Raw genomic sequence first — 57,671 nt, 5'->3', positions numbered from 1 at the left:
CGCAAAATGTGCACCAGCCGCTTTGAGATCATTGCGCAACTCTCGATGGTTTTCGATGATCCCATTGTGCACGATCGCCACACCATCAACCATGTGAGGATGCGCATTCGTCTCATCGGGACGGCCGTGCGTTGCCCAGCGGGTGTGACCAATTCCGACCCGCCCGGCAAGCGGCTCCGAGTCGAGCCGACTCTTGAGGTTCACGAGCTTTCCGACCGCACGACGTCGCGTCAGCGAACCGTCCTCGAGAGTGGCAATACCGGCTGAGTCATATCCGCGATATTCAAGCCGCTTCAGCGCATCCAAAAGAAGAGCAGAGGCTGGGCCCCGCCCGACGACACCAACAATTCCGCACATGGCCTCTCTCCGAGCAACTACCAACGGGCCCACCAAGCGCAACCACGATTGCGGGCAATCTCCTAACGCGACGGCATCGGCCTGGCCCCCTCACCTTTGGCCTGCCCTGCTGCGCATGCTTCGGCGAGACGCTCAAGCTAGCCGCCTCCCGGCCGCCCGCGCGCCTGGCGAATATCGTCGACAACATTGGCGAGTAGTATCGTGGGACGCGAATTCTAGCACGCGCAGCCGCCGATTGTATGATGATGACGGAGTAGACCTCATGCCCATAAGCTCCGCACTTGATCACTACACCGACGCACGCATGACCAATCGTTCGGTTTGCCGCGGCCCGTTCGAGAGCTCGGCGACGATGCGATTGAGCTGATGAAGCGCCGGGATTTGCGCTGACCGGCGCAGATTGAACGCGAGATGCTCTTTCCGAAACATCGAAAACAGTGAGATCCCTGCCGAGTTCGTTGCCAGCGCATAATCCACGACGAAGGCAGCAGCGATCTCGGTGAGGTCACCCCGGTATCCCATCTCGTAAAGGCCGTTCAGTATTTCCTTCTCCGATCCCAGCCTCGCGACAAGCGGATCGACGCTCGAAAATGATCCATACGTGACAAACGTCCTGCGCCGCGCAATCTCCGTCGACCTCTGAAGATTCGGCTCGAGCGGATTATTCGCGATCTGTATCAGCCGGTATGGTAGCGATTCATGGAGGTCGTCAATTCCACCCTCGTTATTGCCCGCAATCGAAATGGCGCGGGCCTTCCCGTCCTGGACGATGCGCTCGACCGCTCGAATGATGTCTTCGCGAACGACCTCTTCGCGCGTGGGACGGTGGAGAGCAAGCACGTCGACATAATCGGTGCGAAGCCGCCTCAAGCTGTCCTCGATGCTCGTGCTGATCAGCTCGGCCGATAGCGGCACTTTGAAGGGCTTGGACTTCATTGCGGAGAGGCGCGGTTGGATCCCGGGAAACACCGCAAGAGCGGCGCGCGCGATCGGCTTCAGGATCCGCTTAACGGCGGAGGTATCACGCGGGCGCATCCCGACCTTTGTGCAGACATGGACGCTGCGGCGCTTCCTGGATACGAACTGGCCCAAAATAGACTCGGCCATCCCATCGCCATACGAAGGCGCCACGTCGTACCAGGTTATTCCGGCGTCGTACGCGCGCTCGAGCCCCTCGGTTCCTCTGCGAGCCCCAACGCGCCCCCCGAGCGACGCGCAGCCGAAACCGATGCTCGATACATTCGCGCCGAGAGCATCAACACGGACCATCTTCATCGCAAGCACCCCTGACCACGCCGTTTGTGCTCAAGTCACCGACGTCGATCGTTCGACAGCGCGTACTCCAAGCCGACGGCCACGTCGGGCAAGCCAGCCGCTGAAACAACTCTGCAGGTTTGCCTGGCTTCATCTTCATGCAAATGGATGATGACGGGGTTCGCTCGGACATTACATACGCTACGCCCCTGGAATTTGAGACAGTGGCGAGGATGCACGGGAGTAATCCGTTCGAGCGGCCGCTGGCAGCTAGGCTCCGCCGCCATCGTCAGCTGCGCTCATTTGCGCAATCGAGATGCGGCGCGATTGAGAGTTAACTTACTGCGATCGATGGCGCCTTCTTCGCCGTTCGAACTCCATCTAACTTGGACAGCGAATGTCATCTCGCTCAGAGCAAGTTGCCGACGACGTCCTGGTGACCGGAGCTGCTGGCTTCATCGGTTTTCATGTTGCCCGTCGACTGCTCGATGAAGGGCGTCGTGTCGTCGGATTGGACAACATCAACAGCTACTACGATCCCGCCTTGAAGCGCGCGCGTCTCGACATTCTGCGCCGCGATCCGCGTTTTTCCTTCGTGCAGATTGACCTTGGACATCGGTCGACGATGGCCGAGTTGTTCGCAAAACATCGTTTTGCGAGAGTGGTCCATTTAGCCGCTCAGGCCGGCGTCCGGCATTCGATCGATCAGCCGCACGCCTATGTCGACGCCAATCTTGAGGGATTCCTTAACGTCCTCGAAGGCTGCAGGCATAACGCCTGTGGTCATTTGATCTACGCATCATCATCGTCCGTCTACGGCGCCAATGCCGAGTTGCCATTTTCGACCCGGCATAAAGCCGACCACCCTGTCAGCTTCTATGCCGCGACGAAGAAAGCCAACGAGCTGATGGCCCATTCTTACAGCCACCTGTACCGACTCCCGGTCACCGGCTTACGATTCTTTACTATCTACGGCCCGTGGGGCCGGCCCGACATGGCGATATTCCTGTTCGCCGACGCGATCGTCAAAGGCAAGCCGATCAAGCTCTTCAACCATGGCAGGATGCGGCGCGACTTCACCTATGTCGACGACGTCACGCGCGTCATCTCGCGGCTGATCGAGCGCGCTCCGGAGGACAACGCCGATGCGGCGGGCGCACCGGCCAAGCTCTACAATGTAGGCAATAACCGCCCGGAAGCGCTGATGCACGTCCTCGAATTGATCGAGAAAGAGCTCGGACGAACCACGGCGAAGGAAATGCTGCCAATGCAGCCTGGGGATGTTCCGGAAACGTTTGCCGACGTTGGCGATCTCATGCGCGATACCGGGTTTTCGCCCTCCACCCCTATCGAAACCGGCATATCCAATTTCGTCCGCTGGTATCGCGACTACTACCGGATATGATTTTTCGAGATCATCTCCCCAAGGGTCAGACCGTCCGCTCCCGATCGATCGGAGTATCGGCTGCAACTTCTGCGCGGCGGTGATGGACGACCAAGCGGGACTTGCGAAGAAAAGAGCGCGGCCCCGGCGGGGGCATTGGGGATTCGCAGGGCCGGGGCCGCAACGCTGCGCCGAAGTGGGCTCCGTCGACGCAACATCATCGTAGTCCTCGAGAAGCAATTGTTCATTCTGAATTCGTGATCATAGAGATCAACGTCGGGGTACCCATCAATGATGATTGAGCCCTCCTAGAATAGCCGCTTGCTATGCGCGCCCCTGCGATGCGAAATCTTGACCGTGATGCGGGGGGCTCGCTGCAGTCATCGGAATGTTCGCGTTGTCCGGAGACATCCATGCCGCGGTATTTCTTTCATATCCACGACGGTCATTCAGTGCTCGACGATGTCGGACTTGATCTCCCCGACATTTCCGCGGCGCGGACCACTGCGATCGAACTGAGCGGCGAGATCCTCAAGCACGACGTGATGGACCCACTCCTGCATTACATTTCCTGGCAGGTGGAAGTCAGCGACAGCCCCGAGCTTGGCGGCCGGTCGCTGTTCGTTCTTCAGTTCTCCATCGAGGGATAAGAGACCGAAAACGCAGCTTTGCCGGCGCTTGCGCAATCTGAAGGTGCAATAGTCGCTCGGCTCGGCTTCGGCGAAATGCCCGCATATCGCACTGCAAACAGTGCGAGATGATGTCTTAGCGCTCCCCGTGCACCGGATCCGATCCAGCATGCGCCGGTTTGTCCTGCGCCGAATTGGCGCGGTCATCCTGCGAGATGGCGAGGGCCGCAAGCGCAGTGCGATTGCCGATTTCAAGCTTCTGGAAAATGTTGTGGAGGTGAACCTTGATGGTGCCGTCTGCAATGTTGAGCCGGCGGCCGATTTCCTTGTTGGACAGACCACGAGAGACCAGGCGCATGATCTGCCGCTCGCGCTCGGTGAGCACCGCGAGCGCACTTTCCGGATTCGGACTCTGCTCGCGAGGCGCGGCCTGATCGGTGGGTGATAACGGAACAACGGTCTGGCCGTTGGCAATGTCTCGCAAGCCTTGCACCACGGCTTGGCCTGTCATCTCCTTGAGAAGGACACTGTACCCGGCGGGGGCGCCCGCCAACACAAGATCATAGTCCTCGCTGGGCGCGAAGAACACAAACCGCGTTGGTCGGCTGTCCGAATGGCTGAGCGAATTGTTCATCAGCGCGGTCAGTTCCGGCATTGCCGCATCCATGATCGCTATGTCGGGCGCAAGCGTCAAAATTGCCTGGATGCAACTCGCAGCATCGCTGCAGGATGCAACGACCTCAAAATCGGATTCTGAACCGAGAACACTTGCGAGACCCTGCAAAACCATTGGGTGTCGGTCTGCAATCACTACAGTCGCACGACGCATCGGGCGCTCCCTAACCTGCCGCCCCCAAAATTCCCGCGATTGAAGCTACAGGCCCCCGCCCTTGCCGCTCCAACATCAATTGATCACCAACAAATAAACTTCGAGCAATTCCCTAAAGTATCATTTGGCGTAGCGGACCTATGAGGCAAATGACCGCACGAGTCTGTGATCGCAATATACATCAAGTTCGCCGGATCAAAGGGCCGTATGAACCCGGTGGTCACGGCTCACAACCGCTGGAGAGCGGTCTTGCCACTTGGCAAGTTCGAAAGCATCGCGATGGAGCAAGGCTTTCGCGAACGGATTCACCCGCTCAGGGCGAACATTCAAAGGTTGAATCAGTATTCTCTTTCGCCCCCAAGTCAATCTCCGACGACCATTCACCAACAGCTTGGGGACCCATCGGCCTATAACGAAAGGTATATAGGCAAAATCGAAAGATCGAATCTAACCTTCAGCAATTATTAACTAAACGGCGCCCGACTTCTGTAAATCAGAAAAAACGGGCTATGGAATGCTTTGTTCCTTTTCCTGCGTGTTTTTCATTCAAGTTGTGTCATTGCGTTGGTTGCGGAGGGTAAGATGAGGAGGCGGCAATCCTGCAAAGTTGTTTTGATCGGACGAAACATTTTGCTGCGAGAGGGAATTTCTCAAATACTGCATGCGGCAGATTTTCAAATTGCGGTGTCGGCCTCGAGCACCGATGAAGTTACAAGCACACTCCAGGCACATCAGCAGCTCCTGTTTGTGATTATCCACAGCACCGGCGAATTCGATGCAGCCATGAAGCACATCGGATTTGTAAGAGAGAACTATCCGGATGCGCGCGTAGCGATCGTTTCGGACCACTACCGGCCGGATGAGTTGATCGCGGCCTACAAGGCCGGCGCCAGCGGCTATTTCGTCGACGTCAATTCATGCGACGCTTTCATCAAGTCCATCGAACTCGTGACGATGGGCGAGACGGTGTTTCCACCGGCTTTTCTGTCATTCGTGCTCGATAGCGGTTTCGATCGCGAGCCTCAGCTTCAGCCAGTGATCGAAGAGCGATCAAATCTCCTCGTTGCGGCCGAAGAACGGATAGCACCTCATCTGTCACCGCGAGAGCGGGCGATTCTCTCCTATCTGATCGAGGGCAATTCCAACAAGTGCATTGCGCGAAAGATCGATATTGCCGAGGCGACCGTGAAGGTTCACGTCAAGGCGATCCTGCGCAAGATACGGGTCCAGAACAGGACGCAGGCCGCAATTTGGGGAATGAACAACGGATCACTGGTGCGGGTCTCGAATGGTCACGCGCTGCCGTTGTCAATCGATCGGGAACCTACGCTCAGCCTCGTGTCAAGCGACCGCGGACGTCACGAAATCGGCGCCGCAGAGCCGGACTAGCCTGGCGGATCGGCCTGACGCCCATCAAGCCCTCAACAAATGCCGGGCGGCGCCTATACGCGCCGCCCAGCTAACCGCGCCGGACTGACCTATCGATCGAGAGGATCAGAACCTGCCCGTGGAGCGGCAACATTTCGTGGGGCGTCTCCTGCATTCAAATGATGCGCGCTGGGACCGAGCGGCTAGAACGCATCGTCGAACCAATAGTCCTGGTCCCCGCAGGAGCCTGGTGACCGGCAAGCATCGAACCTTGTATCGATCGCTTGCCCACCCGGATGATCCGAGCCCCCTGCTTGCCATGGAGCAAGATACGGATGTCTCCGTCCCTCTACACGCGAATTGGCCTGGCCGGCGCCGTGGCCGTCGTGCTTGCATTGGCGGGCATCGCCGCCGCACAGACGCTTGCAAAGACCAAGCTGACTACTGCCAGCAGCATGAACTTGCCCGACTATCTCGTTCCGGTCACCGATCCCGACACCGGCGCCACGATCGTCCGGATAACAACCCCGGGGCCCTTGGGCGCTGGCCTGGCCTGCCAACGAGCCTATTGCACCCACCGATATTCGAGCGCGCAGGCCTGGAACGCCGACCAGACTCTGCTTCTGATCGCCAACGGCTGTAACGGGCTCTGCTTTCTGGACGGACGGACTTACGTTCCGTTGTTCCGTCGGCAACGCGAAGACGAGTGCGAATGGCACCCGCGCGATCCCGAGCGCATGATATGCGTGATCGGACGCAAGATCTCGCTCTGGACGCCGCGAACCAATGCCGAAGAGATCATGATGATGGCCGAGGGCTATCGCGGCCTTCAGTTCGGACCGGGCAAGGGCAATCCCTCTCAGGACGGCCGGCGCATCGCCGTGCGAGGCACGCGCGCCGACGGCGTCGTCGTCGCATTCGCGTTTGACCTCGTGAGCCGACAGAAGTTTCCGGATATCGAAGTGGGAAAACTGCCCGGGCGAGACGGCGTTTGCGAGATATCTGCCCTGGGCAGCTACATCAGATGCAGCCGATGGGTCGACGGAAAGGATGAGGCATTCATCTATACCGTCGCAGGCGATCTGGTGCAGAGCTGGACCGAACATCATCGTCCGAGTCATGGCGACATGGCCGTGGACACAGACGGACGCGAGGTATACGTCGGAATCAGCAAAGCTGATCCCGACATATACCAGGTGATCAAGCGCCGGCTGGATGACGGCGTGGTTACCGCCCTTGCTCCGCGTGGAGAGGCCTCGCATGCGTCCACGCGCGCGATCCACTGGCCCGGCTGGGTGATTCTAAGCTATGGTGGCGATCCAGCCGAGATCGCCCAGCTACCAAAGTTTGCGCCCTTCGCTCGGGAAGTCATTGCTCTGCGAATTGACGGCAGTGGCGAATTCCGACGCATCGCGTACACACGCAACGTCCCGCACGACTACTGGAGCGAGACTCACGGCTCGCCGTCGCCTGACGGTTCCCAGGTGATCTGGTCGAGCAATTGGGGGGTAGCGGGCGGCCCCGTGTTCGACTTCGTAACACGTCTCGATGCCCCCGATCGGACCAGCGCCTTGTCCCGATAATGATCGGCGGCGGCTCCGTCAGGCGTGACCCACACGAGCTAATGAGCCCGCTGCCGATGTACGCGCTCGCGCCCGGATCGCCTTGTTGGCTGCCTTGATAACCGAGGGGCGCAGGATCTGGAGCGCGTCCCGGATCGTCGCGCCCCAGGACTGGTGGCGAAATCTTCCGCGCAATCTTGCAACCCGCAATGCACGCACGACCGTCTCAGGATCCGGAAGCCCTTGCTTGTCCTCGACCAGGCTCCAGGTCAGATTCTTGAGATCGAGGGTCTCCTCATCGATCTGAGAGAACGATTTGGAAGCGGTAATGTTCGCGTGGTCCGTCATATCGTAGAAGATCAGGCCGTCGTCGATCGCCACCATGTCGCCATGACAGGCGAGGTCGACGAAGAACAGCTGGTCCACTCCCCACCGGATCGACTTGTAGTTTCGCATCAGACAACCCGCCTGGATGACCTCGCTGTTGATCAGCAGGGTCGACGGAACAATTCCCAGCACCCGGGTCTTGCCGACCAAATAGAGATCAGTCAGGCACTGCTGGCTCGAATACCGCGTGACCTGCCCTCCCCGGCGGTATTTTATGCCTTCATCCTGAACGAGATGAGATGTGGAGGTCATGAACGCAGCGGTGGGGTACGTCCTCGCCAATTCCGCAAAAGTCTCGAGCGATCCCGGCACCAGCCAGTCGTCGTCATGCAACACTTTGATCCAGTGGCCGCGGCATGCGAGCATCGCGCTGTTCGTATTCTCAACCTGGCCCCGTCCTCGGTGGTTCTGGACAATTCGAATACGGGAATCGCTCTGAGCGTATTCAGACAGAATGCTCCAACTGACGCCTTTTGGACCTTCGTCGTCGCTGATCACCATCTCCCAGTCGGCGTAATTCTGCTGCAGCACGCTTTCAATCGTACGGCGTATCATATCCGGTCGACGGAAGGTTGGTATGGCCACCGAAATCATGGGGCGGGCGTCCGGATCTCGAATGCCCTCCGACCCGTCGTGCTGCAACAGGTTCATCGCTTTTCCCTCGAGCTCAGTTCATGTCATTCAAGCAGTCGACCCTGACGAACCCGCGATCGGCTCCGCAGAAAACCGACCTCATCGCGTTGCACCGCGTCCTTCTTGATGAGCAGTGAACGTCAAGACCGACCGAATTACACACGACGAACGCTAGGTAGCGGCATGGGACTGGTCATCCTTCATTCGCATGACGATGACCATCCCCAGACACGAGGTCTCGAAACGGCCAGCTCGGTCGGCAGGATCACGGCGGAGCCGGGAGATCCGGAATCGAACGATCGATACCATCATGCAAATGAAGGATGGCCGGGCGCTCCGGTCAGCCTACGCTCTCCCGAGCAGCTAACCGCTAGAGATGGGTGGCCCCTTGCACAAATTGCATCAACTGCTCGCTCGAATTCAAGAGGAGCCCGACAAGGCTCGGTTCCTGCTATCGCGCGGACTGTGGGTGAGCGGACTGTGCCGCTTTATCACCTTCGGCTTTCCTGCCGGATACAGAATGCGTTTCTATCCCAGCTCCATGTCCGCAGGACTCTGGCGCAACCGGAACCTTCGCGCCGAAGACGCCGACTTCGTCGGATCTTACCTGCAGCCCGGAGAAACCTTCGTCGATGTCGGCGCGAATGTCGGACAGTTGAGCCTCGCGGCCGCCATGCGGGTTGCCCGATCCGGACGAGTCATCGCTATCGAAGCACATCCGCGCATCTGCAAATACCTGCTGGGCAACATTCGCCTGAACGGATTGACCGTCGAGGTCCACAACACCGCGATCGGCAGCACGGAAGGCGAGCTCGTCTTCACGGACTTTCGGAGTGACGACATGAACTTCGCATGCGCTACTCCTCCGGCCGGCATCGCGGCGCTCCGAGTTCCAGTACGAACGCTCGATTCGATCGTCGGAAATCGGGCGATCGATCTCCTGAAGGTCGATGTCGAAGGGTTCGAAGTCGATCTTCTCAAGGGCGCCGCCCAGACCATTTCCAATTGCCGATGTCTGTACATAGAGGATTCTGAGCTCAACCTTCGGCGGGCCGGCACCTCGCGTGCGGAGCTGTATGACCGACTGACCGATCACGGGTTTGAGCTCTTCCATCTCAGGGCGGGACGACTCGAGCCGGCGTCTCCCGACATACCAGGACCGGACGACGATAACCTGATCGCCGTCAGACCATCCGCCTTGTCGGACTTGCTCGCGCGGACCGGCCTTCGGCTTGCACAGCTCACGTCCCCATCGCCTGTAGATCGGCGTCTCCCGTCGGCGCGGCTTGCGTGAGCATCCATCATCCGCCCACAAGCCACGCGCATCACAGCTGGGTTCCGGCCCCACGATCGGGCTCCATGCGTCGTCTATTCCGCAAGCACGAGCTGTTCATGCAAACTCTCCTTCGATTCCGCGACACTTCAGTCAGCGTCATGCGAACGAATGATGGCGCGCACCCCTCTCCATCCTACGATCGAATCGAAATAGATCGCACCGTCGTCGCGACGATCTTGCCGTTTTTGAAATGAATTCTGGACCGAGGAAGTTCTTCATGGCCGCGAAACCGGCGACCGGTCCGACGCGGACAGGGGCTCTTGTTCGTGCAGCGGCGGGCGTCTCCGCCCTCGCACTCACCGGCCAGCTCATGCTCGTAGCGGCCATTCCTATCCTCACCCGGCTCTATTCGCCGGAGGATTTTGGAATCTTCACGATCTATCTCTCAATCGTAAACATCGTCGGCGCGATAGCCGGACTTCGCTTCAGCACGTCTCTGTATGTGGTTGAGGACAGAGCTCACGCGCTGGTCGCGCTCAAGCTCACGCTCGTGGCGGTCTGCTTTACAACCTCTGTTGTGCTTACCGCGGGATACCTGCTGTCGGACGTGGTGCCAGCACGACTGCAACATCTTACCTACCTCGTACCCATCGGGATGGCTGCGGTTGGCGTTGCCGACGCAATGAACTGTTGGTGCTTGCGCTTCAATCATATGCGTGACTTCGGCATGGGCCGCCTGATCCTGCCGGCGTCGATGGCAGTGCTCCAGGTGAGCTTCGGCCTCGCGCACCTCGGGGACGGCGCAATGATCCAAGCCCACATCCTGAGCCAGGCTGTGTTGATCGCATTTCTCTGCGTCCGGCTCCTGAAATGGGAGGACATCCGCCGCATCGCGCAAGCCCCGTGGGGTTCGGTCGCGGCGACGGCGCGGCGAGAGTACAAATTTCCCCTGTTCGAGCTGCCCTCCGCCCTTGCGGGATTCGCGATCATCAATCTCCCCGCAATCTTCATAGGTTCGCTATTCGGTACCGCATTCGCAGGGCATTTTGGCGTCGCCGCCCGTCTCGTGACCGGTCCGGTCACCCTGATCGCCTTGCCGCTCAGCAATGTCTTCGTCGCCGAGGCCAGCAAAGACTTCGACCGTCATCATCTGCTCGGCACCGCATGCGGCCTGTTGGTCGTTGCGGCCGGCCTGATCGTTCTGCCGGTGCTCGGCCTTGGATTTATCTCCCCCTACGTCGTCGTTCCGCTGCTCGGAGAATCCTGGATACCTACGGGTCAGATCATGGGCGCCCTGGCGCTCATGTGCGCCGCACAAGCCTTGTCGACGCCCATTCAGGAAGTTCCGACTCTTTTTCGCCGTCAGGAACTGCGTCTGCTGGTTGATCTGGTGCGGGCCGTGTTTGTATTTGGCCCACTTCTCATCGGTGCTCACCTCGGCCTCGACCCGTTGCAGGTGATCTACATGATGGCCGCCGGAGGAGCTACCGGCTACGCCCTGGGAATTATCGTGGCGCTGTTTCTCTTGAATGGGCCTGGCGGCGCGCGGACGTCGGGCGCACCGATCAATGGGCCTGTGTGACCCAGAGGGTCGAGAGAGCATGCCCCGAACTTCGCGTCCGCTCGAGGAGGCGGCACATGGACGACAGACGCGCTGGAGCAAAAATAACCAATTTCCTGGGCGCGACCATGTGCTTCATGCAAATGAATGATGAGAGGATTTTCAACGTCTTCATACTCCAATTTTGGAGCTCGGTCAGTCGGTTGCATGCCAATGAAGCTACGGCCATTGATTGATACAGGCGAGGATTTGGCTTCTCCGCCCTCGTGCATTGTGGCGGCGGCGCCGCCCGTGCTTTTCCTACTGCCCGGCTCACTTGGTTATGGAGCCAGCCTCGCCGCCCTGACAGCCTCAATCCGCGAAATTGCACATGTCGTTCCGATCCGCTACCCGGATCTCGGCAAGATATTGCAGGGTCAGGACAGCGTTTGCGATATGGCTGCTGCTGCCGTGGAGCAGATCAATCGCATCCAGCCGCGCGGCCACATCAGACTTCTCGGTCATTCCCTCGGTGGGGCGGTCGCCTTCGAGGTCGCGACGCGAATGTTTGCCGCCGGCCGCTCGGTGAAGTTTTTCGGAATTCTCGATACCAGCCTCATGGGCGAGCGCAGTTCTGCATGGGAGACGTTGACCCGCACGATCCGTCGAATCCGCAACAACCGGGTCACCGCGCCCCGGATGGTCTGCCGGGCCCTCGCCAAGGCAACCGTTGCGATCGGCCATGAAGCTAACCTGGCCCGGATGCTTGATCGCCGCGCGAAGGGGCAGTTCGATCTCACGTCTTTCAGGCTCAAGCAGGAATTGCAGGAAGTCTTGCGCGCGAAGGCCTACTTCCGCTGGTTGGCGGAGCCGAAATCGATGCTGCCGTTCTCCGCCGTTCTGTTCCGATGCCAGCGAAAGAAGATGCCGCAAACTCTGGGATGGGATCGTGCGTTTGCCCAGATCGATGTCGTCCCAAGCGCAGGCACTCACACCGATCTGGTCATGCCGCCTTACCTCGCGATGAACTTGCACCTCGTCCAGAAGGCGCTGTCGCAAACCTACTCACCGGCCGAGTTTCCCCAGAGAGAGGCGGATTGTTCAAGTGACCTTGCAAGCAGCCCACAGCCAAACCGAACCCGCGTTCAGTAAAGACGCCCTGGTCCTGGATGCACCATCCGAAGTCGCGCGCATCGTCGCGTTCTTGCGCGACCGTGTCCTTGGCGTGCTTGGCCGACGCGGAGCCATCGTCGGGCTTTCCGGCGGCATCGACAGCTCGGTGGTCGCAGCGCTCTGTGCGCGCGCATTTGGAAATACGAAGGTCCTTGGTCTGCTGATGCCCGAGCGCGATTCGTCTTCCGATTCGCTGAGGCTCGGCCGGGCCGTCGCCACGCAACTGCGCCTCACGACGGTTGTCGAAGACATCGCACCGGCTCTCGAAGCATTGGGCGCATACCGCCGGCAGCGAGAGGCGATCCAAGCCGTCGTACCCGAGTATGGAATCGACTGGAAGTGCAAGCTGGTGCTTGGCTCGGGCTCGGAGAGCGCCGGCCTCAACATCACCCGTCTGACCGTACAAGACCCGGACGGCGAAACCTCCACCGTGCGTCTTCCGCCCGAGGTCTACCTGCAGATCGTTGCTGCAACCAACTACAAACAACGGGTCCGCAAGATGACCGAGTACTATCACGCGGACCGTCTGAAATATGCCGTGATAGGTACGCCAAACCGGCTCGAGCACGATCAGGGCTTCTTCGTGAAGCAGGGTGACGGGGATGCGGACGTCATGCCGATTGCGCATCTCTACAAGAGCCAGGTCTACCAACTGGCCGAATACCTTGGCATCGACGACGAGATCAGGCGACGGCCGCCGACGTCCGACACATTCTCGCTGCCGCAAAGCCAGGAGGAGTTCTATTTCGCTGCCCCTTATCGATTGACTGATGTTTGCATGTACGCGGTCAACCACGGCATTTCCGCCGACAACGTGGCCGAGGCCGTAGGTCTGGCCACAGCGCAGGTGCAGAAGGTCTTCAAGGACATCACTTCCAAGCGACGGGCGACGCGCTATCTTCACAGCCCGCCTCTACTCGTTGATGCGGTAATCGAGGACTAGACGGCATGTGCGGCATCGCCGGCATCGTGGCGCTGAGTGCGAACGCTCCGAGTCCTTCGCGGAGAGCGCTCTTGCGGATGGTCGGGGCGCTTGCACATCGCGGGCCGGACGAGCGAGGCCTCTACCGGGACCAACGCGCGGGCCTGGCGCACGCCCGGCTCTCGATCATCGACATAGCGGGCGGACAACAGCCTCTCTCCGATCCCGGCGGCCCCGCCTGGATCGTGTTCAACGGCGAGATCTTCAACTATGTCGAGCTGCGCGAGCAGCTGATCTCGCTCGGCCATCGCTTCCGCACCCGCAGCGACACGGAGGTCGTGATTCAGGCCTATCGCGCCTGGGGCGAGGCAGCATTCGAACGGATGAACGGGCAATGGGCCCTTGCCATCTGGGACGCCTCCGCCAACCGCCTCGTTTTGTCCCGTGACCGGACCGGAATCTGCCCGCTCTATATCTGCAACCACCAAGGCCAACTCTACTTCGCCAGTGAGATCAAGGCCATCTTCGCGGCAAATCCGGCAATCCCTCGAGCGTTCGATCCAGCAGGCATCGACCAGACCTTTACCTTCTGGAGTAGCGTGCCGCCGCAAAGCGTGTTTCAGGGGATCACGGAAATTGAACCGGGACACGTCCGCAGTTACGTGCGCGGCGCGGTCCGGGACCGCGCATTCTGGACTCCGTGCTATGCGACCCGGTCCGACGACCATCGCGTTTCGTCCGCCGGCTGCAATGACGATGTGATCGATTCTGTGCGTAGTGCACTGGAGGCGGCTACGGCGCTCCGAATGGTCCGGTCCGACGTCCCCGTGGGAAGCTATCTCTCCGGTGGCCTCGACAGTTCGCTTGTTGCGGCATTGGGGAGCCGGTTTGCGGGCAGGCGCTTCCAGACGTTTTCCGTGCGCTTTTCCGACGCTGAGTATGACGAGACCTCATATCAACGCCTAATGGCACGCACGATTGCGAGCGAGCACCACGAGCTCATGGTCTCGCGGCAGGATATCGCCGAGGTATTTCCCAAGGTCATCTATCACACTGAGCGGCCAATCCTGAGGACCGCCCCAGCACCGCTGTTCCTGCTCTCGAAGCTCGTACGCGAGCGCGGCATCAAGGTCGTGCTGACCGGCGAAGGCGCAGATGAAATGTTCGCCGGCTACGATGTGTTTCGCGAAGGCAAGATCCGCCGTTTCTGGGGCCGCCAGCCGGCTTCAACGCGGCGCGCCGCCCTCCTGAGCCGGCTCTATCCCTACATCTCGCGATCGCCGGTCCACATGCAGGCCATCGCGCTAAAGTTCTTCGGACACGGCATTTCTGCCCCGGATACGCCCGGCTTCGCTCACTCTCCGCGTTGGCGCAGCACGAGCGCGATCAAGCGCCTGTTCTCCGCAGACATGCGCGCGGCGACTTCGCGAGCCGACCCGGTGACCGAACTGCTCGATCGTCTGCCACCGGATTTTTCCCGCTGGACGCCGCTTGCACAAGATCAGTACCTCGAGACCAAGACGCTCCTGGCCGGGTACCTGCTCTCCTCCCAGGGAGACCGGATGCTGATGGCGCACTCGGTTGAGGGACGCTTTCCATTCCTTGACGACGACGTCGTCGAGCTCGCGAACTCCCTTCCCGACGCCTGCAAACTTCGTATCCTCGACGAGAAGCACGTCCTTAAGCGTGTCACGCAGTCGCAGGTTCCACCAGAGATCGTCACACGCAAGAAGCAGCCCTACCGGACCCCCAATGCGCTCTGCTTCGTCGACAGGGATGCCCCCCCTTATGTCGACGAAGCTCTTTCAACTGCAAGCGTCCGCGCCGCCAACATCTTCGACCCGGTGGCGGTCGAGCGGCTGCGCACCAAATGCCAAGCCCATGCACACGCCGGCGATGGCGACCTGTCCAATTTCGACAACATGGCGCTCGTCGGCGTCCTGTCCACTCAGCTCCTGTTCCAGCAGTTCGTCGCGGACCGGCAGGAAGCACCGCACCGTCTCGAGCTCAGCGTGGACGTCGACCACCAGGACGTACCGGGAGTTTACGCATGATCAACGATCCTGTGCCGCTCCTGCACGATTACCTGATCCACGCGGCCCATCAAGACGGCGCGAAGGTCGCGCTCGTCTGCGACGGTCATCGGGTCACCTACGACCAGCTCGAGGCGTGGTCGAATGCGGTCGCGCACCACCTGGTCGAGGCCGGCGTCGAGCGCGGCGATCGTGTGATGATCTTTGCCGACAACACCGTCGAGGCAGCCGTCAGTTTCTGGGCCGTCCTCAAGGCCAACGCGATCGTATGCCTCATCAATCCTCTCACGAAACCCGACAAGCTCGGCTATCTCCTCAACGACTGCCAGCCGACTGCGCTCATTACGCAAACGCGCCTCTATGCGACGTTCCGCGAACCTGCGCGACATTGCCCGTCCTTGCGCCGCGTGATCGTGTTCGGCCCCATCGACGACGCGGATTTGAACGCACTGCCGCATGCCGTGCGATGGAGCACTGTAACAGCCACCGAGCACGACGCAGCACCCGCACGCCGCTGCATCGATATCGATCTCGCCGCCATTGTCTACACCTCGGGCTCGACCGGCGAGCCCAAAGGGGTGATGCTGACGCACCGGAACATGATGACGGCGTGTACGTCGGTTTCGTCGTATCTGGACGTCCGTGACGATGAGGTCATCCTCAACGCTCTGCCGCTCGCCTTCGACTACGGCCTGTATCAGATGATCATGGCCGTACGCGCCGGGGCGCGCCTTGTTCTCGAGCGCTCGTTTGCTTTCCCCGCCGAGACGCTCCGGCGTATTGCAGAAGAGAGAGTGACGGGTTTTCCCGGCGTGCCGACGATGTTCTCGACTCTGCTGCAGCTAGAGTCGTTGAAGAGTTACGATCTATCCAGCATTCGCTACGTGACAAGCACCGGTGCCGCACTGCCGGTCCGGCACCTGGCGCAGCTGAGACACACGTTCCCCGGCGCCCGCATCTACTCCATGTACGGTCTTACCGAATGCAAACGCTGCACCTACCTGCCGCCGGAGGATCTCGATCGGAAGCCGTCGAGCGTAGGAATTGCCATCCCGAATACCGAAATGTGGATCGTCGACGAGCGTGATCAACGGGTCGGCGCCGGCGTCGCCGGCCAGCTGGTGATCCGCGGTGCGACCGTCATGAAGGGCTATTGGCGAAAGCCCGAAGCTACTGCGAAGAAACTCAAGCCCGGACCGCTTCCCGGCGAGCAGGTGCTTTACACCGGCGACTTCTGCCAGATGGACGCCGACGGATATCTGTACTTCGTCAGCCGGAGCGACGAGGTCATCAAATCTCGCGGCGAGAAGGTCGCGCCCAAGGAGGTGGAGAGCGCTTTGCTGGACATTCCCGGCATAAGGGAAGCGGCAGTCGTCGGCGTTCCCGACGATCTGCTCGGTCACGCGATCAAGGCCTTCGTGGTCATCGACCAGGTGCGGCCGATCGACGCCAAGCAGATCCAGCGGGAGTGTCACAAGCGCCTCGAGAGTTTCATGGTCCCCAAGTACGTCGTTATCGTGCCGGAACTGGCGCGCACGGATACGGGCAAGATCAACAAGAGAGAGCTCATCACAGGATAGCTTGTGGACGACCAATCGACGCACCCGCTTTCAAATGGAGCACCAACGCAATGACACTGGTCTTGGCACCCGACCGCTGCAAGGAGCAAATCCGCGCTTTTCTGACGTCGAATTTCTACATCAGCGACATCGCGGCGCTGAACGACGACGCTTCCCTGCTCGACCAGGGGATCATCGATTCGACCGGAGTGCTCGAGGTGGTCGGGTTCATCGAGACGACCTTCGGCATCGCCGTCGACGACAATGAGATCCTGCCCGAGAATCTCGATTCAATTCGGGGCATGGCACGTTACATCGCCAGCAAGGTTAACTTGGCCGCCGATACCTGACCGACCGGCGCGTTCGGCAAACAGAGGAAACGAGCTGTCCTGTGACTCGATCGCGGCTTGGCGCCCCGGGGGTCCACCCGGCCGCCGAGTGCGGCGTTTTTTCGCCCTTCGCGAACCCCTCCGCATGAGCCCTTGGTCAAGGCGAATCCCGTGTCTTCCGGAGAGGTACGCCTCGACTGCACGACTGCGTGGACTACCCGCCGGCATTCCTCTGCCGTCCGATTCCAACGCTCTCATGCAAACGAACGAAGACGCAGGCATGGTTTGCTCCTACCTTTTTCCGTGAGAAGCATATCTCGTTTTTTTTGAAGCGTATTTTTTTGAGTACATGGAGGTTCAGATGAAAGCGGTAGTTCAGTGCGGCGGCAGAGGAACTCGACTTCGTCCACATACGTCCATTTTGCCAAAACCCCTCATGCCAATCGGCGCCCGTCCCGTCCTCGAGCTCGTTCTCAAATGGTTGAGACGGAACGGGATCGGAGAGGTCTTCGTCACCACCGGTTATCTGGGCCATCTGATCCGCAGCGTCTGTGGTGACGGCAGCCAGTGGAACATGCAGATCACGTATACGCAGGAGCTCGAGCCGCTCGGCACAATCGGCCCGCTGTCATTGCTGCGAGAACAGCTCAACGAGCCGTTCCTGGTCCTCAACGGTGACGTCCTGACAGACCTGAACCTGAACCAGCTGATCCACAATCACCGAAAATCCGACGCCAACATCACCATCGGAACCTCCGTTCGGAGCACGAAGATGGACTTCGGTGTGATTGATGAAATCGATGGACGCGTGACCGGATTTCGCGAGAAGCCGGAGCTGACGAACCTCGTCAGCATGGGAATCTACTGCATGAATCCGGTCGTCCTCGAGCGCATTCCGTCGGGCGTCCCCTTCGGATTCGACGACCTGATGTTCCAGATGCTCGAGGAAGAAGCCCGCGTCAACGTCTTCAAGCACACTGGCCTGTGGCTCGACATTGGCCGGGTCGAGGACTTCCTGAAAGCCCAGGACATTGCGTGGGACGAGCAATCGACTGCATTCGCAACTGCGGCTGCGTGACGCAGCGTCACCCTTCGCATGGGGACTGAACGGGAAGAGGAACACATGCTGTTGGTATCAGAACCGGCCCTGGGAATTGACGAAAAGGAAGCTCTTGTTGCCGCGATCGATAGCGGCTGGATCACCATGGGGGATCGCGTACGGGAGTTCGAGCAGACGTTTGCACGCATGCATGGCGCCGAGGACTCAATTGCAGTCGGATCATGCACCGCCGCACTTCACCTCATCCTGCATGCGCTCGGAGTCGGCCCCGGCGATGAAGTCCTCGTTCCATCTCTCACGTTCGTTGCCACGGCCAATGCCGTGCTCTACGTCGGAGCACGGCCCGTGTTCGTCGATGTCCAATCCGGGGCAGTTCCCCTGATGTCCGCGGCCGATGCGCTCCGCAAGTGCACTTCGCGGACGAAAGCGGTGATCCTCATGCATTTTGGGGGCTACCTCGCTGATCGAGACGAGTGGCAGGCCTTCGCTCGCAGCAAGGGTCTGCTTCTGATCGAGGACGCCGCGCATGCGCCCGGCGTCAAGGGGGTCGGCACGTTTGGCGATGCAGCCGCATTTTCCTTCTACGGCAACAAAAACATGACGACTGCTGAAGGCGGCGCAATCATAACGCGTCACCGGATCTTGAACGACATGATCAAGCGCGCCAGGTCGCATGGCATGACCACCAACACGCGCCAGCGCCTCGTCAGCCGCAGCCCCGAATACGACGTGACACTTCTTGGATTCAACTACCGCATGGACGAGTTGCGCGCCGCGGTCGGCCTGGTGCAGCTGCGTAAGTTGGCAGGTTGGAACGACGCCAGGCGGCATCTGTCGCTGCACTATCGGCGGCGGCTCGCCGAGCGTTGCCCTTCGGTCCTGGTGCCATTCAACGCGTCGTGGGTATCGGCCCACCATCTCATGCCGGTCGTTCTCCCCGCGGCAAGCGCGCGGCAGCCCCTGATCGAGCAGCTCAGCAAGCGCGGCGTTCAGACGACCATTCACTATCCCCCGGTGCATCGGTTGACGTTCTACCAGGATCAGTATCCGGGCATCAGCCTCCCCAACACTGAGGATTTTTGCGGACGTGAGCTCACCTTGCCGCTCCATCCCGCGATGACTCCCGCCGACGTCGATCACGTGGCAGACAGCCTCGCGGATGGACTTCGGGCAACCTGTCCCGCGGAGGTCGAACAGGCATGAGCGAAACGGTCAATGCGGGATGCGCTGGGCCGGCAGCTCCGGCGGTGCGTTTGCGGCGCGTCATCGATGTCCTCGGTGCCGGGACGGCCATATTCGTCTCGCTGCCGATCCTGTTGGTCATTGCGCTTGCAGTCTGGATCGAAGGCGGGCGACCGATACTGTATTCGCAACTCCGTCTCGGGCTGAACGGGGCGCCGTTCCGCATGTACAAGTTCCGGAAGTTCAGAGCCGATTGCGACGATCGCGGAAGTCCGCTCACGATGGTGAACGACAACCGCATGACGACGATCGGCGGGCTGCTGGCTGCATTCAAGCTGGATGAGCTGCCGCAGCTCTGGAACATCCTGCGGGGTGACATGTCTTTCGTCGGCCCGCGACCCGAGACCCTCGTATTTGCCGACTGTTTCAGGAACGGATTCGAAAAGATCCTGGAACACCGGCCAGGCCTCGTCGGGCCGTGCCAGGTTCTCTTCCGGCATGAAAATGAGCTGTTCCCGCCGGACGGCAATGTGGCGGATTTCTATCGGGAGGTTCTGTTTCCCGCCAAGGCGAAGATCGACCTGGCCTATTATTCCAATCGAACCGTCACGTCCGATCTCCGGTGGATCGTTCAGGCCGGCTGGATCGCCGTGGGGGAGCCGCTTCTCAACCGCATGCGAAGACCCCGACCGGAGAGCCAGAGCGGCATAGCGCCAACTGGCGGGTCTGTCGGTGCGAACTTATTTCAAAAGTAGACGGGTGATCAAATGGCGACTGAAAAGCGAACTGTGCTTCTGGTAGGTGGTGCTGGTTACGTGGGCTCAGTGATCACGGGCCATCTTCTGAGAAAGGGTTGGCACGTCCGTTGCCTGGATCAGCTCATCTACAAGAACGAGAGCTGTGCCTGGCCTTATCTGAGCGTTCCGCAATACGAGTTCATGCAAGGCGATATTCGCGATCCCCGTTTCGCCAATCAAGCATTGAAGGGTGTGGATGACGTCGTTATCCTCGCCGGGCTCGTCGGCGATCCGATCACGAGCAAGTACCCCGATGAAAGTCACGCCATCAATCGCAATGGCGTCGCGTCCTTCATCGACGCGATGCAACACCATCCGGTCGATCGGCTGATCTTCGTGTCCACCTGCTCGAACTATGGGCTAGTGGAAGTAGACACGGCCGTCGACGAGAATTACCCGCTCGCACCACTCTCCCTTTACGCCAAGCACAAGGTGGAGATGGAGCAGAAGATCCTGGGTCTCAAGGGAAAGGCTGGATTCCATCCAACGGTTCTCCGCTTTGCGACGGCCTTTGGTCTTTCCTCGCGAATGCGCTTCGATCTCACGGTGAACGAATTTGTGCGTGAACTGCACCTGGGAAAAGAACTGCTGGTATTCGATCCCAACACCTGGCGTCCTTACTGCCATGTTCGTGATTTTGCCCGCGCGATCGAGGAAGTGCTCCGCGCGCCCACCAGCAAGGTCGCCTTCGAAGTCTTCAATGTGGGCTGCGAGGAAAACAACTTCACCAAGCTGATGGTCGTTGAGGAGATCATGCGGCACATTCCGCGATCGAAGGTGACCTATCAGGAGCGCGGCGCCGATCCCCGGAATTACCGCGTGAACTTCGACAAGATCCGTCGGGTATTGAATTTCACGCCCGAGATCAGCGTTCAGCAAGGGATCAGCGAAATCCTCGCTGCCTTGAGCCAGGGCCTGTTCGACCACGTCGAGGAGCAGAGGCACTTCTTCGGAAACTACGAGATCTTCCTTCCGACCGCCCTCATCCCGGATTTGAAGAGAGCCGGCTGAAGGATCCGATATCGGTGTCCCTAAATCGCGAGCGGCGAAGGCTCGGTTACATCGGGAGTTCGTCCATGAAGTGCAAGAAGCAAGGCAGACCCTCTTCCACCCTCCTGCTGGGCTCATGCGCGGCAGTTCTGTTTTTCGCGGCAAGCGGGCTATCCCTTGCCGCGCCATACAAGCTGGGACCGGGTGATACCATCGAGATTTCGATCGGTGGCCTCCCCGATCAACGCAACCGCACGCAGATCCAGATCGACGGCACCATCCCGCTTCCGGGCGGGGGGACGGTTGAAGTTGCCGGCCTGACCCCGGCGCAGATGCAGAACCGCATCGAGACGCTGCTGCAGGCACGGATACTGCGTCAACGCCTGACCGACGGTCGCGACCAGGCATTCGTGGTCAAGCCCGGCGACGTCATAGCAAGCGTCGTTGAATATCGGCCGGTCTATGTTTCCGGCGATGTGCTCACGCCCGGACAGCAGACGTATCGGGCTTCAATGACCGTGCGCCAGGCCGTGGCAGTGGCCGGCGGTTTCAGCCTGTTGCGGTCGCGTGGCCTGCAACCCGGCGCCACCGACCCTGCGGATCTTGTACGGGACTACCAGTCTCTCGCCACCGAATACACCAAGGAATATTTCCATATCGTCCGAACCGGCGCGGAACTCGATGGCCGCGACACGTTCGACGCCACACCTCCAAGCGACATTTCGCTGCCCGCGGGCGTGATCGGTTCGGTCGTTCAAGCCGAGAAGGACTCTCTGAAGACCTCGCAAAGCGACTACCGCACAGAACAACGCTTCCTGGACGACGCCGTAAAGCAGACGGACGCGCAGTTCGCTACGCTCAAGAAGCAACAGGAAGGTGAAGAGAAGGGCGTGCAGGCCGACGAAGAGGAGCTCGAACGGGTCATGAAGGCGTTCGGCTCCGGATTGCTTGCAAGTCCTCGTGTCAGCGAAAGCCGGCGCGCCCTGTTGCTGTCCTCGACCCGACGCCTGCAGACGAGCGTCGAACTCATGCGGCTCCAGCGCCAGCGTGAGGACTTCCTGCGGCAAGCGGGACGTGTCACCAGCCAGCGCACGATCAATCTGCTCAGGGAGCAGAAGGACTCGAACGTTCGATTGGCGGACTTGCGCGTGAGAATGCAGGCGCTCAGTCAAAAGCTGCAGCCCATCGGCGGCTCGGGTGCCATCCCCGTCAATTCGGGTGAGCTCAATCCCGACGTGATCGTCGTGCGGCGGCTCGGTCAGCAGTGGGACAGGATAACCGCATCCGTCGACTTCGACGTGGAGCCCGGCGATGTGATCGAAGTCACATTGCGCCCTGCGCCGGCCTTCTCGAACTGAGCACGAACAGAGGTACTCCCTTAAGAGTAAGCAGGGCGCTCCTTCAGGAGTAGCTTCCGCATACCCCCATGGCTGCTCCCGCGAGGCTTAAACCCGCCTTGCTACCCCTTCAACCCGCGTTGCTACCTCTTCGTTGATCACAACCGGGTCGATGCCCGGAAGATCGGCAACTTTCACCCCCTCCGACGGCCGCGGGGTTACCCCCCATTCAACGTTGCCAGGCGTGGCAGAAGTTGGGAATCTTTGTGGCACGTTCACTCCATCGGGTCAGCGCGGCCGGGGGAATAAAATGTTGAACTTAAGCCAAGCATTGCCAAGGTCTACCATTGCTCTACAGCGTCATTCTTCTGAATCGATATTCAATATTTCCAATCCCGTTTCATCTACTCACTCTGAAGCCCAGAACCCCAAGCAGGACGGCTTGCGCGGGGTGCTCGCGCGGATCGGCTGCGGACAGGTCTTGCTCAGACGCGGCAAGGTCATCGAACTCAGTCCGGCCGGCCGCGCAATATTGGAACGCGAGGCGCGCGTGGATGCGAGCCACGAAACGCTCTATGGCGCCGTCAAGCAACTGGTCCACCGCGCCGGCGCACAGTTTCCGGCAGGCTCGACTTCCTGGTTGGCGACATCCACCAAGGAAGGATTTACCGCGCTGATCAACCAGGTCGCGAATGCGTGGTCCGACGAGACCATCGCATTGATCCTGCTGGATCTCGACGCGCATCCGGAGCCTTCGCCGCGGACGCTGCAGCGATTGTTTGGATTCACCGCTGCCGAAACCCAGCTTGCTCTCGAGTTGGCGCGAGGCAACAACCTGATCGACATTGCTCGTTCGCGACGATTGAGTCGAACGACAGTACGCTCCCAGTTGGCTTCCCTGTTTGTCAAAACACAGACACGCCGGCAAGCAGACCTGATCGCGTTGTTGGGCCGCCTCGCCGTCCTGCCCTAGCGTGGACGCGGAATACGGTGTCGCGTTGTCTCGACTGGTCGGAGATCGACGTGCTTCGCGGCGCGTTCAGCAAACATGCACTCGCGCCGCGTCGTCTTTTCAGCCCTGTTCGAGCACCTCCGCCAACCGCTCACTTCCGCTGTCATGCGAATGAATGAAGACAGGCCGCGGCCACGTCCTAACCTGATCCTGTCAAACTTTCGCCGGGAAAACCGGGGGTCTCCGCAAAGACTAACATCTTGGCGGAATTACTCAAAGGGCTGGAAGGAACCAACATGGCGCTGCACTTGCTTTGCGTAGGAGGCGAGGATCACGCTTTGCGTATCCCGTTCCTAGCGGCTCTGCAGAACCGCGGCCTGCGCGTGAGCGCGGCCGGCACTGGTGCAGCATCTGCATTCGCGAAGACCGGAATCCCGTATCATCAATATCAGTTCGACAGATTTGGCGTCGGCTTTGCCGATCGCGCGGCCATGGGTCAACTGGCGCGGCTCGTGAAGAGCGCTCGGCCCGACGTGATCCAGACGTTTGATACCAAGCCCAACCTGTTTGCGCCGCTGGCGCTTCGCGGCTCCGTACCGGTTGTGCGCACGATCAACGGAATGGGATGGGTATTCTCATCGACAGAACTGAGAGCCTTGGCCTTCCGCCCCGTCTATCTGGCGATGCAACGCCTGGCTGCTTGCTGGACCGCGGCGACGGTTTTCCAGAACAAGGCCGACAGCAGCTTCTTTCAACGACACCGCCTGCTTGGAAAGAGCTCATCTGTCATCATCGGAAGCTCGGGGATCGATGTCGGCGCGTTCGAAGCGGCGCAAGCGCGAACGGCCTCGCCTGCCGAACTGCGCGCCGAACTCGGGCTCGGCGATGCCGAGATTGTCCTGACAGTAAGCCGATTAACCGTACAAAAGGGAATCACAACGCTCCTCGAAGCGGCGAAGCTCGTGCATGAGGTGCGCCCGAATGTCCGCTTTCTGCTCGTCGGTCCGCGCGAAAGCGAGGGCCCGTTCGCCGTAGGTCAGGCGCTGATCGAGGCGCACGCACCATATGTGATTGCGACCGGCGCCCGATCGGATATTCCCGCGCTTCTGGGTATCGCCGACCTCTTTGCCTTTCCGACCGAATATCGTGAAGGCATTCCCCGTGTTCTCTTGGAAGCCGGATTGGCTGGCGTGCCAATCGTCGCCTCCCGCATGCCGGGGTGCGATGACGTGGTCCGCGAGGACTGGAACGGCAAACTCGTAGCGCCGCGCGACCCGCGCGCGCTCGCGGCCTCAATTCTCGACCTTCTTCAGGATTCCGCGCGTGCAAAGACGATGGGTCAACGCTCGATCAACGTGGTGCGCAAGGAGTTCGACCTCAACGTCGTCGCCGATCGCTATGCCGAGCTTTACACGCAGCTGCTTCCCCGCAGCTATTCCAGTGGCTGGCGGCCGGCGGCGCACAGCAGCAGTGAAATACAATGATCGGCAGTGCCCTTCTCGCGCTTGGCCTCGTGCTTGGGACAGCCTCGCAGCTGCGTCTTCCCAGCTTCCCCCTGGGCATCGGGGAAGCCTGCCTCGTCCTCTGGCTCGGTCTCGCATCCCTGCGTCTCTTGGTGGGTTCAAGAATTTACAACCCCCAAGCTCTGCTCTGGCTCGTTGTATTCTGGGGCTGCTTTGTCTTGATTCAGAGTTTCGGGGGCTTCCTTGCATTGCTACGCCCGGAGATCGTCGACCCAGAGCTCGTCGTGCACGACATCTTCGCATATCTCCTCGTGGCGGCCCTCACGTGCCTGGTGGCTGCAACGTTGAGACCCGAGGATACCCTACGCCAATCGCTATGGTTCCTGATCGGATTCTGGATCGTCGCCGTGGCGGTGCAACTTGCATTGGGCTGGGGCTACCTCAGCATCTCGTCGGTCGATCCATGGTATTGGGACCGGTTCCGCGGGTGGTCGGAGAATCCAAACCAGCTTGCAATCTACTGTGCGGTTTTGACACCACTCTCGCTTCACATGGCTCTGACGGCCAAGCAGTTTGGCCGGATCGTTGCAGTGTTTAGCTGCATCATAACATTCGTCGTCGGCCGGCTGACGAAGAGCGATACCTTTCTTATCTCGATGTCGCTGTCGATACCGCTGCTCATTGCGCTGCGCTTGCGAAGCTGGCTGACATCCCCCGAACATCGATGGAGTTTGCGTTTCGCAGCTGCAGCGATCGTCGTTGTCGCCATAATTCCCCTTTCGCTCTCACTGCTCCCCTACGGGATGGCAACGGCGAATGATGTCGAGGGGCTGGCCGCCGGCATGATGAAGGATCGTGGCGGTGAGGCAACGAAGGCAACCGCCAATCTGCGGCTAAGTCTTTGGCAAGACGCCTTGCATGCCGGACTGGAGTCCGGGTCGCTTGGCCTTGGGCCCGGGCCGCATCTGGAGAAGCCAACCGGAATCACGGACAAAGGCGTAGCACTCCCGGTGGAAGCTCACAGCACCCTCCTGGACGTGTTCACCCAAGGTGGACTGCCTGGCGTGATCGCCATTGTCAGCCTGCTTGTCGGCACGTTTGCGCTCCTGCTTCGCGCACGGCTCGACGCCTTGGCTGTCCTGATCTTTGCACTCGCCGTCTTCAGCATCAGCCATTTCATTCTGCGGCACCCGACCGTGTGGTTTGCCGTCACGCTGGGCCTCATCCTGGGCTCGGATCGGCGCTCATTGGCGCAAGCGCGAGTTGGAAGTTAAGCAATGTGTGGAATTACAGGAATACTTCAGACGCCGCATGCTTCTCGATCCGCCGACCTGGCGGCGATCGGGCCGATGACGGCTCGCCTGCGCCACCGCGGTCCTGATGCGGACGGGTTCTGGAGCGATCGTGACGCCGGCGTTGCGTTCGGGCATCGCAGGCTGTCCATCATCGATCTCTCCGATGCGGGCCGGCAGCCAATGCTTTCGAGCGACGGCCGCTTCGTCATTACGTTCAACGGCGAGATCTACAACTACAAGCCATTGCGGCAAGAGCTCGAGGGCGCAGGCAAGCGCTTCACCGGCAATAGTGATACGGAGGTCTTGCTGGCCCTGATCGAGAAATGGGGCCTGGAGAAGGCTCTCCAGCGCTGCAATGGTATGTTCGCAATCGGCCTGTGGGATCGCCGGAACCGCACGCTGCACCTGGCCCGCGATCGAATGGGGAAAAAGCCGCTCTACGTCGCGCGGACGTCAAATGCGGTCGTGTTCGCGTCGGAGTTGAAGGCCATCGCGGCATTCCCCGACTTTCACCAGGAGATCGACCCGGGCGCGGTTGCGGAGTTTCTATCGCGCGGATGGTTGCCGGAAGACCAGTGCATATGGCGAGGCGTCTTCAAGATTCCACCCGGGGGCGCCCTATCGATCCGTGCCGAGGACCTCTTGGTCTGCCGGGATGCCGCAGCTCTACAAGAACGCGCGCGCTCCTGGTGGTCGTTGGCCGATGTCGCGCACACGGGCCGCGCAGCGCTCGCCACTGCAGATGACCAGCAACTCGTCTCCCAGGCTTGCGATCTGCTCAAGGCCGCGGTCGCCGACCGAATGGTTGCCGACGTTCCGGTCGGGCTGTTCCTGTCGGGCGGAATAGACAGTTCGACCGTCGTGGCCCTGATGCAGGCCCAATCGGCGCGCCCGGTACGGACCTTCACGATCGGATTCGGTGAGCGCGCCTTTGATGAAACGGCTAACGCTGCGGCCGTGGCGCGGCACCTCGGCACCAGCCATACCGAGCTACGTCTCACCTCCGCGGACGCCAGAGCGGTCATCCCCGAACTTCCAACCATCTGGGACGAGCCGTTTGCCGATGAATCGCAGATCCCGACACTGCTTCTATCTCGACTTGCACGGCAGGACGTCACCGTTGCGCTTTCGGGCGACGGAGGTGACGAGTGCTTCGGAGGGTATTCCAGGCACGTACTTTCCGCCCGTTTAGCGCCTCTGCTGAACTCCAACCGATCGATCCGGACCATGGCCGCGAGCGGTGTGGCGCTGCTCGGGCGCGGCATGCGCGAAAGCGTCGTCGAAACACTTCGTCTTCCAGGTTGGTTGCAGAGGATGACACACGGCGACCGGATCAACCGCCTGGCAGATCTTATCGGCAGCAACGACGTCGGCGAGATGTACCGTCGGTCGACGCGGCTCTCCGAACTGCAGTTGACGCGGACCCAGGCAGGCTCGGAGCCGGACACGATCCCGCCGCTCAACGATCTGCTGTCTGATTTTATCGTTCGGGATATGCTTGGATATCTCCCGAGCGATATTCTCGTGAAGCTTGATCGCGCGAGCATGGCCACGAGCCTGGAGGCTCGCTGCCCGCTTCTGGATCATCGCGTTGTCGAGTTCAGCTGGGCGCTGCCGAATTCGGCGAAGGTGCGTCATGGCCAGGGAAAATGGCTCCTGCGCCAGGTCCTTGGCCGTTACCTGCCGCGCCACCTCTTCGAGCGACCGAAACAGGGCTTTGACGTGCCGATCGGCTCCTGGCTGAAGGGACCGCTTCGTTCGTGGGCGTCGGACCTCCTTTCGGAGTCGCGCCTTCGCAACCAGCATCTTCTGGACGTTTCCCGCGTGCAGGAGTGCTGGCTTCAACATCTTAGCGGTCGCCGCGATTTCTCACGACCGCTGTGGGCTGTCTTGATGCTGCAGTCCTGGCTCGACTCAGCAGTTACCTCCGGGCCTTCGCGAACAGCAGGCGTGATGGAACCGGCGCAATAAGGAGCAGGCGATGGAAGCGTTCACAAATAAACGGATTCTGCCGGTGACTGTCCTGACCCAGGGCCGGTCAAAGGGCGACGAGTCACCTCCCGATGACGCCATCGCGGCATTCAAGCATGTCTTCGAGAGCATCAGGCGATACAAGCTCTTCATCGTCAAAATGATCGGCGCGGGCGCGCTGCTCGCGGTGCTCGGTAGTGTTTTTATGTCGCCCACCTATCTCGCAACGGCACAGCTTGTCGTGAGCGCTCGAAGCGGAGCGGCCGACAATGCCGGTGCATCCGGAAATTCCTCGCCGACTGGCGGTTCGGACGACCCGACGATCGATACGCACGTAACGGTCATGTCATCCGATGCGTATCTGCGGCGGCTCCTGCCGGCACTGAGGATGCTCGACAACCCGGCCAACGAGAACGGTTCGGTGCTCCGCACTGCCTTGTCAAAGATAAAGGGGTTCCTCTCCTTCCGGAAAGACCCGAGCGACGGCGCGGCGGTGGCAGCATTGAAAGGGCGCCTGAAGGTCAGCCAGGAGCGCCGGTCCAGAGTTATCAGCGTAATTGCCAGCGACCCCAATCCACAACGGGCCGCAGACGTCGCAAACCTGGTCACCCGATCCTACGCTGACGAGCTTGTCCGGCAGAAGCGCGCTGTGGAGCTCCAGGCTCTGGACGCCATCGCAGCACAATCGGCGAATGTTCAGCGCGAATTGGCGACGGCGAAGGCGGAATGGGACGCCAGTCACTCAGGTCAGACCTCGTCATCACCGGCAGCCGCACAGGCCGCCGCTGCGCTGGAGTGGAAAATCACCACGTTGGCGCAGCAATATGAAACACTGATACGAAAGCGGCAGGATCTCACCACGAAGGGCGTGGTCGCCGAGCCAGACGTGACCGTCATCGCGGACGCCTCGCCACCCGACTTTCCGAGCTCGTTGAACCCGTTCCTCCTTGTTCCACCGATCACGATTATCTTCGCTCTCCTGGCATGCCTCGTCGCGATCATCCTGAAGTACTTCGATCGAAGTCTGCACACAGAGGCGGAAGCTGCAGAGGCATTGGACATCCCGTGCGTCGGGTTGATCCCCTCGATCCCGCCGGAGCTGAGCATCTCGCCGCAGCGGTTCGTAGAGCAATCGGCTGTCTCGCATAACAGGGCCGTTCGCTCGACCGTCGTATCCCTCATGGCCGCCGATCCGGTCTCGCCACAGACGCCGCATGTCATCCTGGTGACATCCAGCTTGCACGGTGAAGGCAAGAGCGCGATCGCCTGGAGTTTCGGCTTTTGTGCGGCGCAACTTGGACAGCGCGTTCTGTTCCTGGATTTCTCTCAATTGCCCCGGCGCGTCGGCGGTGAGGCTGCAGATCTGTTCAAGCTGTTGGCCCACGACGGAGCGGCCGCCAAGGCCGTCCAGCACATCCCGGAGCTCGGACTCGACTACATATCGTCAAGATTGTCCGAGGGCAGTCGCCTGGGACCGTTGGCGGGTCCGAGAGTCGCCTCGCTGTTCGAGCACTTCAGGAACACCTACGATCTCGTCGTCATCAACGCACCATCGCTGGATGATGCGCCGGAAGTGCGCCTCCTCGCCTCCTGGGCGGATCACGTTCTACTTGCCGTCCGCGCCGGAAGCACGAGCCGCGACGTCGTGCGAAGCACTTTGACCCGGTTTGCCGGGACGTCGGATCTCGATTCTCGTGTCAAGCTCTGGTGTGTCCTGACGCACGGAGTACCGTCCGAGCTCGCGCCTTCGGATCTGGAGCCGTCATCAACATCGACTTTGATGCATTACTATCGCCGCTTCAAAACAACGGCGGTACGGTGGACAAGCATCGAACCTGCAATCAATGTTTCCGACCACGCTGCATCTGGCCTGAGACCACGGCAATGACACCCAGGCGGCCTGGGTTAATCACCCGGGTCTTTCGATATGGCAGCCAGCCGATCGACCAGACGGTGGCTGCGAAACCGGCATCCTTCGTTTGAAGTATGCGTGCCCAGGCCTGATTAAGTACGTTGGGACAGCAAAATGACGGGTACGGTGATGCGGCTTCAGATATCTGGCGATCCGTCGGGTGATCCATGCGACGCCCTTGACGCGCACCTGCCCTCGACCGTTCAGCAAGCTCCAGCGACGCCGAGCTGGCTGAGCCCCGTGGGAGTCCCTCTCGATCTGAACGGTCCGGTCGATCGATCATTCGATCCCCTGGAAGCCGGCTTTGCGTGCGTCCCCGCCATCGAACACCTGATTGCGGTTACGGCGAAGTTCGCCGACAGGGTCGCAATCAGCGACGGCAATCACAGCTTCACCTACGCGCAGCTGTTGTCCCGCGTCTTGACCTTGGCCCAGGCGATCAGCGCGTTGATCCCGGAGCAGGAAGCCGTCGGATGGCTCTTGCGCAGCTCGGCCTGGCAGCCGATCGCCATGCTGGCGTGCATGGCAGCCGGACGAGTCCTCGTCCCACTCAATCCCCGCGATCCAGTTCAGCGGCTCACGGCTATCGCCGCGGCCGCCCGGATTTCCGTGCTGATCGGGCAAGACGGCGACAGCTCCGCCGGGTGGATCCAACAGCACGGCCTGCGCTGGCTCGACGTCGCCGGCGCCAGCGAACCTTCCGCAGCAACTTCAACACTCCCCAAGGTTTCGGTCGATGCGCCTGCCGTAGTGCTCTATACCTCCGGCAGCACCGGAGCTCCGAAAGGGGTCGTCAACAGCCAACGCAACCTGCTCCAGCGCGTCCAGCAATATGTGGACGCCTGCCACATAGGTGCGGCAGACGTCTTCATGCCTCTGAGCGGCCCCACCACGATCGCTGGTTGCCGGGAGATGCTGTCGGCTTTGTTGACGGGGGCAAGACTGCACATCGTCGACGTCGAGGCGCTCGGATTGCGCGGCGTTCTTCGCCAGATCACCACGCAACAGGTCACGATTACATACGTTGTACCAGCCCTGGTGCGTGCACTAATCAACGCAAGCCGGTCAGGCGATCTCGACTCGCTTCGCATGATCCGCATCGGCGGGGAGAAGGTCCTGTGGACCGATATCGCGCTCGTTCGGCGAGCGATACCACCCGGTTGCTTCATCCAGGTCAGCTATCTGTCGACGGAAACCACCGGCACCCAGTGGTTTCTTCCCAAGCAATGGCGAGAGGACGGCGTCAGCGTTCCTGTTGGCTACCTGCTTCCCGGCATATCGTACGCCGTGGTCGACGAAAGCGGGAAGCCCGTCCCGCACGGTGAAGTCGGCGAACTGGTGATCAAGAGCAGGTACGTCATGCTCGGATACTGGGAAGACGGTCGGCTTTCTCCGGCATCGCCCTCCCCGGATGACCCAAAGTCTCGCATCTATCGGACCGGCGACCTCGTCACCGTGGATACGCACGGACTGATGCGGATCGTTGGACGGAAGGGACGCCAGCTCAAGATCAATGGCCAGCGTGTCGAGCCGGCCGAGCTCGAGAGTGCGTTGCGCAAGCTCACCTATGTGAAGGACGCTGTCGCCGTCGTGACGGATGCGAACGAGCTGGTCCTGTTTGCATCGCCGGCCGATCCACCAAAAGCGCACTTCCGGACCGACGTTCGCAACAGCATCCGGCAGGCTGTTCCTGCGGCTTTGCATCCGACCAGGCTGCACGAGATACCGGAGATGCCGCGCCTTCCAGGAGGTAAGATCGATCACGCCAAGCTGAAACTGCTCGATCTCGAGAGCAAAACGACCTCGCCCGCGCCCGTGCCGACGATGCAAGGAATGGCCGAGGCCAACAGGATCGTGCAGCAGGTGTGGAGCAGCATCCTCGGCGTGCCGGAAGCTGCCGGACGCTGGGATGAGGCCGGCGGTGATTCCCTGAAGCTCCTGCGCTGCGTCATGGATATCGAAGACCTCATCGGCCGCGAAGTCAGCATGGAAGCGTTCACGGTCGATATGAGCGCTGAAGACATGATCCGGGCTATCGCGACGGTGGAGCCACCGGTGCGGCAGCGTCTAAACGACCAGATTCTCCCAGGTCTTGTCATACTGCCCGGCTCCATGGGGTATGGCCCGAGCATGGCCGCATTTGGCGCTCAGCTCGGCAAGGTGGCGCGGGTGATTCCGATTCGCTATCCAGATCTGAGCTGGAGCCTCGCGGGACGCGATTCCGTGCAGGAGATGGCCGCGATGGCCGTCGAACAGATCAATGCAGTCCAACCACGCGGCGACGTCCGAATGATCGGCTATTCCCTGGGCGGCGGCGTCGCCTTCGAAGTCGCAAGCCGGTTGATCGAACAAGGTCGTGCCGTCAAATTCCTGGGCATCCTCGACACCAATGTCGGCCCTCGCAGAGCAAATCACCGAGAAGCCCTCTCTCGCACGCTACAGCGGATTCGATCCCATCGAGTGACGATCTACCGCATGTTCTGTCGCTCGGTGGCGAAGTTCGCCGCTCGCTTGGGCCAGGAGGCTCGATTCTGCAGGCTCATCGACACCATTACATGGCCTCGCCTGGCAAATACGCGCTTCATGCTCAAGCTCGAGCTCGAGGAGATTCTCCGGATGCGCGCGTTCGGACGCTGGGTCGAGGATGCCAAGCCTCGTCTAGCCATCAAGGGGACTGTCTTTGCCTGTCATCGGCCTGGCGTGACGCCGCGCCTCGGATGGGACTCCCTGTTTGAAGAACTGGACGTGATTCCGATCGCCGGCGGACATCTTGATCTGGTGGTCGAGCCCCATCTCTCGATCAATCGCCCCGTCATCGAGCGCGCGATCGGGGCGTCCTGCTCCTGATCCACAACACAATGCTTTTTGGGGGGCCGGTCCTGCCCACCACAGGCCAGCACGGAGAGATCACGCGGGTTCGGCTCAAACCTGGCTCAAACCCGCCGTCTCGCGCTTGGGAGTGTCGCGTACGATCATCAGGGCCGCAGGTAGCTCCAGCCCTGCTCCTGAAGCTCCATCAGGCGAACAACCCCGGATTTGGTGACCTTCGCCTGCGTGATGAGAGGCACTTCTTTGCCCTCATTCTTGGTCATGTTCTCTCGTGTATTTCCGCAGGCCGAGAACGTAAGCTCGGGCGTTGTTTCGCTCATCATTTTGATGCGCCCCTTCACAGGCGAGGTATCGTCTCGCAGCATGTGCAGTCCTGGCCCGTAAGCGACGACTTCGACCTCGACCTTTTGACTGAGGTCGCCGTAGTGCTGAACGACGTTGCTGACGTTGTTGAGAGCGAGATTCATGACGGCCGGATCGTTGACGTCGACATGGATGACAAGTCGATGCGGCGGCTGCTTCCGAGGTGTCGCAACACCCATCTTGGCATTTGCGTTCCTGGCGGTAGTGCCGGGATTCTTGGTGGAGAGGGTGGATTGCGCAGAACCGCGGGTTTCGATGCCGCTAATGAGAACCAGTCCGACAGCCGCCACGCCGGCAAAAACGGCAAATGATCTGCTCATGACTGTGCTTCCTGCGTGTGTGATGAAGCGTGCACGTCGCAAGCTATTTAAGCGCAACCGTGGGGGCAAGCAGCTTTGGCCAAAGCCCCGCCCGATCTACTTAATTCCCATTGTCGGCGCACTACTCCGTTTTGGCTACCGCAACTGCGACATCGACATCGCGTCGATGAAAGCGCCGTCATAAACGACATGCCATGATCGCTACCAAGCATCATGATCCCTACCAAGCTACCAAGCATCATGGTCCCTACCAAGCAGTTGGGCGTCGCAATGGGGGTACACGGATTCGACTTGTCGAAAGGAACAGCCGTCGCGCTGAGCAAAGCTGCGCGCCGGCCCAGGCACCGGCAATTTGCGTTCCGCGAACTCGGATTGTTCGACATCGCTGACGGCTCGCGCGCATGCGACAGAGCCGGCCGGCTCATGGTGGTTCTGATCACCTGCTTTCTGCCGGTTCTGACTGGAACTGCCGATGCCAAATCCCAGGACGACGGCGACCGGGGTGCCTCCTACATCACACCGGCGATGCTCGATCTGTGCAGATGTACGCGCGGACCAGAGCAGATCGACGGGATTAAACAAAGACTGAAGCTCGTCCAACGCGCGGACGAGGCGCGACCCGCCGCGACACAGCCCGCTGGAAGCAGGCCCGCCGCGACCGGACCGCGCGGAGCGAGGACCGCGACCGAGCAGCCCCGCGCGGCTGCCGATGCCCCTGCGCAGGACATGACGTCTACGCCGCCCCCGGTGTCAAATGCGGCTCAAGCAGCTTCCGAGACGGAGCGGCTCAACCAGAACCTGTTGCTGGATCAGGAGCGGCAACGAGCGAACAAGCTTGCGCGCGAATTGGCTGCGGCTCGAGTGGAGCTCGACGCGGCGCGGCAGACCCAGACGCACACTGTCCGCGCCATGGAGATTGGTATTCAGCAAACGCAGGCGCTCGAACAGGAGCGGGAAAAGACCGATCATCTGTCACGTGAGATCTCCTTCCTGAAGGCGGAGCTCGACGTCGCAAGGGTTGCGGCTTCAAAGGCTATGCAGGCGCCCGAACCCGAACCGAAGCAGGAGCGTCCGGTCGACCGACGGAATGGGGCCAAACGCTTTGCCCTCCAGCTTGCCTCGCTTCGCTCGGAGCTTGAGGCCTCGCGCAACGCAGCATCCGAAGCCGCGAAGTCTGCCGCGGCGGAGGCCGCACAAAGGCAGGCTCTCGAGCGCGAACTAAAGCAGGAGCAGGACAAGACAGAAGCCCTGATCAGCGAACTCGGCCCCCTTCGGAACGCGGCCTCCGAGACCGCGAAGGTCGGCGCTGCAGATGTCGATCAACAGTTGACGCTGACGCGCGAGCTCGAGAAGCAGCGGGGCAGAGCTGAGAGCGCGGACCGTCAGCTGCAGTCCCTTCAGGCTGAACTCCGTGCAGCGCAAACCGCGAGCTCTGAGTTGGCTGCGGCCCGAGCTGCAGACGCCGAGCAAAAACTGGCACTGAAACGAGAGGTCGAGAAGCAGCGGGACAGAGCTGAGAACGCGGACCGCCAGCTGCAGCCCCTTCAGGCTGAACTCCGCGCAGCGAAAACCGCGAGCTCTGAGTTGGCTGCGGCCCGAGCTGCAGACGCCGAGCAAAAACTGGCCCTGAAACGAGAGGTCGAGAAGCAGCGAGACAGAGCTGAGAACGCGGACCGCCAGCTGCAGCCCCTTCAGGCTGAACTCCGCACAGCGAAAACCGCGAGCTCTGAGTTGGCTGCGGCCCGAGCTGCAGACGCCGAGCAAAAACTGGCACTGAAACGAGAGGTCGAGAAGCAGCGCGACCGAGCTGAAAGCGCGGACCGCCAGCTGCAGCCCCTTCAGGCTGAACTCCGTACAGCGCAAACCGCGAGCTCCGAGTTGGCTGCCGCCCGAGCTACAGACGCCGAGCAAAAACTGGCACTGAAACGCGAGGTCGAACAGCAGCGCGGTCGCGCGGACGCTCTCGCGCGCGAGGCGGCGTCGCTGAAGGATCAACGCGACCTGGCGCGGGCTGAAACGTCGGAGGCTGCACGAACCGCCGAGGCCGCCGCAAAGACCGCAGCCAAGCGCGAAAAGGAGCAACCGGGCAGCGGCGCGGCAACGCTCCCAACGTTCGCATCCGTCCGGGATCATCTGGCCGCATGGAATGCCTCCGCGGTTGTGGCGGCGCCCTCGCGTCAGCCCACCGGCCGCGCACCGAGCCAGAGCAGCCTCCAGCCCGCTGCTTCGCCTCCGCCCGCACCGTCAGCCTCCGCCCCGGTGCCACCGAGCGCGCAGATCACAAAGGGGGCTGCCCTGCCCGGCGCCGACTCGAAGGCCATGGCTTCGGTGGAGCGACAGGTCGCCGCGAGCGGAGCACCGCGCCCGCTTGCGAACGAGGAGCGACTGCTTGCGCGCGCCAGCGCATTGTTGCGGCAGTCCGACATCAACGGTGCCCGCGGCTTGCTGGAATACGTGCTTGGACATGGCAGCGCGCAAGCAGCCTTTATGCTGGCCGAAACTTACGATCCTCACATGCTGCAATCTTGGGACGCTCGCGGCGTCGCCGGCGATTCCGCGAAGGCGCGCGAGCTGTATGAACGCGCCCAGGCCGGCGGCATTCGAGATGCAGAAGGACGGATCAAGGGGCTCAAATAGCGGCTGGAGCGAGCCCCGGAAGCCAGACCAGAGAGTGGAGAGGCCCCATGTCATTGAGTAAGCTCGCGTTCACGGTCGCATTGGCACTGGTCGGCCTGCAGCTTGCTGCCAATGCCCAATCTCGCTCGCCGCGCGACCCGCCGGCGCCGACCGCGCCACGGAATGCCGATACGGCCGCGAAGGAACGTATCAATGCATGGACGGTGGGGCTCGCCGGAGGACTTATCGAGGGCGCACCGCTTCGGCTCGCCGCAGAGATCGCACGCGTCGCCAACGAGGAGGACAAGCTTCACGTCATTCCCATCGTGACGACCGGTGCGACCGAGAACGTTAATTCGCTGCTCTATCTCAAGGGCGTTGATGCCGCGATCATCAACATGGATGCCCTTGACGAGTACAAGGCGCAGGTTCCGTCGATCGAAAAGCGCATCGTCTATGTTCTCAACCTCTTCCCGGCCGAGCTGCACGTCTTCGTGCGTCCCGAGATCAAGTCGCTCGACGACCTCAAGGGAAAGAAGGTCAATTTCAACACCCAGGGTACGGCAGCCGCATACTCTGGTCCGCTGATCTTCAGCCGGCTGGGGCTGAACGTCGAAAAGATGTTCATTCCCCACCAGGTCGCATTGCAGCAGATGAAGAGCGGCGAAATCGCAGCGGTCGTCTTCATCACATCAAAGCCGGTCGACGCCTTCTTGAAAGGACGTTGGGATGATGGCTTCAAGTTCCTGCCGATCGAATACGACCCCAGATTTGAAGACTATTATCTTCCGTCGTCCCTCGATTCAAAGGACTATCCAAACCTCGTGCCGGCGGGCAAGCGGGTCGCGACCATTGCCGTCCCGACGATTCTTGCGGCCTACAACTGGCAGCCGCAGACCGATCGCTATCGGCGCATGGTGCGCTTTGTTGACCACCTGTTCGGACGGCTCGACCGGCTGCAATCCGCTGGCTTCGATACAAAATGGAAGGACGTGAATCTCCGCGCCAGCGTCCCCACTCTGGCCCGGTTTGGTCCGGCGCAGGAATGGCTCGATCGTTCGCCCAGCGCGACAGTCGGACTATCGCGATGAAGCGAACCGGTACCCTTGCGGCCGTCTTTCTCGTGGGTACCGGTCATCTAAGCTGCGCGCAAGCCGGCGACACGCCAGATCGTTCGAGGGCATGTGCGCAGTTTCAGGGAATGGAGCACATGACATGCGTCGACGAGCAGATTGGGGAAGCACCTGATCAGTCCTTCCAAGCTCCGCCGCCAAGTCCGAACTGGATCTTGAGTGAAACGACATCACCGGTGGACCACAAGCCGCAGATCGCCGCCCGGACCACCGCACGAGCCGGCGCGAAGGATGGGCCCTCGTCGCTCGCCATTCATTGTCGCGCCAATCGGACCGAGGTGTTGCTTTCCGCGGCGAGTTCCTGGACCAAAACTCCAGGCACCGACATGAGGGTCGTATTCCAGATCAATGATCAACCGCCTGTCGATCAGCGCTGGAGGGTTGTTGATGGCGGACGAAGTCTCGCCTTTCCGGGCGACGCCGCCCGCTTCATGAGCTCCATGCCAGGGGTGGGCCGCCTTCTGACCAAAGTGTATGCTGGAACGGCTGCGCCCTACGAGGAAACATTTGAACTGGCAGGTCTGGACGCCGTTCGCCGGCGATTTGCAAAGGTCTGCACCTGGCCGCCCAGCTGAATAGCCGCAAGTCGGACTGCACGGCTGACAGGGAAGACGTCACGCGAGAGGTGTGAATGCGATGAGCGAGACGATCAATGTAACCGAGGCTTACGAGCGAGGACGTACCCAATTCATGGGAATCGAACTGCAGGTCGCTCCCGGCGCCCTAGTGCCCCGGCCGGAGACGGAGTTGCTTGGCAGGACCGCGGTTGAAGCACTGCGCCGAGCACACCTCCCCTCGCCGCGGATCGTCGACATGTGCTGCGGCGCCGGCAATCTTGCATGCGCGATCGCGCTCAGTATTCCCGACGCTCGCGTCTGGGCGAGCGATCTGACTGACGGATGTGTCGAGCTCGCGCGACGCAATGCCGCGAGCCAGGGCGCCGAGACCCGCATCACCGTGCTCCAGGGCGATCTGTTCGAAGCTCTCGCAGGCCTGCAACTCGAGCAAACCATCGATATGATCGTCTGCAACCCACCCTATATCTCGGAATCCCGGCTCAAAGGCGATCGCGCCTCTCTACTCATGAACGAGCCGCGCGAGGCATTCGCCGCCGGGCCCTACGGACTGAGCATCCATATGCGCGTTACAAAAGACGCACCTCGCTACTTGCGGCCGGGAGGACTTTTGTTGTTCGAGGTGGGCCGCGACCAGGATCGACAGGTGGCAACCCTGCTCGAACGCAACGACGCTTACGAGAATGTCAGCGTAGTCTTGGACGACGCGGGCGCCGGTCGCGTCGTCATGGCGTACGCGAAGGGATAGCCGGGTTCGAGCACTTCCTCCACAATGATCGTTGGCATTGCAGCGTAGCACCCTGAACCCAGCGGCCCTTGCACGGGCCGGTCAGCGACAGCCTACACGTTCTCAGCTCTCCCGCATCCCGCGCCGGATCGCGTCCGTGATCGGCTGGGTCAGATAAGCAAGAATTGTGCGTTCTCCGGTTGCGATCAGGACGTCGGCCATCATGCCCGGCTTGAGCTTCTCGCGGACTTTGTCGGGGAATTGCGTCACCTGGACCGAGACTTTCACCTCGTAATAGGGCTGATGGGTGACATCGTCGCGCGTGGCGTCGGCCGAGATCGAAAGAACCTCGCCGACAGCGATCGGAGTGGAGCGCGCCTTGAACGAGGGAAGCCGCACCTCGGTCGGAAGGCCGAGCTGGACGTGGTTGATATCAAGTGCCGACACCCTTGCGGCCACCACGAGAACGTCGTTGTCCGGCACGATCTCCATCAGCACGTCGCCCGCCTTGATCACGGCACCGATCGTGTGAAGCTTGAGGTTCACGATCCGCCCCGATCGCGGTGCGCGTACTTCCATCCGGGCCAGGACATCGACCGCGACGCGCAGCTTCTCACGCGCATCAGCAAGCTGGGCGCGCGTGTCGGTGAGCTTCCCGGTCGCTTCCTCCAGCACCTTCTGCCCGACCTGATCGATCTGGAGCCGCGACTCGTCGATGATGCGGCCATAGCGAGCGATATCCGCTTCAAATGCGCCGATCTTGCCCTCGAGTTCGGCTCTGGAGCGCTCCAGCGTGGCGACGCGTGCGAACGCAACGATGCCCTGATCAACGAGCGGCTTGAGCTTGGTGTATTCCTGACTGACACTGTCGAACTGCGCGCGCGCGCCCTTGTTTTGCGCGGTATTCCCCTGGATCTGCCGCTGCGCCTGCGCGATACGTTCCTCGAGGATCGAGATCTCGATCTTTCGCGCAGCGCGACGTTCATCGAAGCGCCGCTTCTGGTCGCCCATTGCGCGTATCGCGTTCGGATCGGACGTCTTCTGGAGCAGCTCGGTCGGAAACGTGATGCTGTCCTTGCCTTCGGCTTCCGCCTGCAGGCGCGCCTCCTCGGCAACCGCCGAGTACACCGCCGAGCGAGCGATCTCTTCCTTGGCCCGCTCCTGGGTCGGATCGAGCCGCAACAGGACCTGACCTTCCGCGACATGAGAATCGCCTGTGACCAACAGGTTCTGGACGATGCCACCCTCGAGATGCTGCACCACCTTACGGTCGCTCTCGACAACGACGGAGCCGGGGGCCACCACGGCACCGTCGATCGATGCGAGGGCGGTCCAGCCGCCAAATACGCCGAAGGTCAGGAAGACGACCAGGAAGCCTCGCCGCGCGGGTGTCTGCCAATCGCCCGACGGATCCTCATCGTTGCCCACCGGCCCTCGGGGCCACAAGGTCGGCAGTTTCGTCTTGGCAAGATGGACCAGCTTGGCAAGATCTACCAGCTTGGCAAGATCGACCAGCGACCTTGTCATGGTCTCCGTCTTCGCAAGGAGTTTGCTCGGAGGTAGCGGCTCCTGCGCCACTTTATCTGCTTTGTTGAACTGCTTCAGAAGCTCCGCCAGTTCGTTGTGAAGAGCGTCCGTTCCCCGCTCCAACATCTTGTCCATTATTGCCTCGTCGCGTGCGCCTGACGCACTTGATTTGAAAGCTGTGCCGGACGGTGAGCGCCATCGGTTCGATGGTTGCCGTCAGCATGGTGATGACGATCGGCGCGATGATGTTCAGCGGGCTCGCGCACGTCGCGCCGCATCGGCGCAACCGTTTTGCCGAGCAGCGCGGGCAACATCTCCTCGCGCGTGCCGATTTGCCCGAGCCGTCCCTCGTGCATGAACACGATCTTGTCGACCGCGGCGAGCAGGTTCGGGCGGTGATTGATGATGACGATTGTCACCTTGCTCTGCCTCAGTCGCTGGATCGCATCGGCCAGGGCGCGATCGCCGTCGCCGTCGAGATTTGCATTCGGCTCGTCGAGCACCACCAGCACCGGCTTGCCGAACAGTGCGCGCGCGAGCCCGATGCGCTGCCGCTGACCGCCCGAAAGACCTGCGCCATTATCCCCGATGACGGTGTCGTAGCCCTTGGGAAGACGCTGGATCATCATGTGCGCCGACGCCAGCTGCGCTGCCTCGACGACCGCCTCGTCGGAGGCGTCGTCGCGGAAACGTGCAATGTTGTCACGCACGGTACCGGCGAACAGTTCGACGTCCTGCGGAAGGTAGCCGAGGTTCTGTCCAAGGAAATTGGCATCGAAATGCCTGACGTCGTTGCCGTCGATGCGCACGCAGCCGTGCACCAGCGGCCAGGCGCCGACCAGGGCCCGCGCCAACGACGATTTTCCGGAGCCGGACTGGCCGACCACGGCGACGACTTCGCCAGGGGCCAGCCGGAACGTGACGTCGGCGATGGCCGGCAGTTGCGATCCAGGGACAAGCACTGTCGCGGCCTCGACGGAGATTTCGCCGACCAGGGGCGGCAGCCGTGTCGGCTGTCGCTCAGTCGCGCGGTTCGCAAGCGCGCGATCCAGCCGGGCATATGATGTGCGCGCGGCAACCAGCGCCTTCCATTGCGACACCGCAGCCTCGACGGGCGCGAGCGCGCGTCCCATGATCAGCGAAGCCGCGAACAGAACGCCCCCCGAAATCTCCTGCTGGATCGCGAGATACGCGCCTACTCCCATGATGGCCACCTGAATCGCCATGCGCAGGAATTTGGAGATGGCGAGCAAGGTCCCGCCCCGCTCTCCGGCCGTAGCGCTTTCCAGCAACGCCTGACCATGAGTTACCGCCCAGGCGGCGCGGATCGCGGGTCCCATTCCAAGCGCGCGGATCGCTTCTGCGTTGCGCAGCGAGGACGTCAACCGGTCCAGTGCGTGAAGGTTCTTCGATGCGGCCGCATTCAGCGGCGCCTTCGTAACCCGCTCGTTGAGGAAGGCGAGCGTCAGGATGATGATCGCGCCGATCAGGGCGACCAGACCGATCAGCGGATGGAGCAGGAAACACATCGCGAGGAAGATCGGCGTCCACGGCACATCCATCAGCGACGTGATGACGCCCCCCGACAGCACCTCACGCAAGGTGTCGACATCGCGCAGCAGCTGAACGTGATGCGAGCTGCTCGTGCTCAGCGCCTGTCCGAGCGCGGTCTCGAACGTCTCGCCCGAGACGAACCGGTCGAAGCGCAATCCAGTTTGCACGAGAACCCGGCTGCGAAAATGCTCGAGCGTCGCGTAGCTGATGAAGAGCACGAGCGCGATGAGCGAGAGCAGTAGCAGCGTCATCCCGTTTCGGCTCGTGAGCACCCGATCGTAGATCTGCATGGTGTAGATCGGCGACACGAACACCAGCAGATTGATGAAGATGGATAGTCCACCCGCCGCGAGCAGGCCGGGACGTATCCGACGGAAGACATCCGCGAGCGCAGACTGTTTTGCCGAAGCGTGCATGTGCATATCCGGGCCGCCCTTCGCCGGGCGGCGGTAAACGGTTGAAAAATTGCATGCGATCGAGCGTCAAGACGCCCGCATTTCAACATTCCGCCGTGCGCGAAATGGTACCCCGCCTCTCGACCGCCCCGGTGATCGCGAGGAACTCCCCAGAGTGGACATGCGCGCAGCGCACCGCGCGCATGTCCTTGTCGATGTAGACGACCTACGAGCTTACGAGTGCCACCCGTGATGATCGTTGTTGTGGTGAGACATCCAATCAGTCAGATGCGCTACGAACGAGCCGGTGTCCGGCGTATCCGTCTGCCCAGAATCGGCATCCGCAGTCGTGTTCGACGTCGCAGTGTGACCCCGCCACCAGGAATGATCTCCGGATGCGGACGACGTGCTGGCATTATTGAGCCACTGCGAGAAATCGAGCCCACCACCGTTGTGGTTGTGCCCGCCACCGCCGTTGCCCGCCTGCCAGGACGAACCGCCCCACCAGCCGCCGCCGCCGCCGCCGCCGTGGTGATGACCACCCCAGCCGCCAGTATCCGTCGAACCGCCAGTTGACGGATCAGTCGTTCCGTCCGAGCCCGACACGGGAGGGGTGCCTCCGGTGCTACCGCCAGCATCGGCAACCGGCGGCGTGGAGCCGTCCGTGCCGGTGCTACCGCCACCGTCCGCAACCGGCGGCGTGTTGCCGCCCGTGCCGGTGCTACCGCCAGCGTTGTCAACCGGCGGCGTGCTGCCGTCCGTGCCGGTGCTACCGCCAGCGTTGTCAACCGGCGGCGTGCTGCCGTCCGTGCCGGTGCTACCGCCAGCGTCCACCGGCGGCGGCGTGTCGGTCACCGGATCGGTAACGGGATCGGTAACAGGCGGAGCGGTCGCGCCCCCCGTGCCATGGCTCGTATTGTGCGCAAGGAACACCTGCTGCAGTGCCGGCAAATTCTCGAGCGCAGTGTCGCCATTCTGCGATCCCCACGCGTAAGCATAGTCAAAGGCCGGATTGGGAACGAGGTCCGCCCAATGATCGATCATTGCCTGCTCTTGCGCGGCAGTCGGCACAGCGACCTTGCTGCCGGTTTCGGTGGACCAGCCGCCGCCGCCGAACGCCTGATAAACCGGAACGATGGAGTCGAGCGGGATTCCGGCTTGCTCAGCGGCAGAGACGTACTTGTCGATCGTGCTGAGGTCGACGTTCGGACGGTCCGTCCACACCGGATACCAATCGAGACCGAAGTAGTCGATGTGGGTGTTCGCCTGGTTGTAGCTGTTCATGTAGTTCGGATCGTCCGATGATCCAGTGTTCATCAGGACGGTGAACGTCTTGGCCCCGGGATCGTGCTGATGAATCCAGTCGGATTCAGCCTTCAGATCCGCGGGGTCGGCTTGCGGTCCCCACTGACCGGTCAGATCAGGCTCATCCACAAGGTAGAAGCCGAACACTTTCGGATTGTTGAGGAACGGCGTCACCTGGTCGATAAAGTCCTGAGTCACGCCGTGGTACTGATCGAGCCAGACCAGACCCTGCACACCGTCGGGCAGTGCATTCACCTGGTCGACATACTGGACATCTGCGAGATTAAAGCCAGCTTCAGCTGGTGCGAAGTTACCTTGCGAGTCCAGACCCCCGCCCGCAGCGTAGTGTAATGTTGCCAATGATATTCCCCTGTCAGTGTTGAAAGCCCCCAGTGACCTGTAGGTCTGAGCGCCCGACAACCGATCGTGCGTCCCACCGAGGTGAACGTATGTTTACGTTTGAGGCAGGAATCTCCGTTCCATTGGGCGTAACCAAGGGATTATTGTGCTGAAAGTTTGCACAACAACGCGCCAACGCTGATCGCCGGATCTGCGGGAAAACTTGTTTTGAAAGACGATTCAACGATATGCGGCCAATCGAGGCCGAGAAGATCAATGTTGAATCTGGCACAACGCCGACGAAATTGTTCAATGCCGGTAGCAGGCAGCAAACCGGATTGATGTCCGTGGATTACCTCCGATGACGGATGTTCTCATCGAAGCGTTTCCGTTGTTCAGTAAAGGGCGTGGCGCAAATAGAGAGAAAATCCAAGCGGATCAGCGCTCCTGTGAGCCGGTATTTTAGCACCAAAGGCGAGCTCGTTTGCGGGGGCAATTGCGAATCGCGGAAGTATTAGGCGCTGGGTTGCCTTGCCGCTCTTTAGCACCGTGGCTGGAGAGCTCTTTTTGATAGCGCGCGCGCATCGAATTTGTCCCACCCGTTCGCTGTGCCGCGCGCTGGCGATTTTTCGAGTAGAATCAGCTCATTTGCTGCCGAGGACGTCATGTCAGGGTCGGCCCAAACGAACCTCAAGTTTCCGCCGGGTTCACGAATTCAGGTAAAGCCGGCAGCCGGTCCTCGCTTATCTGGAAAGACCGGGACCGTGGTTGGGGCCGGATACTATCCGAAGAGCCTCCGCGTCATTCTGGACGGATCGAAGGGACCAATTACTCTTCACGTGGACTACGTGGCCATGATCGACACGTGAAGCGGGCGCAGCGTTCACGGCCCCACTTGCGGCAGAAGGCGCTCTTCAACGACGCGTTTTGAGTTACTCCAGAAGTATAGCCGGCCCCTGATCCAGCATTGGGCCGCTCTTTTGACCCATTTCAGCCAATCTTTGTTAGTTGCTCGTTGCTCGGGGCAGGATCCATCAATCCCGGAGCCTGCGATGTTCAAGCAAGTTATTTCTGCGTGCTGCCTCGTTGTGATCACCTCGCTCAATTCCGATGCACGACCCTATCGCATGCAGCACGCCTCCGAGTGCAACGTCACCATGCCATGCGACTTCTCGAATTACGCGCAAATCTCGAACCAGCGAAGAGAGGTGCGAGACTCATTGCGGATACACCGAACCAAGCAACTCGCCGTCGTCGCCAATACAAATATTGCGGCGTCTGATAGTCCCGTCAGCACTCGGATCGTTGGCGGCCGCCCCCCGGGCTGCCCCTCCTCATTCTGCGGTTGTGCCGCAGCCCTGCGCCTGTTTGGTCGCATCGTTCCGGAATTGAATCTTGCGGCAAACTGGCTGAGATTTCCGCGTACGTCGCCGGCACCAGGAATGGTCGCGGCAAGACGCGGGCACGTTTTCGTCCTCGAGCAGCACATCGGGGGCGACGTTTGGATGGCGTACGACGGCAACTCAGGTGGACGCGCAACGAGAATACACGCGCGTTCTTTGAGGGGGTACACGGTTGTGAATCCGCGCGCGACGCTGACTTGAATTTAGCCGTTTATCGAATCGGCAACACGGTTGCCAAGCACCGGCATGCTTTCACCGGGACAGCGGAAATCTCTCGTCGCTGAGGCGCCGTTATTCTCTCCGGTCGAAACACGATCTAATGGCTCAACGCAATCATATTGGTTGGTCGGGGAGCTGGAGGCAAATGTGCTGGCGGCGCCGATCGGCGGCCGTCAGCCAGACACTGTCAAGCGACGACAGATCTCGCGTGTTCCCGCTCTCGCATCGCTCCCTCGATAGCCTTCTCAAGGGCGGCCTGATCGAACGGCTTCGACAGGCGGCGCAGATTGGAACGCGCGTCGATGGGAAGCTCCGCATACCCGGTGCTCAGGAGGATGACCGTACCGGGACGCTCCACGACCACGGCTTCAGCAAGCTGCAGGCCGGTCATGACCGGCATCGCATAGTCGGTGACGACGAGTTCGATGGCCTGCGTGCGGCGGAGGAGATCCAGTGCCTCTTCGCCCGAGCGTGCCTCGACCACCGCATGCCCGAGATCCTCCAGCATTGCCGCCGTATTCTCGAGCACGAGAGGATCGTCGTCGACCAGAAGCACAGAAAGCCGGCGGTCGGCCCGAAGCATCGGTGCCGGAGCCTCCGCGCGCGGCGCTGGCACCGCGGCCTCCTCCTCCTCGGCTACCGGCAGCCAGATCTCGGCCGTCGTGCCCACTCCAAGGCGGCTCTTCAAGACGAGCCTGCCGCCAGACTGCTCGGCGAGGCCGTGAACCATCGATAGTCCGAGCCCGGTGCCTTTGCCGATACCCTTCGTCGTAAAGAACGGCTCCTGAGCGTGCTTGAGCGTTTCCTCGTCCATGCCGCAGCCGGTGTCGCTCACCGAGAGCGCGACGTAGCGGGGAGCGCCAGCTTCGTGCTGCTCGTCCCTGGCGGAGATGGTTATCAGGCCGCCGGCCGGCATCGCATCACGCGCGTTTACGGCGAGATTGAGGATCGCCAGTTCGAGCTGGTTGGCGTCAATCTTTACGTTTGGCAGGTCCAGCGGAAAGAGTGTGTCGATACGGACGCCTGCCTCGAATTTCAGCAGTGACGCCATGCCCCGCACCAGTGCGGCGATATCGACGACAGCCGGCTTGAGATCCTGTTTGCGAGCGAAGGCGAGCAAGCGCTGGGTTAGCAGTGCGCCCCGCTGCGCGCCTTGCATCGCGTTGTCCACGAGACGCTGTATCTTCGGATCGTCTGTTTGCAGGCGTTTTTTCAGAAGCTCGAGGCTGCCGAGAACGGCGGCGAGCAGGTTGTTAAAATCGTGGGCGACGCCGCCCGTAAGTTGACCGATGGTCTCCATTTTCTGCGACAGCGTCAGCGCTTCGCGTGCCCGATCCAGCGCTTCCTGTGCCCGCCTCCTCTCGCTGATGTCGCGCACGATCTTGGCAAACCCGGTGATCAAGCCGCTTTCGTTCCGTACCGCGACCAGGGTTGCCTCTGCCCAGAAACGGCTGCCGTCCCGGCGCACGCGCCAGGCTTCCACTGCTGACTTGCCGTACCGCTCCGCCTCAAGGAGAGCACGTGCTGGCGCCCCGGACGCGCGGTCTTCGTCGGTATGAAGGATCGCGTAGCTGGTCCCTACGATGTCGTCGCCATATCCCATCAACCGGCGCGCCCCGAGATTCCAGTTTCCCACGGCCCCATTCGGCTCGATCATGAACATGGCGTGATCGGCGATGCCCTCCACCAGGAGCCGAAAGCGTTCTTCACTTCGCCTCAGCGCGCTGGCCTCGCGTTGGGCGCGCTCCGCCGAGGCCCGATCATAGACGGCAGCGGCAATCCCAATGCTCAGGATCAAGATGGTGGCGCCGGCGAGCAGAAATGCCAGCGGCGCCCGACCCACGAAATGTCCAGCGTGTCCCGCCATGGTGTTCGCAGGCTCGAACGAGGCACCTTCCATAGCCGCGTAATGCATGCCGGAGATCGCGAGACCCATGACAAGTCCTGCAAACAGCCGCTGCGTCGCATTTGTCTTGCGAAAGGCAAGCCACAGCGCCACGACCGAAGCGCACATCGCGATCACGACCGAGAGCACGACCCACCGAGGATCGTACGCGACGGATGCCGCCATTCTCATCGCGCCCATGCCCGTATAGTGCATGCCGGATATGGCGAGCCCCATCGCCAGGCCGGACACCAGGAGCGCCTGCGGGCGTCTTCCGACCACGGCAAAGGCCGCGGCCGCGACAACAATGGGGACGACAAGCGATAGAAAGGTGAGGAATGGATCGTAGGAGATCTCGACCCCCGGCAGCCTGAAAGCCAGCATGCCGACGAAATGCATGGACCAAATGCCGCCCCCCATGGCGGTGGCCGCGGCTGCAAGCCAAGCCGGACGAGCCCGCCCGAACGCGGCACGCATCCGGGTCGCGAGGTCGAGCGCTGTGTAGGAGGCGAGCGCGGCGATCAGGATCGACAGCGCCACAAGAACGGGATCGTGAGAGGCCGTATGGTGATTCATTTCCACCAGATGGTAATGGAAATCCGGGGCAAATTCACCCTAGGTTGAATAGCGGCCGCGGGACCAGGGCCCGGCTGGCCGCGATCCGTGGCACCCTGTCGGCAAATTCAAGCTGGATCCCGCCGCCGGGGGGCTGTTTCCGCCCCACCTCCCTTGGGGATTTGAACCGGACCAGGCCTGTGCTGGGTCAGGCTCCATGCACGGACCAAGCGGAGGATCGTGCCCCTCACGCACCGCCCTTCAAATTAGGCAAGCCGGCCGCCTATTGCACCGCGAAGCCAATTGCGCCGCAACATTCAAAATGAGACTGCCCGTCAAGCCGCACGATGCGCCTATACGTGCACTGCATCCGACTTCGGTTAGCCTTGGTTCAACAGCCGGGCGCCTTTCGGGAGCTACGGCGGCCGCGCCAATTCAGCGAAAAATTTGGCTACAGAGGGAGGAATGCAATGTTGAAATGCAGTGTGGGACTGATCGCGCTAAGCAGCCTTTTTCTTTCAGGCGCGGCAATCGCCCAGGAAAAGATCAAGGTCGGCGTCACGGCAACGCTGGAAGGCACCTACACGGTGCTCGGCGAGGACGGCATGCGCGGCCACCAGACGGCGCTCAATGTGCTTGGCAAGAAGGTCGGCGACAAAGAGCTTGAATTCATCGTCGCTTCGACCGACGCGACGCCGGATTCCGCGGTGCGCGCCGTGCGCAAGCTGATCGAGCAGGACAAGGTGCAGATCCTGTTGTCGCCGCTCTCCGGTGACGAGGGCATTGCGGTCAAGAACTTCGCCAAGACCCATCCGGAGCTGACTTTCATCAATGCCGCCTCCGGCGCGCAGGAAACCACCTATGTCGATCCCGCCCCGAACTTCTTCCGCTACAACATGGATGGCGCACAGTGGCAGGTGGGCCTCGGCAAATACGCCTATGAGGACAAGAAGTATCGCAAGATCGCGACCGTCGGCGAAGACTATTCCTTCATCTATACGCAGGTGTTCGGCCTCGTGCTCGAATTCTGCGGCGCCGGGGGTCAGGTCACCAACCGGCAATGGGTGCCGCTCGGCACCAAGGATTTTGCCTCCGTCATCGCGGCCCTGCCCGACGATGTCGATGCGATCTATCTCGGCCTCGGCGGCGCCGACGCCGTCAACTTCCTGAACCAATACCAGCAGGCCGGCGGCAAGGCGCATCTGATGGGCGGCTCCATCATGATCGACCAGACCATCCTCTCGTCCAAGGGCAACGCCAAGAATGCGCTGGTCGGCACCATCGCGGCGAGCGGCCAGGCCGACACCTGGGAGGATCCGGGCTGGCAGAAGTTCGTGAAGGCCTATCAGGACGCCTTCCCGCCCAACAAGCGCTTCCCAAGCCCGTCGCTTCTTGCGACCAACTATTACGGCTCGACCATGGCGCTGATCCTCGCGCTGCGCGAGGTCAATGGCGATCTTTCCAATAACCAGGCCAAGTACAAGGAGGCGCTGGCCAAGATCGAGATCGACGCACCGAACGGCAAGATCAAGCTTGACGCCAACCGCCAGGCGATCGGCACCAACTTCGTCACCGAGGTCGTCGATGACGGCAAGGGCGCGCTGTTCAGCAAGGTCGTTAAGGTAATCCCGAACGTGAACCAGACGCTTGGTTACGATCCGGCGGTGTTCGCCAAGATCGGGCTGCCGAGCCGTACGGTCCCGGAATGTAAGAAGTACTGACGCATTCACCGTCGCTCGTTTCGCATGCTCTCCGGCAACCGGGAGCGATTTGCAGGCGCGATATCTTGCGCTCTTGCAATCTCGCCCCGGTTGTTGAACGCTGACTGAAAAGACAAGAACATTCGGGAGGGAAGGCATGAGCCGGGCGCTTGCCGTCTTTCACGGCCGGTTCGGTCGGGCGACGGTCTATCAGTTGAACCGCCCCTTCAACGTGCACGCACATCGCGAAGGTCATCTGATCTTCCATGTTGGCGGCCAGTCCGCATGCATCGACGTCTGTAACGGGCACTACGACCTTACGGAAAGCTCCATCGTTGCGGTCAATCCTTGGGAGCCTCACAATTTCCTGCCGTCCGATCTCGACGGTGGCGCGATCTTCTTCGTGCTCTACGTCAATCCGGAGTGGTTCGCGCCCGACGCGCCCGGCGCCGACCGCCTGCGTTTCGGCCGCACCCAGTTCAAGCGCACGGTCGCACTCGACAAGCACATCAGACGAACCGCCGCGCTTGTGTGCGGCGCACCGTCGCTCTCCAGCCTCGATGCCGAGCTGCGGCGGCTGATCGACATCTGCTACGACGAAAGCTGGCAGCAGGCCGAGATCGCGCGCGACGCGCGCACGGCCGGCGCCGTCACCGACTTCCGCGTGCGCAAATGCATCAAGCTGATGTCGGAAAGTCCGGGCGCCGAAATGGAGCTCGACACGATCGCGCGCGAATCCGGCCTATCGCGACCGCATTTCTACCGGCTATTCCGCACCCAGACCGGCGTCACGCCGCATCTCTACCTCAACACCCTGATCATGGAACAGGCGCTGGAAGCCCTTGTCGCCGGCGAAGCACCGATCGCCGACATCGGCTTCGACCTCGGCTTCTCCTCGCAAAGCGGCTTCACACGCTTCTTCACCGCCAATGTCGGGATGGCGCCGACCGATTACCGCCGCGCCGCCAAGGTTTTGCGGGCCTGACCGCGCGCGAAAAGATACTGACGATCAAACGCTCCCCTTGTGCCCTCGCTAAGATGGCCGGAACGCGATCCCGAAAAGAGGAACGCAAGTCCGGGAGGACGCACGTCCATGGCGAGGTACGCAGCCTGCGCAAGGCTGTTCGACCAGCGTTCAAAACATGAGGCAGGGCGAGGTCGAAGCGGCCTGATCGCGCCCTCTTCCCGTTTGCGGGGGCGCGAGGCGGGGATGAGGCAGTTGACATGACGCGCTTCGTCGAACGTCATCCGGCCTGGGCCCTGATCGTGATCGTCGCGATCGCGCTCGCACTGTGGCTGACCTTGGCGGTGTGGCCGCCCGGACTTGAAGAGGCGATCGGCCGCAAGCGGGTCTTCCTGAACGCCGTGTTCAACGGCATCACGCTCGGCGGCCTCTACTTCCTTGTCGCCAGCGGTTTCACCCTGATCTTCGGCCTGATGCGCAACGTCAACCTCGCGCACGGCTCGCTGTATTTGTTCGGCGGCTATGTCGGCTACGCCATCAGCGCCTCGACCGGCTCCTGGCTCCTCAGCTTCATCGTCGCCTTCATCCTGACAGCGCTGGTCGGCGTCCTGCTTCAGCTCATCGTCTTCCGCCGCATGGAGGGCCAGGACTTGCGGCAGACCATGGTGACGATCGGGCTCTCGATCGTCTTCGCCGACCTGATGCTGTGGGCTTGCGGCGGCGACTTCTATCAGATCCAGACGCCGAACTGGCTGATCGGCCCGATCGAGCTGCCGCTGGTCACTGCGGTGAAATCCTCGGGCGAACCGGTCTATCTCCGCTATCCCCTGGTCCGGCTGGTGATCTTCGCCGCGTCCGTCGTGATCGGCCTGGCGATGTGGCTGGCGCTCAACCGCACACGCATCGGCATGATCATCCGCGCCGGTGTCGACGATCGCGACATCCTGGCCGCGACCGGAGTGCGGATCCAGCTCGTCTTCGTGCTGGTCTTTGCGCTCGGTGCCGGGCTTGCCGGCATCGCCGGCGTCGTCGGCGGCACCTTCCAGTCTCTCTCGCCTGGCGAAGACATCCGCTTCCTGCTTGCCTCGCTCGTCGTCGTCATCGTCGGCGGCATGGGCTCGATCCCCGGTGCCGCGCTCGGCGCGCTGATCATCGGCCTCGCCGAACAGCTCGGTTCGGTCTACATCCCGACCTACGCCATCGTCGTGACCTTCCTGATCATGGTGCTGGTACTGGCAGTCCGGCCGCAAGGCCTGTTGGCGAGGCGCTGAGATGTCGCTCGCCCACGACGCCCACGTCACCGTTCGTCCCGCCGCAGCGGCGCAGCGCCCCACCTTGCGCGGATGGCCGGAGATCAACAATCCTGCAGCCTGGATCGTCGCGGCCATTCTCCTGATCATGCCGCTGATCGCCAACGGCTTCTTCCTGATCGAGATCTTTGCGACCACGCTGATCCTCGGCATCATGGCGCTGAGCCTGATGTTCCTCGCCGGCTACGGCGGCATGGTCAGCCTGATGCAGCTCACCATCGCAGGCTTCTCCGCCTATATGGTCGCGGTGTTCGGCGTCAGCGGCAATGCCAATATCAGCCTGGGTTGGCCGTGGTGGCTCGCAGTCCCGATGGCGCTCGCACTCGCGACCCTGTTCGGCACGCTTGGCGGCGCGCTGGCGGTGCGCACCGAGGGCATCTACACCATCATGATCACGCTCGCGATCGGCGCGGCGTTCTATTACTTCACCAATCAGAACTGGGCGATCTTCAACGGCCATACCGGCATCAACACCGTCGCCACGCCGCATTTCTGGGGCGTCAACTGGCGCGCCGACATTCCCTTCTACTATATCGTGCTCGCGGTTGCCGCGCTGTGCTACTTCGCCGCCGAATACATATCCCGCGCACCATTCGGCCTGGCGCTGCAAGGTGTGCGCGACAATCCCCGCCGCATGGCGGCGCTCGGCTTTAACGTCAATGCGCACCGCGTCGCCGCCTACGCCTTCGCGTCCTTTGTCGCGGCGCTGGCCGGCGTTCTCCAGGTCTGGAACTACCGGCAGATCTCGCCTGGATCCGTGAGCGTCGGCGCCTGCATCGATATCCTCATCATCGCCGTGGTCGGCGGCATCACGCGTCCCATCGGTCCCTTCATCGGCGCGCTGATCTTCGTGCTGCTACGCACCTTCGCGCTCGATTTCCTGGTCAAGCTCGGGCTCGACGGCAACCGCTTCCGGCTGCTGATCGGCCTCGGTTTCCTCGCCATCGTCTTCTGGTCCTCGGACGGCGTGATCGGGCTCTGGCAAAGCTGGCGACAGCGCCAGCGATCCGGCGCGGCCCGTTCAAGCGAACGTCACGGCCGAGGATCTGGTCAAGGATCCGGTCATGGATAGCGTCGCGCAACGCCTCTCAGCCGTCGGCGCCGGCGCGGCGCTGGAGCTTCGCGGCGTGACGCGCCTGTTCGGCGCGCTGGCTGCGCTCACCGACGTCACCATTACGGTGCGCCCCGGCGAGCGGCGCGCGGTGCTCGGCTCGAACGGTGCCGGAAAAACCACCCTGTTCAACTGCATCACCGGCGATTTCCCGCCCTCCTCCGGCACCATCCGCTTCTTCGGCGAGGACGTCACCCACTTCCCGCCCTACGAGCGCATCCGCCGCGGCCTGCGCCGGACCTACCAGATCTCCGCGCTCTTTCCCGGTCTCACCGTCCAGGACAACGTCTACCTCGCCTGCCGCGGCGTCTCGCGCGGCCGCTTCTCGTTCCTGCGCCCCGGACAGAACGACGCGCTGATGAGCGCGGCCGACAATCTCGTGCAGGCTGTCCATCTCACAGGCGTGAAAGACCAGCGCGTCGCGGAGCTTGCGCATGGCCAGCAGCGTCAGCTCGAGATCGCACTGGCGCTCGCCGGCGCGCCGCGCTTCGTGTTGTTCGACGAGCCGGCCGCGGGCCTGTCTCCGACCGAGCGTGCCGAGCTGGTCGAGATCCTGACCTCGCTGCCGGCGCATATCGGCTACATCATCATCGAGCACGACATGGACGTGGCGCTACGCGTCGTCGAGAGCGTCACGATGATGCACAACGGGCGCATCTTCAAGGAAGGCCTGCCGCAGGAGATCGAGTCCGATCCCGAGGTGCAGGAGCTTTACCTCGGAGGCGGCCATGAATGAGGTCCGCCGCTCGGCCGCCGCCGCCCTCGAAGTCCGCGGCCTCGACGTCTACTACGGGCATTCGCATGCGCTGCAGGGCGTGGACCTGACGCTCGAAGCCGGCGTATTCTCGGTGGTCGGTCGCAACGGCATGGGCAAGACCACGCTGTGCAAGGCGATCATGGGGCTGGTGCCGGTCAGCGGCGGCTCGATCCGCGTCCGCGGCGACGACATCACCCGGCGGCCGCCCGCCCACATAGCCCGGCTCGGCGTCGGCTACGTGCCGCAGGGCCGGCGGCTATGGCGCTCGCTCAGCGTCGACGAGCATCTGCAGCTTGCCGCGGGCCTGCGGCGCGGGGCTTGGACGGTCGAGCGCATCTACGAGACCTTTCCGCGATTGGCCGAGCGCAAGGACCATGGCGGCGGCCAGCTCTCCGGCGGCGAGCAGCAGATGCTGGCGATCTCCCGCGCGCTGCTCACCAATCCGCAGCTCCTGATCATGGACGAGCCGACCGAGGGGCTTGCGCCCGTCATCGTCGCCCAGGTCGAGGAGATGCTGGTACGGCTTGGCGAGGACGGCGACATGTCCGTGCTCGTGATCGAGCAGAACATCGGTGTGGCCACGGCCGTCTCGCGCAACGTCGCGATCATGGTCAACGGCCGCATCAACCGCATCATCGATTCCGCGCGCCTTGCCGCGGACCGGGGGTTGCAGCAGCGCCTGCTCGGCGTCGGCCTCCACGCCGAGCTCGAGCCCGCCGTCGACATGCCGGCGGCAGGCACCGCGGCGAAGGCCGCACCGCAGCCGTCCCGTCCAGGCGGCCCGATCCGTGTCTACATCTCCAACCCGACACCGCCCACCCGCTGGTCGCAGCCGGTCCCGATCGCCCGCATCGAGGCCGCCGCCCGCACGCTCTCGACACAGGTAGCGCGTCTCGACGAGACCGCCCGGCGCCGGCGCGAGCCGGTCGCGGCGCAAACGCAGGGACCCCCGGTCGTGCTCGTCGTCGGCACGCTCGACACCAAGGGCACGGAGCTTCGCTTCATCCGCGACATCATCGCCGGGAGCGGCCTGCGCACGCGACTGGTCGATGTCTCCACCAGCGGCCGGCACGCAACCAGCGACGTCTCGGCCCAGGAGATCGCCTTGAACCATGGGCGCGGCGGATCGGCGGTGTTCGGACCCGACCGCGGCGCCGCCGTCACCGCGATGGCCGAGGCCTTTGCCAGCTGGCTGCGACGCCAGAGCAATATTGCCGGCGTGATTTCGGCGGGCGGCTCGGGCGCGGCGTCACTGGTCGCGCCGGGGATGCGGACCCTCCCCGTCGGGGTGCCCAAGCTGATCATCTCCTCCGTCGCCTCCGGCGACGTCGGGCCCTATGTCGGCGCGGCCGACATCACCATGATGCATTCGGTCACTGACGTGCAGGGCCTCAACTCGATCTCGCGTGCCGTGCTCGCCAATGGCGCCCATGCGCTGGCCGGCATGGTCAGGGCGCGGCTCGATCAGCACGCGCGGAAGGATCGTGGCGACGGCGGATTGCCGTCGGTCGGCATCACCATGTTCGGCGTCACCACGCCGGCGGTCCAGAAGATCGCGGCCGACCTGCGCGAGGATTTTGAGTGCCTCGTCTTCCACGCCACCGGCGTTGGCGGCCGCTCAATGGAGAAGCTCGTCGATTCCGGGCAGATCGCCGGCGTCATCGATCTCACCACCACGGAAATCTGCGATCTCCTGATGGGTGGCGTGTTCCCGGCAACCGACGATCGCTTTGGTGCGATCATCCGCAGCCGCCTGCCTTACGTCGGCTCGGTGGGCGCGCTCGACATGGTGAATTTCGGCGCCCCGGACACCATTCCGGAGCGCTACCGCGGCCGCAAATTCCACGTCCACAACCCCCAGGTCACCCTGATGCGGACCACGGCGGAGGAAAACGAACGCATGGGCCGCTGGATCGCCGATCGGCTCAACCAGATGGACGGCCCGGTGCGCTTCTTCCTGCCCGAGGGCGGCGTCTCCGCGCTCGACGCACGAGGACAGCCATTCTGGGATCCCGATGCCGATGCGGCGCTGTTCCGCGCGCTGGAGCGGAACGTGCGGCAGACCGCCAACCGTCAGCTCATCCGCGTCCCCAAGAACATCAACGATCCCGAGTTCGCCTCCACCATTGTCAGCGCGTTCCGGACCTTGTTCGGCCGCACCGGGGCGCGCCGGAGACTAGCGAGGTGACCGATGGCCCGGTTTGAACGCGCAGAACTGTTGAAACGCTTCCGCGACATGGCAAAGCGCGGCGAGCCCATCATCGGCGGCGGCGCCGGCACCGGCCTGTCGGCCAAGTGCGAGGAAGCCGGTGGCGTCGATCTCATCGTCATCTACAATTCCGGCCGCTATCGCATGGCCGGCCGCGGCTCGCTCGCAGGATTGATGGCTTATGGCGACGCCAACGCCATCGTGCTGGAGATGGCCGGCGAAGTGCTGCCCGTCGTGACCAAAACGCCAGTGCTCGCTGGCGTCAATGGCACGGATCCGTTCCGCGACATGGACGTTTTCCTGGACCAGTTGAAGGCCCTCGGTTTCGCCGGCGTGCAGAACTTTCCGACCGTCGGCCTGATCGACGGCGTGTTCCGCGCCAATCTCGAAGAGACCGGCATGTCCTACGCGCTCGAGATCGACATGATCGCCAAGGCGCGCGAGAAGGACCTGCTGACGACGCCCTACGTCTTCACCGAGAAGGAAGCCGCCGCGATGGCGATCGCGGGCGCGGATATCATCGTCTGTCACCTCGGCCTCACGACCGGGGGCACCATCGGCGCGCAGACCGCGCCCAAGCTCAAGGATTGCCCGGCGCGCATCGACACCTGGGCCTCCGCCGCGCTCAGCGTCAATCCGGACATTCTGGTGCTCGCCCACGGCGGACCGATCGCCGATCCGGACGACGCCGATTTCATCATGAAGAACACCCGCTACTGCCACGGCTTTTACGGCGCCTCCTCGATGGAGCGGCTGCCGGTCGAGCGGGCGCTGACGGATCAGGTACGCAAATTCAAGGCGATCGGCGCGCGATAACGCCGGAAGGTCGAGGGAGGGAAGCATGTCAGGGACTCTGGTCGGTGAATTGATCCTCTGGCTGATCGTCGCCATCGTGGTGATCGTGGTCGGCGTCTACATCGTGAACTGGCTCTACCATCGCTCGTCCAAGGAGACCTCATTCGTCCGGACCGGCCTGCTCGGCGAGCGCGTCGTGATCAACGGCGGCGCGTTCGTGCTGCCCTTCATCCACGACTACACGCCGGTCAACATGAACGTGCAGCCGATGGGCATCGTGCGCTCCCGGCAGGACGCCGTGATCACCCGGGACCGCATGCGCGTCGACATCGAGGCCGACTTCTATGTCCGCGTTCAGGCGACCCGCGAAGCCGTGTCCATCGCCGCCGCCACGCTCGGCCGCCGCACCATGGAGCCCGAGAAGCTCCACGCCCTGCTCGCCGGCAAATTCATCTCCGCGATCCGTTCGATTGCCTCGGAGATGACCCTGGAACAGATGCACGAGCAACGCGGCGAGTATGTGGCCCGCGTCAAGGCGAACGCGGCCGAGGCCCTCGCTCAGAACGGACTCGAGCTGGAGTCCGTCGCGATCACCGATCTCGACCAGACCGATCTCGAATTCTTCAATCCCTCGAACCGCTTCGACGCCGAAGGTCTGACACGCCTGATGGAGGACATCGAGGCCAAGCGCAAGCTGCGCAACGACATCGAGCAGGATTCGATGATCAAGATCCGCTCCCGCAATCTGGAGGCCGAGCGACAGGCCCTCGAGATTGAGCGCGAAAGCGAGACGGCTCGCCTTGAGCAGGAACGCGACATCGAGATGCGCCGCGCCCTGCAACGCACCGAGGTCGCGCGTGAGCGGGCCCTGCGCGAGACCGAGGCC

General features: G+C 61.9%; 44 protein-coding genes (2 of these 44 only partly in view). 35 read left to right on the top strand and 9 right to left on the bottom strand.

The genetic code is table 11. The features are described 5' to 3' along the window. Both glmS and ABIA90_RS02610 read right to left on the bottom strand, forming a co-directional pair. Positions 1 to 357: the 5' portion of a glutamine--fructose-6-phosphate transaminase (isomerizing) gene (gene glmS / locus ABIA90_RS02615; RefSeq protein ID WP_354122419.1), read on the bottom strand. It extends 1,467 nt beyond the left edge of the window; 357 of the gene's 1,824 nt are visible here — the first part of the coding sequence; it begins with the start codon at positions 355 to 357; its stop codon lies beyond the left edge, outside the window. 288 nt (positions 358 to 645) lie between these two features. Then, positions 646 to 1,632 (bottom strand): aldo/keto reductase, encoded by a 987-nt coding sequence (locus ABIA90_RS02610; protein ID WP_354117174.1) that lies wholly within the window; start codon positions 1,630 to 1,632, stop codon positions 646 to 648. Positions 1,633 to 2,008: 376 nt separating this feature from the next. Between ABIA90_RS02610 and ABIA90_RS02605 the strand changes: the two genes are divergently transcribed. Together ABIA90_RS02605 and ABIA90_RS02600 are read left to right on the top strand one after the other, a co-directional pair. Next, complete coding sequence (locus ABIA90_RS02605) at positions 2,009 to 3,016, top strand: NAD-dependent epimerase (RefSeq protein ID WP_354117173.1); 1,008 nt, start codon at positions 2,009 to 2,011, stop codon at positions 3,014 to 3,016. Positions 3,017 to 3,408: 392 nt separating this feature from the next. After that, positions 3,409 to 3,645 carry a DUF6894 family protein gene (locus ABIA90_RS02600; protein WP_028147263.1) on the top strand — a complete coding sequence of 79 codons (237 nt, stop codon included), beginning with the start codon at positions 3,409 to 3,411 and terminating at the stop codon, positions 3,643 to 3,645. Between the two features lie 115 nt (positions 3,646 to 3,760). Here the strand turns inward: ABIA90_RS02600 and ABIA90_RS02595 are convergent, their stop codons facing one another. Next, complete coding sequence (locus ABIA90_RS02595; RefSeq protein WP_354117172.1) at positions 3,761 to 4,453, bottom strand: LuxR C-terminal-related transcriptional regulator; 693 nt, start codon at positions 4,451 to 4,453, stop codon at positions 3,761 to 3,763. Positions 4,454 to 5,035: 582 nt separating this feature from the next. Here ABIA90_RS02595 and ABIA90_RS02590 point away from each other — a divergent pair. Next, entirely contained in the window at positions 5,036 to 5,842 is an 807-nt protein-coding gene (locus tag ABIA90_RS02590) for a LuxR C-terminal-related transcriptional regulator (protein WP_063984316.1), read from the top strand. Between the two features lie 314 nt (positions 5,843 to 6,156). Beyond that, on the top strand, positions 6,157 to 7,404 hold the full coding sequence (locus ABIA90_RS02585) for a hypothetical protein (RefSeq protein WP_354117171.1): 1,248 nt from the start codon (positions 6,157 to 6,159) through the stop codon (positions 7,402 to 7,404). Positions 7,405 to 7,422: 18 nt separating this feature from the next. Here ABIA90_RS02585 and ABIA90_RS02580 read toward each other — a convergent pair whose 3' ends face one another. After that, positions 7,423 to 8,421, bottom strand: a complete 999-nt coding sequence (locus tag ABIA90_RS02580) for a glycosyltransferase family 2 protein (RefSeq protein WP_354117170.1) — start codon at positions 8,419 to 8,421, stop codon at positions 7,423 to 7,425. A 370-nt stretch (positions 8,422 to 8,791) separates the two neighbouring features. Between ABIA90_RS02580 and ABIA90_RS02575 the strand changes: the two genes are divergently transcribed. The 19 genes from ABIA90_RS02575 (at position 8,792) to ABIA90_RS02485 (ending at position 33,041) form a co-directional block, all read left to right on the top strand. Next, entirely contained in the window at positions 8,792 to 9,697 is a 906-nt protein-coding gene (locus ABIA90_RS02575) for an FkbM family methyltransferase (protein ID WP_224580795.1), read from the top strand. 259 nt (positions 9,698 to 9,956) lie between these two features. Continuing rightward, positions 9,957 to 11,261 carry a lipopolysaccharide biosynthesis protein gene (locus ABIA90_RS02570; protein ID WP_166097390.1) on the top strand — a complete coding sequence of 435 codons (1,305 nt, stop codon included), beginning with the start codon at positions 9,957 to 9,959 and terminating at the stop codon, positions 11,259 to 11,261. 56 nt (positions 11,262 to 11,317) lie between these two features. After that, a complete protein-coding gene (locus ABIA90_RS02565; protein ID WP_223153622.1) occupies positions 11,318 to 11,476 on the top strand; it encodes a hypothetical protein in 159 nt (52 codons plus the stop codon). Then, positions 11,469 to 12,371, top strand: coding sequence for a thioesterase domain-containing protein (locus tag ABIA90_RS02560; RefSeq protein ID WP_354117169.1), 903 nt, complete (start codon positions 11,469 to 11,471; stop codon positions 12,369 to 12,371). The genes ABIA90_RS02565 and ABIA90_RS02560 overlap by 8 nt, the downstream gene beginning before the upstream one ends. Then, positions 12,325 to 13,335 carry an NAD(+) synthase gene (gene nadE / locus ABIA90_RS02555; RefSeq protein WP_354117168.1) on the top strand — a complete coding sequence of 337 codons (1,011 nt, stop codon included), beginning with the start codon at positions 12,325 to 12,327 and terminating at the stop codon, positions 13,333 to 13,335. The genes ABIA90_RS02560 and nadE overlap by 47 nt, the downstream gene beginning before the upstream one ends. Before the next feature lie 5 nt (positions 13,336 to 13,340). After that, positions 13,341 to 15,368, top strand: a complete 2,028-nt coding sequence (gene asnB, locus ABIA90_RS02550; protein ID WP_354117167.1) for an asparagine synthase (glutamine-hydrolyzing) — start codon at positions 13,341 to 13,343, stop codon at positions 15,366 to 15,368. After that, on the top strand, positions 15,365 to 16,927 hold the full coding sequence (locus ABIA90_RS02545; RefSeq protein ID WP_354117166.1) for a class I adenylate-forming enzyme family protein: 1,563 nt from the start codon (positions 15,365 to 15,367) through the stop codon (positions 16,925 to 16,927). The genes asnB (ABIA90_RS02550) and ABIA90_RS02545 overlap by 4 nt, the downstream gene beginning before the upstream one ends. Positions 16,928 to 16,977: 50 nt before the next feature. Beyond that, positions 16,978 to 17,256: an acyl carrier protein gene (locus ABIA90_RS02540; RefSeq protein ID WP_014496395.1), complete on the top strand. Its 279-nt coding sequence runs from the start codon at positions 16,978 to 16,980 to the stop codon at positions 17,254 to 17,256. A 340-nt stretch (positions 17,257 to 17,596) separates the two neighbouring features. After that, positions 17,597 to 18,313, top strand: a complete 717-nt coding sequence (locus ABIA90_RS02535) for a nucleotidyltransferase family protein (protein ID WP_063986521.1) — start codon at positions 17,597 to 17,599, stop codon at positions 18,311 to 18,313. Positions 18,314 to 18,358: 45 nt separating this feature from the next. After that, positions 18,359 to 19,498 carry a DegT/DnrJ/EryC1/StrS family aminotransferase gene (locus ABIA90_RS02530; protein ID WP_354117165.1) on the top strand — a complete coding sequence of 380 codons (1,140 nt, stop codon included), beginning with the start codon at positions 18,359 to 18,361 and terminating at the stop codon, positions 19,496 to 19,498. Next, entirely contained in the window at positions 19,495 to 20,232 is a 738-nt protein-coding gene (locus tag ABIA90_RS02525; protein ID WP_063984322.1) for a sugar transferase, read from the top strand. The genes ABIA90_RS02530 and ABIA90_RS02525 overlap by 4 nt, the downstream gene beginning before the upstream one ends. A gap of 12 nt (positions 20,233 to 20,244) precedes the next feature. Continuing rightward, a complete protein-coding gene (locus ABIA90_RS02520; RefSeq protein ID WP_063984323.1) occupies positions 20,245 to 21,285 on the top strand; it encodes an NAD-dependent epimerase/dehydratase family protein in 1,041 nt (346 codons plus the stop codon). 65 nt (positions 21,286 to 21,350) lie between these two features. Next, positions 21,351 to 22,622 carry a polysaccharide biosynthesis/export family protein gene (locus tag ABIA90_RS02515; RefSeq protein ID WP_354117164.1) on the top strand — a complete coding sequence of 424 codons (1,272 nt, stop codon included), beginning with the start codon at positions 21,351 to 21,353 and terminating at the stop codon, positions 22,620 to 22,622. A 289-nt stretch (positions 22,623 to 22,911) separates the two neighbouring features. Continuing rightward, on the top strand, positions 22,912 to 23,574 hold the full coding sequence (locus ABIA90_RS02510; RefSeq protein WP_354117163.1) for a helix-turn-helix transcriptional regulator: 663 nt from the start codon (positions 22,912 to 22,914) through the stop codon (positions 23,572 to 23,574). A 239-nt stretch (positions 23,575 to 23,813) separates the two neighbouring features. Next, entirely contained in the window at positions 23,814 to 25,037 is a 1,224-nt protein-coding gene (locus ABIA90_RS02505; protein WP_354117162.1) for a glycosyltransferase, read from the top strand. After that, complete coding sequence (locus ABIA90_RS02500) at positions 25,034 to 26,290, top strand: O-antigen ligase family protein (protein WP_354117161.1); 1,257 nt, start codon at positions 25,034 to 25,036, stop codon at positions 26,288 to 26,290. Before ABIA90_RS02505 ends, ABIA90_RS02500 begins: the two co-directional genes overlap by 4 nt. Before the next feature lie 3 nt (positions 26,291 to 26,293). Next, positions 26,294 to 28,282 carry an asparagine synthase (glutamine-hydrolyzing) gene (asnB, locus tag ABIA90_RS02495; protein ID WP_063984327.1) on the top strand — a complete coding sequence of 663 codons (1,989 nt, stop codon included), beginning with the start codon at positions 26,294 to 26,296 and terminating at the stop codon, positions 28,280 to 28,282. Between the two features lie 10 nt (positions 28,283 to 28,292). Beyond that, the gene (locus ABIA90_RS02490; protein WP_354117160.1) at positions 28,293 to 30,170 is read left to right on the top strand and encodes a GumC domain-containing protein; all 1,878 of its coding nucleotides are present in this window, start codon (positions 28,293 to 28,295) and stop codon (positions 30,168 to 30,170) included. 138 nt (positions 30,171 to 30,308) lie between these two features. Next, the gene (locus ABIA90_RS02485; RefSeq protein WP_354117159.1) at positions 30,309 to 33,041 is read left to right on the top strand and encodes an AMP-binding protein; all 2,733 of its coding nucleotides are present in this window, start codon (positions 30,309 to 30,311) and stop codon (positions 33,039 to 33,041) included. Positions 33,042 to 33,169: 128 nt separating this feature from the next. On the opposite strand, the gene ABIA90_RS02480 is transcribed toward ABIA90_RS02485, so the two are convergent. Then, a complete protein-coding gene (locus ABIA90_RS02480; RefSeq protein WP_085400996.1) occupies positions 33,170 to 33,706 on the bottom strand; it encodes a DsrE family protein in 537 nt (178 codons plus the stop codon). A 291-nt stretch (positions 33,707 to 33,997) separates the two neighbouring features. On the opposite strand from ABIA90_RS02480, the gene ABIA90_RS02475 reads away from it, so the two are divergent. The 4 genes from ABIA90_RS02475 (at position 33,998) to ABIA90_RS02460 (ending at position 38,778) form a co-directional block, all read left to right on the top strand. Continuing rightward, positions 33,998 to 36,343 carry a hypothetical protein gene (locus tag ABIA90_RS02475; protein ID WP_354117158.1) on the top strand — a complete coding sequence of 782 codons (2,346 nt, stop codon included), beginning with the start codon at positions 33,998 to 34,000 and terminating at the stop codon, positions 36,341 to 36,343. 47 nt (positions 36,344 to 36,390) lie between these two features. Continuing rightward, a complete protein-coding gene (locus tag ABIA90_RS02470) occupies positions 36,391 to 37,413 on the top strand; it encodes a TAXI family TRAP transporter solute-binding subunit (protein WP_071915362.1) in 1,023 nt (340 codons plus the stop codon). 119 nt (positions 37,414 to 37,532) lie between these two features. After that, on the top strand, positions 37,533 to 38,030 hold the full coding sequence (locus ABIA90_RS02465; RefSeq protein ID WP_166351811.1) for a hypothetical protein: 498 nt from the start codon (positions 37,533 to 37,535) through the stop codon (positions 38,028 to 38,030). 61 nt (positions 38,031 to 38,091) lie between these two features. Beyond that, positions 38,092 to 38,778, top strand: a complete 687-nt coding sequence (locus tag ABIA90_RS02460) for a N5-glutamine methyltransferase family protein (protein ID WP_354117157.1) — start codon at positions 38,092 to 38,094, stop codon at positions 38,776 to 38,778. 102 nt (positions 38,779 to 38,880) lie between these two features. Here ABIA90_RS02460 and ABIA90_RS02455 read toward each other — a convergent pair whose 3' ends face one another. The 4 genes from ABIA90_RS02455 to ABIA90_RS02440 all read right to left on the bottom strand — a co-directional run bounded on the left by ABIA90_RS02455 (position 38,881) and on the right by ABIA90_RS02440 (position 47,960). Continuing rightward, positions 38,881 to 40,419: an HlyD family type I secretion periplasmic adaptor subunit gene (locus ABIA90_RS02455; RefSeq protein ID WP_354117156.1), complete on the bottom strand. Its 1,539-nt coding sequence runs from the start codon at positions 40,417 to 40,419 to the stop codon at positions 38,881 to 38,883. Beyond that, positions 40,419 to 42,260, bottom strand: coding sequence for a type I secretion system permease/ATPase (locus ABIA90_RS02450; RefSeq protein ID WP_354117155.1), 1,842 nt, complete (start codon positions 42,258 to 42,260; stop codon positions 40,419 to 40,421). Before ABIA90_RS02450 ends, ABIA90_RS02455 begins: the two co-directional genes overlap by 1 nt. 207 nt (positions 42,261 to 42,467) lie before the next feature. Continuing rightward, entirely contained in the window at positions 42,468 to 43,898 is a 1,431-nt protein-coding gene (locus ABIA90_RS02445) for a calcium-binding protein (RefSeq protein ID WP_354117154.1), read from the bottom strand. Between the two features lie 1,788 nt (positions 43,899 to 45,686). Then, positions 45,687 to 47,960: an MHYT domain-containing protein gene (locus tag ABIA90_RS02440; RefSeq protein WP_354117618.1), complete on the bottom strand. Its 2,274-nt coding sequence runs from the start codon at positions 47,958 to 47,960 to the stop codon at positions 45,687 to 45,689. A 449-nt stretch (positions 47,961 to 48,409) separates the two neighbouring features. Here ABIA90_RS02440 and ABIA90_RS02435 point away from each other — a divergent pair, with 449 nt between their 5' ends. The 8 genes from ABIA90_RS02435 to ABIA90_RS02400 form a co-directional block, all read left to right on the top strand. Then, entirely contained in the window at positions 48,410 to 49,660 is a 1,251-nt protein-coding gene (locus tag ABIA90_RS02435) for an ABC transporter substrate-binding protein (protein WP_166351801.1), read from the top strand. 136 nt (positions 49,661 to 49,796) lie between these two features. After that, positions 49,797 to 50,624, top strand: coding sequence for a helix-turn-helix domain-containing protein (locus ABIA90_RS02430; protein WP_071915370.1), 828 nt, complete (start codon positions 49,797 to 49,799; stop codon positions 50,622 to 50,624). A 239-nt stretch (positions 50,625 to 50,863) separates the two neighbouring features. Then, positions 50,864 to 51,874, top strand: coding sequence for a branched-chain amino acid ABC transporter permease (locus ABIA90_RS02425; RefSeq protein WP_071915371.1), 1,011 nt, complete (start codon positions 50,864 to 50,866; stop codon positions 51,872 to 51,874). Between the two features lies 1 nt (position 51,875). Next, positions 51,876 to 52,985: a branched-chain amino acid ABC transporter permease gene (locus ABIA90_RS02420; protein WP_354117153.1), complete on the top strand. Its 1,110-nt coding sequence runs from the start codon at positions 51,876 to 51,878 to the stop codon at positions 52,983 to 52,985. After that, on the top strand, positions 52,978 to 53,760 hold the full coding sequence (locus ABIA90_RS02415; RefSeq protein WP_028147232.1) for an ABC transporter ATP-binding protein: 783 nt from the start codon (positions 52,978 to 52,980) through the stop codon (positions 53,758 to 53,760). Before ABIA90_RS02420 ends, ABIA90_RS02415 begins: the two co-directional genes overlap by 8 nt. Then, complete coding sequence (locus ABIA90_RS02410; protein ID WP_354117152.1) at positions 53,753 to 55,969, top strand: ABC transporter permease; 2,217 nt, start codon at positions 53,753 to 53,755, stop codon at positions 55,967 to 55,969. The genes ABIA90_RS02415 and ABIA90_RS02410 overlap by 8 nt, the downstream gene beginning before the upstream one ends. A 3-nt stretch (positions 55,970 to 55,972) precedes the next feature. Then, complete coding sequence (locus ABIA90_RS02405) at positions 55,973 to 56,806, top strand: phosphoenolpyruvate hydrolase family protein (protein WP_063984343.1); 834 nt, start codon at positions 55,973 to 55,975, stop codon at positions 56,804 to 56,806. A 25-nt stretch (positions 56,807 to 56,831) separates the two neighbouring features. Next, positions 56,832 to 57,671, top strand: partial view of a flotillin family protein gene (locus ABIA90_RS02400; RefSeq protein ID WP_354117151.1) — the beginning only. The gene runs 2,073 nt beyond the window's last position; the window shows 840 of its 2,913 coding nt (coding positions 1-840); its start codon is at positions 56,832 to 56,834; its stop codon lies off the right edge, out of view.

It is taken from the genome of Bradyrhizobium sp. LA6.8 (assembly GCF_040547935.1).
Classification (GTDB): domain Bacteria; phylum Pseudomonadota; class Alphaproteobacteria; order Rhizobiales; family Xanthobacteraceae; genus Bradyrhizobium; species Bradyrhizobium barranii.
This window is presented reverse-complemented; position numbering and strand designations above follow the sequence as displayed.

Coding starts and splice junctions, on each gene's coding strand:
- ABIA90_RS02605 (WP_354117173.1), top strand. CDS start 2,009: ATGTCATCTCGCTCAGAGCAAGTTGCCGACGACGTCCTGGTGACCGGA.
- ABIA90_RS02610 (WP_354117174.1), bottom strand. CDS start 1,632: ATGAAGATGGTCCGTGTTGATGCTCTCGGCGCGAATGTATCGAGCATC.
- ABIA90_RS02500 (WP_354117161.1), top strand. CDS start 25,034: ATGATCGGCAGTGCCCTTCTCGCGCTTGGCCTCGTGCTTGGGACAGCC.
- ABIA90_RS02465 (WP_166351811.1), top strand. CDS start 37,533: ATGACATGCGTCGACGAGCAGATTGGGGAAGCACCTGATCAGTCCTTC.
- ABIA90_RS02510 (WP_354117163.1), top strand. CDS start 22,912: ATGTTGAACTTAAGCCAAGCATTGCCAAGGTCTACCATTGCTCTACAG.
- ABIA90_RS02455 (WP_354117156.1), bottom strand. CDS start 40,419: ATGGACAAGATGTTGGAGCGGGGAACGGACGCTCTTCACAACGAACTG.
- ABIA90_RS02600 (WP_028147263.1), top strand. CDS start 3,409: ATGCCGCGGTATTTCTTTCATATCCACGACGGTCATTCAGTGCTCGAC.
- ABIA90_RS02535 (WP_063986521.1), top strand. CDS start 17,597: ATGAAAGCGGTAGTTCAGTGCGGCGGCAGAGGAACTCGACTTCGTCCA.
- asnB (WP_063984327.1), top strand. CDS start 26,294: ATGTGTGGAATTACAGGAATACTTCAGACGCCGCATGCTTCTCGATCC.
- ABIA90_RS02520 (WP_063984323.1), top strand. CDS start 20,245: ATGGCGACTGAAAAGCGAACTGTGCTTCTGGTAGGTGGTGCTGGTTAC.
- ABIA90_RS02580 (WP_354117170.1), bottom strand. CDS start 8,421: ATGAACCTGTTGCAGCACGACGGGTCGGAGGGCATTCGAGATCCGGAC.
- ABIA90_RS02590 (WP_063984316.1), top strand. CDS start 5,036: ATGAGGAGGCGGCAATCCTGCAAAGTTGTTTTGATCGGACGAAACATT.
- ABIA90_RS02490 (WP_354117160.1), top strand. CDS start 28,293: ATGGAAGCGTTCACAAATAAACGGATTCTGCCGGTGACTGTCCTGACC.
- ABIA90_RS02525 (WP_063984322.1), top strand. CDS start 19,495: ATGAGCGAAACGGTCAATGCGGGATGCGCTGGGCCGGCAGCTCCGGCG.
- ABIA90_RS02570 (WP_166097390.1), top strand. CDS start 9,957: ATGGCCGCGAAACCGGCGACCGGTCCGACGCGGACAGGGGCTCTTGTT.
- ABIA90_RS02425 (WP_071915371.1), top strand. CDS start 50,864: ATGACGCGCTTCGTCGAACGTCATCCGGCCTGGGCCCTGATCGTGATC.
- ABIA90_RS02585 (WP_354117171.1), top strand. CDS start 6,157: ATGTCTCCGTCCCTCTACACGCGAATTGGCCTGGCCGGCGCCGTGGCC.
- ABIA90_RS02540 (WP_014496395.1), top strand. CDS start 16,978: ATGACACTGGTCTTGGCACCCGACCGCTGCAAGGAGCAAATCCGCGCT.
- ABIA90_RS02515 (WP_354117164.1), top strand. CDS start 21,351: ATGAAGTGCAAGAAGCAAGGCAGACCCTCTTCCACCCTCCTGCTGGGC.
- ABIA90_RS02420 (WP_354117153.1), top strand. CDS start 51,876: ATGTCGCTCGCCCACGACGCCCACGTCACCGTTCGTCCCGCCGCAGCG.
- ABIA90_RS02450 (WP_354117155.1), bottom strand. CDS start 42,260: ATGCACATGCACGCTTCGGCAAAACAGTCTGCGCTCGCGGATGTCTTC.
- ABIA90_RS02470 (WP_071915362.1), top strand. CDS start 36,391: ATGTCATTGAGTAAGCTCGCGTTCACGGTCGCATTGGCACTGGTCGGC.
- ABIA90_RS02485 (WP_354117159.1), top strand. CDS start 30,309: ATGACGGGTACGGTGATGCGGCTTCAGATATCTGGCGATCCGTCGGGT.
- ABIA90_RS02480 (WP_085400996.1), bottom strand. CDS start 33,706: ATGAGCAGATCATTTGCCGTTTTTGCCGGCGTGGCGGCTGTCGGACTG.
- ABIA90_RS02545 (WP_354117166.1), top strand. CDS start 15,365: ATGATCAACGATCCTGTGCCGCTCCTGCACGATTACCTGATCCACGCG.
- ABIA90_RS02430 (WP_071915370.1), top strand. CDS start 49,797: ATGAGCCGGGCGCTTGCCGTCTTTCACGGCCGGTTCGGTCGGGCGACG.
- asnB (WP_354117167.1), top strand. CDS start 13,341: ATGTGCGGCATCGCCGGCATCGTGGCGCTGAGTGCGAACGCTCCGAGT.
- ABIA90_RS02440 (WP_354117618.1), bottom strand. CDS start 47,960: ATGAATCACCATACGGCCTCTCACGATCCCGTTCTTGTGGCGCTGTCG.
- ABIA90_RS02565 (WP_223153622.1), top strand. CDS start 11,318: ATGGACGACAGACGCGCTGGAGCAAAAATAACCAATTTCCTGGGCGCG.
- ABIA90_RS02410 (WP_354117152.1), top strand. CDS start 53,753: ATGAATGAGGTCCGCCGCTCGGCCGCCGCCGCCCTCGAAGTCCGCGGC.
- ABIA90_RS02415 (WP_028147232.1), top strand. CDS start 52,978: ATGGATAGCGTCGCGCAACGCCTCTCAGCCGTCGGCGCCGGCGCGGCG.
- ABIA90_RS02530 (WP_354117165.1), top strand. CDS start 18,359: ATGCTGTTGGTATCAGAACCGGCCCTGGGAATTGACGAAAAGGAAGCT.
- ABIA90_RS02405 (WP_063984343.1), top strand. CDS start 55,973: ATGGCCCGGTTTGAACGCGCAGAACTGTTGAAACGCTTCCGCGACATG.
- ABIA90_RS02460 (WP_354117157.1), top strand. CDS start 38,092: ATGAGCGAGACGATCAATGTAACCGAGGCTTACGAGCGAGGACGTACC.
- ABIA90_RS02435 (WP_166351801.1), top strand. CDS start 48,410: ATGTTGAAATGCAGTGTGGGACTGATCGCGCTAAGCAGCCTTTTTCTT.
- ABIA90_RS02595 (WP_354117172.1), bottom strand. CDS start 4,453: ATGCGTCGTGCGACTGTAGTGATTGCAGACCGACACCCAATGGTTTTG.